Source organism: Lishizhenia tianjinensis, from assembly GCF_900116425.1.
Taxonomy (GTDB): Bacteria; Bacteroidota; Bacteroidia; order Flavobacteriales_D; family Crocinitomicaceae; genus Lishizhenia; species Lishizhenia tianjinensis.
On sequence record NZ_FPAS01000003.1, the window covers coordinates 346,028 to 403,698 of the forward strand.

A 57,671-nucleotide genomic window follows, 5' to 3' on the forward strand; every position below is an offset into this window, starting at 1 on the left:
CCGTTCTACTTATGAAAAACAAGGCAGCCAACAAACCAACGATTCCCCAGTATTTGAGCATGGATAAATTCTCGCGCATGCTTGTAATTTCAGGTCCGAATGCAGGAGGAAAAAGTATCACTTTAAAAACTGTTGGTTTATTGCAATTGATGTTGCAATGTGGTTTATTGGTACCGGTGCATGAAAACAGTAAAATGTGTTTTTTCAATGCCTTGTTAACAGATATAGGTGATAATCAATCCATAGAAAACGAATTGAGTACCTATAGTTACAGGTTGAAAAGAATGAAACATTTCTTGGAGGTGGCCAATAAGAAGACCATGCTTCTTTTGGATGAATTCGGAACAGGATCAGATCCAGATTTAGGAGGAGCACTGGCAGAAGTGTTTTTTGAATCCCTCTACAATAAAAAGTGTTTTGGTGTAATTACCACCCATTATGCAAATATCAAACTTAAAGCTGATAAGCTTAGAAATGCGGTGAATGGTTGTATGCTTTTCGACACGGAAACGCTGGAGCCCTTGTACAAATTAAGCTTAGGTCAACCCGGAAGTTCCTTCACCTTTGAGGTGGCTCAAATCAACGGGATAGATATGGCTTTAATTGAAGAAGCTAAAACGCGTTTAGATGAAAAGAAGGTGAAGATGGACCAACTTCTGAGTGAATTACAGCGCGAAAAAACATATTTAGCACGTTTAAATAAAGAGCATATAGAGGCACAAGAAATTGCGTTAAAAGCCAAAAATAAATACGAAACTTCAAAGAAGAAATTTGAAGAAAAGCTGCTTGCCCAACAGGAATTGTACGAGAAAAACAACAACCTCATTCAAAAAGGTAAAAAGCTACAAAACTTCATCAATCAATATAAAAGCAACGCCAAAGCAAAAAATGCCAACGCAGGTTTATTGCAAGAAGTTAAAAAGTATATTGCAACTGAGAAGTTTAAAATAGACGAACAAAAACGAGAAGTTGAACTCAAGAAAAACGCAAACAAACCGCAAAAGAAACAACGCAATACTCCAAAAAAGAAAGACAATCAGTTTTTGGATAAGATAAAAGTTGGAAGTACGGTAAAACTGAATGAAACCAAACAAAATGGAACCGTTGAAGAACTCAATGGAAAAGAAGTTACGGTTAGTTTTGGATTTATGCGTTTGAAAGTAATGAAAGATAAACTTACTTGGATAAAAGACTAAAGCTATTCTTTAGTTCTGGCAACAATTTTGCGTTAGCGTAAACTCAACATTTATCAATACAAATCGTATGAAAATTTTAAAAAACGTACTTTACCTTTCCCTTTTAGCTCTTCCTCTTTTAACGGCGTGTAACAAGAAAGGGTGTACAAATCCGGCAGCGAGTAATTATGCTGAAGAAGCCATAAAGGAAGACGGAACCTGCATGTATTTTAAGAGATTTAAAATCACACGTATAGAAGTTCAGGAATATGATACCTTGTATCTGGGAGATTACTACGACGATTTAGATCAGACCAATGCAGACATGTACTTTGAGTTGAGAGATTTGAATAACAATCTTCTTTTTGCATCTGACGAAACGTATTTCGATGCTGCAGCTAATCCAGCGAATGACTATGAATTCGATTTTACAAAAGATACCATTTTCAATAATCTGAATGAAAGTTTAAAGTTCAGTTTCTGGGATTACGACCAGCTTTCAGATGATTTTGGTACTACCAATGATGATTTAATTCATGAAGAAATTATAGATTTTCAAACCTATACAGCTACTGATGCCCTGGATAAATTTCCAGGTCGTATAGAAATAAATACAACAAATATAGACTTTGATGTTTATATTCAATGGTTAGAATAAGGCCTATGAAAAGAGAGAAGTTTATTATAGGAAAAACTGATAAAGCTGATTTTCCAGACTTCAACTTATCTGGAGTTAAGGTAAAAATAGATACGGGGGCTTACACCTCTACTATACATTGTAATGAAATTTGGGAGGAAGAAAATGAATTGAAAGTTGTTCTACTTTCGCCCCAACATTTACAATACACAGGAGAAATTATTACATTTAAGGATTATAGCTTAAAGAAGGTTAGGAGTAGTTCCGGACAGAGTCAAATTAGATACAAAGTAAAAGGTACAATTACTTTATTTGGAAAAACATTTAACACAGAGTTTACCTTATCTCACAGAGATAAAATGAAATACCCTGTACTTTTAGGAAGAAAATTATTAAACAACAATTTTTTAGTAGACACGTCAAAAAAGAATTTATCACACAGTCAAACACATTAAATGAAGATAGCAGTACTAAGTAGAGATGCCAACCTCTATTCAACACGTAGACTAGTAGAAGCTGGAATTACACGTGGTCACCAAGTGGATGTAATAGATCATTTAAAATGTAGTTTAGAAATGGAAAAGGAAAATCCTGCTCTATACTACAAAAACAGATATTTAGAAGGATACGATGCCGTAATACCTCGTATAGGTGCGTCAGTTACTTTTTTTGGAACAGCCGTAGTCCGTCAATTTGAAATGATGGGAATCTTTACCACAGTTAGTTCTAACGGTTTAAGTAATTCAAGAGATAAACTAAGAAGTTTACAGTTGCTTACCAAAAAAGGTGTGGGAATGCCAAAAACGGTATTTACCAATTACTCCAATAACGTAGAACATTTAATTGATGCCGTAGGTGGTGCACCTATAGTTATAAAATTACTAGAGGGAACTCAAGGATTAGGTGTTGTATTGGCCGAAAGCAAAAAAGCTGCAGAATCTGTTTTGGAAGCCTTTAACGGATTAAAGGCCAGAGTTATCGTTCAAGAATTCATCAAAGAATCTAGGGGTGCTGATATCAGAGCTTTTGTGGTAGACGGAAAAGTGGTTGGAGCCATGAAACGTCAAGGTAAGGAAGGTGAGTTTAGATCTAATCTTCACCGTGGTGGAAGTGCAAAAATAATTGAACTATCAGAAAGAGAAGAAGAAACAGCTATACGAGCAGCAAAGGCCTTAAACTTAGGTATTGCTGGTGTAGATATGTTGCAAAGTGCTCGCGGACCGTTAGTTCTAGAGGTTAATTCATCTCCAGGGTTGGAAGGTATCGAGCGCGCTACACACAAAGACATTGCAGGTGAAATCATTGAATACTTACAGCGAAAAATAAATGAATAAACCCATCCAAATATTAGATACTATCGTTCAGCCGGGTAAAAAGGCCATCATTAATTTAGAGGTGGCCAAATTACACACGGCGAGTCCGGTAAACATTCCCATTATTGTAGAACACTCCAAGAAAAAGGGCCCCACTCTTTTACTTCTCGGGGGTGTTCACGGGGATGAAATCAATGGAATAGAAATCGTTAGAAAAATAGTTCGTTCTGGTTTAAATAAACCACAGCGAGGAACCATAATTTGTATTCCTGTTCTAAATATTTTTGGATTTTTAAACTTCATGCGCGAATTACCTGATGGTAGAGATTTGAACCGAAGTTTCCCTGGAACTGCCAGTGGCTCTTTGGCCAGTCAGTTCGCCTTTGCCTTTATGAAACACATTGCTCCCTTAGCTGATATCATCATAGATATACATACAGGAGCTGCCCAAAGAAATAACTACCCTCAAATTCGTTGCGACTTCTCCAATCCTCAAGCATTGGAGTTAGCAGAAGTTTTTGATGCTCCCTTCATTAAAGATTCTAAGTTAATTCCTAAATCCTTGCGCGAGGCGGTGAGTAAAAAGGGAAAAAACATCATACTATTTGAGGGAGGAAAAGCTAATCGTATAGATCCTTTTATTTTAGAGGAAGGGATACGCGGTATTAAACGTGTTATGCATCATTTAGACATGATAGATGAATGCGACGATTTACAACGTGGGTCTACACTTCTTAAAAATTCTAAATGGTTGCGTTCACCACTTTCTGGGATGTTTGACTTACGCGTTCTGAACGGTTCTTATGTAGAAAAAGGAACGATAATAGGCGTAATTTCAGACCCATTCGGTAAATACGAACGTAGTTTTAAGTCACCCATGAATGGCTATATTTTTGCAGTAAATGAGTCTCCAATTGTAAACAAAGGCGATGCCATTTTCCACATTGGTTACTAAAACTATCTCGAAAGTTTCGTTTCGCGCTGAGAGGGTTTTCTATGGAGTATATAGAAGTGATATATACCTTTTAAATAACCTCCACCATATTGAAAGTGCATAATCAAGAAACTTCTTATTATTCCCAATGATTCTTTAAAACCATCTCCTTTTTTGGCTCCAAAGTATAGTGCTAAAAAAGCATAAAGCACCCAAATACTCAAGATGCCATACTTTAAAAACGGATGCAGTAAGGCTAGAGGTATACTCACAAGAGCAAAGAGTACAAACAAGGGCGGAAACAACTGTCGAAGCGTAGTTACAGCTTTGTGCTTCTTATTCACAAATACCTTCCAATACCCATATTGAAAGAACTGTTTTTTCAACCCGGCATACGTAGATCTAACATAATACTTCAACCAAATTGAAGCTTCAAACCAGATCTTACCTCCAGCTTGCGTAACCCTAAAGTTAAATTCATCATCTTGGTTACGTACCAGTTCTTCATCAAACATTCCAATTTTGTCAAATACCCACCTTGGGTACATAGGACTAGTAACCGTATCTGTATACCCAGATTTATCAAGTATTCTAAAATTCCCTACCCCCATTCCAAAAGGCGTATCCATGGCTTTAGAGATAATAGCCCCTTCTTGATTGGTGTATTCATTTATCAGCTTAGAGCCTACGCACCAGATGTCTGGATTTTCCTCCAAAATTTGAATTTCCTTCTCTAGATAGTCTTCACATATAATATGTCGAGCTCCAACAATTTGGTAATATTCACCAGTTGATTCTGTAATTCCTAAATTAAAAGCAACCGGAGTTACTTTGCGGTCATTTATGATTAAACGCAAGTTTGTGTATTTAGGCAGCAGTGATTGGACTAATTCTGTAGTCCCGTCATCACTCATACCATCGACAACCAACACCTCTACCTCTTCATTTTTACAAAGCGTATTCGCATAAATAGCCGAAATACATTCTTCAATGTATGCTACTTCATTTCTACAAGGAATTACTATGGATACTTTCACTACGCAATTTTGTTTGTTTTGGGAGATGCCAAAAGAATGGTGGCAAAACTAAAAAATATAACTCCTACTTACTTTTTCTGTATAAGATTTTTGTAGATTAAAATTTGGTCCTCCAGGTTTCTCTCAAAATCATACCTTTCCTCAACCAAGTTCCTTCCCGCTAGTCCCATGGACGTTCGAAGTCGATAATCTGTTAACAATACCATCCTATCAACTATCTGATCTACATTTTCTAATGCTACTCTAAACCCTGTAACATCTTGCTCTACGACTTCCTTAAACCCACTTGCCTCACTACTTATTACTGGAATTCCTGAAGCAGATGCTTCTAAAACAGCAACGCCAAAACTTTCCCTTCGTGATAATGACACATATACATCTAAGTTATGAACCTTCTTAGGCACGTCGGTTTGATTAATACGTCCTAAAAAGGTTACACGATCATTTAATCCCAAATGACTAACTTTTTCCTCCAAATTCTTCCTCTCAGAACCATCACCTATGATAAGTAGGGTATCATCCCTACTTGTTTTCTTGATAAAACTGTTGAAACTATCAATCAGAACATCGACTCCATAAATTTTCTCCAAAGTTTTAATGGTACCAAAAGTGATTTTATCTTTATCTATATGCTGCTTTACAAAAAATTCATCTAGCTCAATACCAAAAGGAATTACCTTTGTTTTTATTCCAGGTACAACATACTTTACATCGTTAACCATGGCTTCACTAGTTGAACAAATTATTTTAGATCTCTTAAATACGTATGCTAGAATTCTTTTGTGCAATTTAGATGTATAAGGAAATTCCTGAACATCGCTTCCCCAAACTGAAACCACCAAATTAGTAGGTCGAAACAATGCTGCTAACATGCCGTAAGATGTTGCGTAATGTGCGTGAATAACATCCGCTTTTGAGGCTTTAATTACTTTTCTCACCACATTGACCGCTTTTAGATAAGACAATTTATCCAGTAACCCACTTTTACTTTGTACTTCGGGATTTACTCCAAAAAAAGTGCATTTGCAGTCCAACTCGGAATACCAATCAACTCTTGGAAAGGACATACTAAAGACCTCAACCTCAACACCCTTTGAAATCAGACCTCTTACCCATTTACGCGTATGAGATGAATTGATATCTGCTAAAAAAAGTACCTTCATAAAACTACCCAACTTGGGTCATTAATTAATCTTTATCACTTTTACTAATTTAGGGTGCCTATGGGTTCTTTTGATTTAATAGATATAAAAAAGGTGAATATAAAACATGTAATTATTACTCCCACCTGTCTTTCCAAAAAGGATTCAAATAAGCAAGTAATGAAAATAATAATTGCAAAGTAAAAAAGATTGGCATCTTCAAACCTCTTATGGTAAAGTATTGGATAAAACAAAAGAAATAGTAAATACACCACACCAAAAATACCAAAGGCAATACCGGTTTGAAAGAATTGCGAATGAGGGTTTAATTTCTCTTTAACAAAGTAATCATAACCATATTCAGTATACTTCTTGTTCAAAACATCTTTAACATCTCCAGTACCTACACCCATTGGATGTTCTTTCATAACATCAAACGAAAAATTGTACAATGCCATTCTTACCATAGACGACTTTCTATCCTCGTGGTGTTTAAATATAAATTCATCTGGATTCTTTAAAAAATCTTTAAGAACATATCTGGTATAGTCGACTTCTTTTCCTATTCTATCTATTTGCAAAGTACCAAAAACACTAGTCAATAATAATAAAACGGCTAAAAACCTTAATCTTACATTCTGTATTTTTCTTAAAAACTTCACTAAGAAGAGACAAGACAAAATAAAAACACAAATCACACTACTTAAGGAACCTAACAAGATAATGGCACTAAAAACCACTATAGAATAGCAAGTTTTCATCCATAATTTACCACTAAACACTTTGCTATCTGTAAGCACCAAGAGAAGCGCCATAATATAAATTAAAGACAAATAGGTACTGTGCATTTGAAAACCAAAATTGACAGAGGTAAAACATAGCTCCCCATGTCTTAACAAGCAATTTACAGCCATTATATATGAGAGAAAGATCGCCAGAAAGGAACCTATTACTAGTCCCATTTTCCCCATGTAAACAACCTTAGAAGTTATGGATCTATGCGTAAAAATGAAAAGCAATGGAAACAATAGAAAAGAAAACTTAGTTTCCAAGTCTTTTGCCCCGTAGCTTACGTTTTCAGTGAAGAACATTCCAACAACATGAAGGAAATAAAATCCAATGATAAGAAAGGGAAGTATGGAAATCTCAGATAGTTTAGGTTTCTTTACATGAGGTATTGCACTGATAAATAAAAAAATAATTGAAGGTACTATCAACTTTGTTGCATTAATTAACACCACCGGGAGAATAAAAATCGATAGACCAAAAAGTTCTTCAAACTTAAACTTAGAACCTAGAAATGCTTTATTCACAACCATAGTAAAGAAGTAGAAATTTATATCTCATTGTATTAATCTTTTATTGCTTTATCCTCCTTGGAAAAGAACGATAAATAGTATACAAAGATCACCCCCAACATCAAAGCAGAGCAGGTCATGTTCATAAATTTAGATGGCAGGTTACCCGCAATTACAAATAGTAAAAAAGCTGTAATTAAGGTTATTCTGTTCAACCAGCTTCCTTTTTTAAATATCCAAAGAAAACCAAGTACAAGACTCAGAATAAAAATGATTCCTATGAGTCCGTATTCTGAAAGTATATCTATCAAATAGTGATGAGAAGCCCATACTTCGGCCACAAAATACCTCCCTTGATCTTGTTGGGTCTTATACTGATATTGCCCAGGGCCAATTCCTTTTATTGGTTCTTGAACAAAATAATCTAATCCATTTCGAATTAAATTATACCTAACTATATCACTTCCCAATTTTAATTCATCCTTTAATTCTTTCAATTTCTCCGTATCGGATATATCAACATATTGCACACTTAAATCCTGCTCTACGGTCATTTCTTTTACTTTACTAGTATTGACCATTTTTGCATCAATACTGAACTTATTGTTTTGAATAAATTCTACTGTCGAAAAAGTAAAAATTCCCACACCTAACGTAACTCCAATCCATTTAATAAAAGATTGACGTTCTTGGCGAATATTAATTAAATTCGAAAGCAATAAAAAAGCACCAAATATCATGCTTGCTAATAGTCCATATCGAGCTTGAGCTACGTTTGAATACACAAACAACACTAAGAAGATGAGTAACTGTAATAACAGTTTTTTCGAAAGGAATTTATCAAACAAGATAAGACCCGAAACCAAAACTAAAAGGTATGCTATATAATTGTTTGGATTATGCCAAATGAAGATCGGTATATCACGAAACTTTGGAAAAAATTCTGTAATGACAAATACATTATTTTCCAACACAAAATGAAATCCCCACAATTTTTCAACAGCTCCAATGCCTAATACAATAACCAAGGTACCCCATAATAAATATTTCAAAATAGCTGTAAATTTTTCTCTACCAAGGCTCTGAAAACTATACAAGAATAAATTAACAAAGAAGAATGAAACCAGTAATATCCTTAATTCCATATTGGCAAAAACTTTACCTGATTCAGGTATGGAACCATACATTACCCCTCCCCAAATTAATAGTAAAAGTATGGGTAAACTAAAGTAAAAGACCTTTAATCTATTCGTGCTTCTTACGAAGTAAAATACTGTACTTAGGGGGATTATTAACAAATCAAGTGTAACGATTCTTCCGCTTAATTTTAATTGAAACAGTAGGGGTGAAAAAACAAGTATTAAAAATGAAAGTATCAGAGGAAAACTCTCTAATTTGAGTAATATACTCTTATTCCACAAGCTGTTTTTACGCTCCATACTCTATCATATTTAATAATTTTAAAAAGGATGCTTTTCTCGAAAAATCCTTGGCCTTTGCACCTAAAAAATTAAGCTCCAAGTTCTGGAGAAACACCAATCCTTCACTTATTTCCTCTTCATTTTCATTGGCCCAAAACACATTTTCGTATCCTGCTAAAAGTTCTTGCATAACACCGATTTTTTTTGGTCCTTTTGTTATGATCAAGATAGCCATATTCATAGCCAAATAATCGAATACTTTAGTTGTGGATTCGAAGGGTGTGTCAGACAAAAAGATAACACCAATTTTACCTTGCAATAAGAAATCTGCCATTTCTTGCTGCGCTATAAACCCTTGGTATTTATAATTTGAAATAAGATCTGAATTGTCTAGGTTATCCTGACTCCCAACGTGTAAAAGCCGCATATCCAAACGTGACACTACATTAAAAAAAGCATGAGAATGCCAATAGAACTTGCCTGGATAGACGATGGTCTTGTTTGAATCAAATTCAGGGAGACTAGTTAGATCCGGAAAAAACCGTTCATCATATCCATTCGGAAGAACAATCTTTTCTGAGCCAGACCAATTACTGATGTAATCTAAACACATATCATTTACACTAGTTATGATATCAGCCCCAAAATTCATGCGTACTTCAAACAATTTTTTGATTGCAATCTTCAATTTACCGTCCTTAAATCTCGGATTATAGCTAAATGGATCTCTATAGTCCAAAATCACCTTTTTAGCCCAGCCTTTAGTTTTAAATTTTCTCCCTAAACCAAAATGTAAAAAAGGCCCACCTGATATAATTAAAACATCGTAAATAGGTTTTGGTGTAATAGCATTAAAATGAGCTAAAATGTCCTTTTTCCACCCCAAACCTTCATCTTGAATAAGTGTTTGAAAAATACTCGATCGCTGAGGTTTTACAGTAGTATACTTGTAAGATAGACTTTCGGAACTCTGACATTTAGTAATCACCTCCACCTCCACATCTGGAAGCTTTGATAACTCTTGTGCCCAATAACTTGTTCGAATCGCTCCAACATTTTTTTCAGGATAAAAGGAATATGCAATAATCAATACTTTCATCTATTCGGCGAATTTACTAATCAATTTACCAAGAACATCTTCTGTATTCAATTCCTTTTTAACGAATTCTCGTCCATCCTCATTAGGAGATAGTTCATTTTTACCCGCTAAATCAACTAACCTTTCGAGATGCCTAATCCCCTCTTCAGTTGTAGATGCATGTAAGCAATGATTCAATTTATTAGAGTACAACACATGTTTACGGTGAAACAAGGATTCCAATACAAAATTTGAAAAGCCATCGTGCTCAATAATACGTGTGGTAACATGACATTTTTCATACTCCTTTAACATATCATCACACCAACCGAGGCATTTTACATTGGTAGGGATATCAAAGCCCTCACCATTAGTACCAGCAACCCTAAAATCAACTTCAGGAAACCTGGTGGCTAATGCAATAATATGATTTAACCCGTAATACACCTCTCTTCCTTTGGCTACATAACTGAATACTTTTAGCCCATTTTCAGTAGAAGGAAAATCTATTTTTTGATTGCCCTTAAAATTGGTAAATCTTAATAATTCTGCATGAACACCGATTTCTTTTAATTCTTCTTGTATCCAAGGAGCCTCGCAAAAATGCTCTGCGTTCTGCAAATATTTTTGATTTCGATTTGGGTTATTTTTGGCACGTAAAACATCTGACCCAGCCCAAAATAACATGACTCTTTTTTTCCAGAAAAATGCCCAATCAAAAGTTCTACTTTTTGTGGTTGTTACATTAATAGAATAAACCACGTCACAAAAAGGAATTAGCAAAAAGGCTAGCAATCTATCCTTGTTCGTATAGTAGGTATCTAATGCTTTAACAGACACTCTCTTATCTCCAAAGGCTTTTATTTGCTTTTCTAAACGCTTTGTAAATAGGCATAACCCCACCAATATCACTCTCTTTCTCGCCATAATCTAATGCTTCAAATTTATTACATCGGCCTTCTTAACCAAAACAAGTTTAACATATAAACTAAACAATAGAAACAAGGCCAATCCCCAACCGGCTACTTTGAAGTAATTCAATTTATTATCATCAAAGATTTCCAAGTAAGGTAATAAGCCAAAAACTAAAAGTTGCAGAATAGTACCCAACAAACCAAGCCAAAAAAAGATTTTCTGTTTTTTAATAACCAAAGGTATAGTGGAAACTGGAGAAATAATAAAATTAACCATTAGCCAAGGTGCTAAGACTTCCGATATTTCACCACTAAAGCTCCATCTCTCACTCAATACAAATGAAAATATTTCTTCTCCAAAGAAGAATACAGTTGCAAACGGAAGGATAGAAAGCCCCGTAAGAACCAAGGTTGTTTTTTTCAATAAAGGGTATATGGCTTGCTTATTAGCAAAACTTTCAGAACATCTTTGAAAAAATACTTGACCAATAGAACCTCCTACAAGTGCTAAAGGAATTTTCAACATTCTAAAAGACATATCGTAGTTACCATAAGTAAATATATCAAAGTACTCCTTCATTAAAATTGCCAGAAGTAAATCTCTTCCTGTATCTAAGATAACATGTGGCAGGTTGACTTTTGGATAATCTTTATATTCTTTTAATAATACAAACTGTTTCTTTTTACTGTTTTGAAACTCATCCCTTCCTTTGATTTTAAAGAAATCCAAAATAAAGACGATAGCCGAGGAAAAGATACCTAAAATAGTAGCTATAATTAATCCTGGAACTCCGAATCCGAGTAGTCCTGCGAAAATTCGAAAACCATTCATACCTAGGCTTTCCGTAATTTTCGATGCCGTAATTCTTTTAAAGGCCTTATTTGTTAATGCCCAATTGGTCCCTAAGGTTCTAAAAATGATTCCAAAACTAGCTGCGGCAAGAGCAATAATAAAAAATTGAAATTCTAAATCTCTTTCTCCCAACAAACTGTAGAGTAAACCACATGTTAATACCGCCAACATAGAATACAAACTGATTCTTAATGCTGCTCGGAAGAGTTGAAAACCATGTGATTTATTTTTAGGCAATGGAATGGCCATTTCATACCTCGCAGTTGCTATAGAGGAGATAAAGGTAGCCCACCTTAAAAAATAACCCAACTCCCCCATTTCATCTGGAGTAAACAAACGCGCTATCACTGGCTGTAAGCCTAGACTTATGACCTGAGCTAACACCGTCCCTGATGTGAGTAGTACAACTGATTTAACCAGTTCTGATTTTAAATTGATACGCTTTAGCATGCTTGTTCTTAACGGCTGCAAAGATAGGTTTATTATAGAAAATGAACCTACTCTGCTCTTCCTTTTCAGTATACGAAAGTAAGTAAAAGAAAAAAGCCCTCTTACACGGGGTAAAAGGGCTTTATTTATAGTTTATCTTCTTCTATTTTGCGTAGTTCACAGATCTTTTCTCTCTGATCACCGTCACTTTAACCTGACCAGGGTAGGTCATTTCTGTTTGAATTTTTTGAGAAATAGTAAATGATAATTCATCAGCTTTTAAATCTGATACTTTTTCACTTTCTACCATTACTCTCAATTCTCTACCGGCCTGGATGGCGTATGCATTGGTTACACCGTCGTAAGATAAAGCCAAGCTTTCAAGGTCCTTAATACGTTTGATGTAACTTTCAACGATTTCACGACGTGCACCTGGTCTTGCACCAGAAACGGCATCACACACCTGAACGATAGGAGCGATTAATGATTTCATCTCCACTTCGTCGTGGTGGGCACCGATGGCATTACACACATCTGGCTTTTCTCCATACTTCTCTGCCCACTTCATACCTAACACCGCGTGTGGTAATTCTGGCTCCTCGTCTGGAACTTTTCCTATATCGTGTAACAATCCTGCTCTCTTGGCTAACTTCACATTTAAACCTAACTCTGCAGCCATAACCGCACAAAGGTTTGCTACCTCTCTAGAGTGTTGCAACAAGTTTTGTCCGTAAGACGAACGATACTTCATTCTACCTACTGCTCTTGTTAATTCTGGGTGTAAACCGTGAATTCCTAAATCAATACACGTTCTTCTTCCAGTTTCAGCAATTTCTTCTTCTAAAGATTTCTTGGTTTTCGCAACTACCTCTTCAATTCTTGCAGGGTGAATACGTCCATCAGAAACCAATTGGTGTAAAGATAAACGAGCGATCTCTCTTCTTACAGGATCGAAACAAGAAAGGATAATTGCCTCTGGTGTATCATCAACAATGATCTCAACTCCAGTAGCTGCTTCTAAAGCTCTAATGTTACGTCCTTCTCTACCAATGATACGTCCTTTTACTTCGTCAGAATCAATATTAAATACAGAAACAGAATTCTCAATTGCCTGTTCAGTAGCTACACGTTGGATTGATTGAATAACGATTTTTTTCGCTTCGCGATTCGCATTCAACTTTGCCTCATCGGTAATGTCTTTGATGTAAGCCATCGCATCCGTACGCGCTTCATCTTTGATTGCCTCCATCATTTGCTTCTTCGCTTCTTCTGGCTGCATCCCTGAGATACGAGACAATTCCAACACTCTTTTTTGTTGTAACTTCTCTAACTCTTCGTTCTTTAATTCAACTGTGTTGATTTTATCATCCAAGGATTTTTGCTGTACAGCTAGAGCCTTTTCTTTACGGTTTACTTCCTCCGTTTTCTTCGATAAATTTTTCTCCTTGTTCTTGGTTCTATCTTCGGCAGATTGCAATTTGCGCTCTCTGTCTTTGATCATTTTTTCGTGATTCTCTTTCAAGTTCAAGAACTTCTCCTTGGCTTGTAAAATCTTATCCTTCTTAAGGGCTTCACCTTCTGTCTCAGCCTCCTTGAGGATCTGTTCCTTCCTCTTTTTAAGGAGTACATTTTGTACCACAAAAGCAACTACTGCTCCGGCTACAACTCCTATTACTATTCCTATTATTATGTCCATAATTTATATTAAAAAAAAATCCCACCGCGTACAGCCATGTGCTGACACTTGTGGGAAACTATTATATATGAATACTGCAATTTACGCTAGTACATCGGCCAAATTGTTCAACAGGGTCATCAGCTCCTTCTTATCTATATCAGATGCTGGTTTTGCCCCATTTTCTACTTTGGTCGCTAACTGTAGAGCGGTCATTGCAAGTAAATCTTGCATATCTTTTACGGCATAGTTGTCTTGTAACATCTTGATGCTACTGTTTATTTTCTCTGCTGCGGCTTTGATCTTTTCCTCTTCACCTTCATTAATGGTGAGCGGATAATTTCTTCCAGCTACAACAACTTTTATAGACAACTTGCTCATTCTATCTATTGCTTCAAACGATTTATACAATCGTCAATTTCCCTTACTAAAAAGTCTATTTCTTCATCATTTACCTGCGCGGAGTTGGCTTTCGCTTCACTCTCTTTTAAAGCTGCGTTTAAATGATCTACTTGAGATGTTAGGTCTAATACTTCCGCTTGCTTATTTTCTAAGTTACGTGTAAGCATTGCTACCTTATCTTGCAAAGACGCATTATCATTTCGCATTGTAGCCAATTCTGACTTCAACGCCTCTCCTCTTTTCTGGATTTCTTGTATGATAAGCTTAATGTCTTGCATAAAATATGACTTACTACAAATGTAGCATTCGATTGATTATATTCAAAGTTTTACTTGTGAATTGTCATTAAAAAAATTTAGACCTATAAACACCGTCTCAAAAGCCCATAGCTCGCCTTCTTTATCATTTTGATATGACATAAAAACAACACTAGCAGTTAGCACTTCATTTCTAAGCAATTAATCACAAAACACGCTATAACTTTACGCGTCTACCCTTAAAATTGAAGACAAAAAAAACGCTGCTTACAAAAAGTAAACAGCGTTTAATATGTTTTAAATAATGTTTGATACTTACACCAACATCATAACTGGGTTCTCCATGTATTGCTTGAAAGTATTCAAGAACGCCGCTCCTGAAGCTCCATCAACCACTCTGTGATCACATGATAAAGTAACCTTCATAACGTTTCCTGGCACTACAGCTCCATTCTTAACAACTGGTACTTGTTTGATACCTCCAACAGCTAAAATACAGCTATCTGGTGGGTTAACAATAGCTGTAAACTCTTCTACACCAAACATTCCTAAGTTAGAAATTGTAAATGTATTTCCTTCCCAATCTTTAGGTTGTAATTTTTTATCTTTTGCTGCTTGTGCTAATTGCTTCACTTCCGCACCAATTTCGCTCATTCCTTTAGAATCTGCAAAACGGATAACTGGAACTAACAACCCTTCATCAACTGCAACTGCTACACCAATGTGAATGTGCTCATTTCTACGGATGAAATCTCCCATCCAAGCAGAATTGATTGCTGGGTGCTTTCTCAATGACATAGAAACCGCTTTGATTACCATATCGTTGAAAGAAACTTTCACACCTTCCTGTGCATTGATCGCTTTACGAGCTGCCATCGCGTTGTCCATATCTATATCCATCGTGATGTAGAAATGAGGCGCTGTAAACTTGCTCTCTGCCAATCTTCTTGCAATTGTTTTACGCATTTGAGAAACGTTCTCATCTGTGTAAGACTCTTGACCTGCAACTGCAGTTCTCACTGGAGCTGCACTTCCTGCTGCCGGTACGTAAGGTACATAGTGCTCAACATCGCGCTTAACGATTCTACCGTTCTCACCTGTCCCTTTTACCAAAGCGATATCAATACCTTTATCTTCTGCTAATTTCTTTGCCAATGGAGAAGCAAATATTCTGTCTCCGTTTGGACTTGCAACTGGAGCTGCTGCTGGCTGAGGAGCTGGAGTTGCCGCCGGTGCAGGTTTCTCTGCTGCTGGAGCAGGAGCTGCAACTGGAGTCTCTTCTTTCTTCTCTTCTGTTTCTGGAGCCGCTGCTGGAGCTGCTGCACCTGCATTTGCTAAAATCTCCTCAACATTCTCACCCTTCTCACCTATGATCGCCAAAACGTCATTTACAGGTGCTGTAGCTCCTTTTTCCACACCGATGTGTAACAATACACCGTCGTAGAAAGATTCGAATTCCATGGTAGCCTTGTCTGTTTCGATTTCCGCTAACAAGTCTCCAGAACTAACTTCTTCTCCTACTTTTATATGCCATTCTGCTACTACACCTTCTGTCATAGTATCAGACAACTTCGGCATTAAAATTACTTCAGCCATTTTATTCTAATGTTTTTTAGTATTCTATAATATAAGGGTAATCTTCTTGCATGTATACGTCTTCGTATAACTCTTTCCCTTCTGGGTATGGTGAATTTTCAGCAAATTCAATTGATTCCTGAACTTCTTTCTTCACCCAGTCTTGAATTTCTTTGATTTCTTCTTCTGTTAAGAACTTATTGTCTTTAATTACTTGTAGACAGTGCTCAACAGGATCTTGTGCTTGGTACTCAGCAACCTCTTCTTTTGTTCTGTATTTCTGAGGGTCTGACATAGAGTGACCTTTGTATCTGTATGTACGGATATCTAATAAAGTTGGTCCTTCTCCATTTCTAGCTCTTGTTGCAGCTTCTTCTATTGCCTCGTGTACTGCTTCTGGCGACATACCATTAACAGACTGAGAAGGCATTTCGTAAGAATCTCCAATTTTAGAAAGATCAGTTACGTTAGTTGTTCTTTCAACTGAAGTACCCATGGCGTAGTTATTATTTTCTATGATGAAAATTACTGGTAATTTCCAGTTCATTGCCATGTTGAATGTTTCGTGTAAAGCACCTTGACGTACAGCACCGTCTCCCATAGAAACAAACACTACATTATCCGTCTCGTTGTACTTTTCAGCAAAAGCTACACCCGCTCCCATAGGAATTTGTGCACCAACGATTCCGTGACCTCCCATAAAGTTTTTCTCTTTATCAAAGAAGTGCATAGAACCACCTTTACCTTTAGAACAACCTGTTGTTCTTCCGTAAAGTTCTGCCATTAAAACACGAGGATCAGTACCTAATCCGATAGGGTGAGCGTGATCTCTATACGCTGTCATGTGCTTATCTGTTGGGCGAGAACCAGAAACAGTTCCTGCAACTACAGCCTCTTGACCGATATAAAGGTGACAGAATCCACCAAATTTTTGTTGTATATATAACTGACCTGCCTTCTCTTCGAATTTACGCATAAGAAGCATGTCCTTGTACCATTTTATGTATTGTTCTTTAGAAAACTTTAACTGACTTTTCGCAGCGCTTTTACGCGTAGTTTTCTTTGGAGCTGAAGCTGATTTTGTAGCCATAATCATTCACCATTTATCTAATTGGGCAAATATAGAATTTTGTTTTTAATAAAAAGGAAAAAAATCCCCCACTTCCCTTGTACGGTTCTTCGAGAATCCTTGATTCCTAAAACCACTATCACTTGGTATTTTTATCTCTGAAAAATGCACACACAAAAAAAGAGGATATTAATCCTCTTTTACTTGGCGATAAACCTCCTTGGCTGTCGCTTCAAATTCTTCTCTCAAATCTGAATCAATGATACCTCTTCCTAGCTCAAAGTTTTCTTTAAATTTTGGAAGACTCAAAGCAGCTAAAACCCTGGCTCCATTTCTCGGAAAACGATTGGCTCCTATCTCTAATACGCTCTTAGCCCCTCTTCCACCGGGGGAGGTGGCCATTAAAAACATAGGTTTATTTTGAAAAACTGTTTCGTTAGGAATTCTTGAACACCAATCTAACAAGTTTTTAAAAGCAGCAGTATACGCTCCGTTGTGTTCCGCTAATGAAAGTAAAATTAAATCACACCTTTTTAGGGTGTTGATAAAATCATAAGCTGCATTTGGAATCCCATGCGCTTTTTCTTCATCTATTCCATATATAGGAAGTTTGAATTCATTGATATCTAAATAACGAATATCACATCCTTTAAAATAGGTAGACACATGAGTTACTAAAGCTTTGTTGATGGAATTTTTGCTATTACTTCCAGCAAAGGCTAATATTTTCATACTTAGGTTTTGGAATCAAGAAAGATAGAAAATTATTCAATAATATCTTTCCAATCTTCACTTCTTTGCCTAACGGCGTTCACATATCCACAAACTGCTTTTGCTTTGTACCCCTCTTTTGTCAGCAAATCAAAGGTTTTAAGTACTAATTCTTTTCCTATACCTTTTCCTCTGTAAACTTCAGGAACCTCAGAATACACTAAATGAAGTACACCATCTTTTTCTTGGTAATCTATAAAGGCTTCTCCTCCATCGTTTACTTTTAAAACAAACTTTTTCGCTGCCTTATCATGAATTATCTGGTTCTCCATTATTCTTCCTTTAATTTATCAGCATACATTTTTCTGAACTTTGCCAATTTGGGTGAGATAACGGCCTGACAATAACTTTGCTCACCATTATTATTAAAGTAATCTTGGTGATACTCTTCAGCATCGTAAAATATTGTTAGTTCCTCCAAAGTAGTTGTTACTGCATCATCATACACCTGCTGCATTTCCTTTAAGACTTCTTGCGCCGTTTCTTTTTGTTGGGCATCATGATAAAAGATACAAGATCTATATTGTGTACCTACATCTCCACCTTGTCTATTTAAGGTAGTAGGATCATGACTCGTCATAAAAATTTGCAACAACTCCTTATAAGAAATCACATCTGCATCAAACTTTACCTGAACCACTTCTGCGTGACCGGTTAAACCAGAACACACCTCTCTATAAGTTGGTTTTCCCGGTGCATTACCTCCTGTATATCCAGAAATAACTGTTTCAACACCTTTTAATCTTCTCATTAGTGTTTCAACACACCAAAAACATCCACCACCAAAAGTGGCCAATTGCATATTATTCATGCTCTCCTTCTTTTAATAAACGTATACTTGCTGAATTCACACAATATCTTAATCCGCTGGGGGCTGGTCCATCTGGAAAAACGTGTCCCAAATGAGAATCACAAGCATTGCATAATATCTCCACCCTCACCATGCCGTAAGAAACATCCTTTTTGTAAGCTACGGCATTCTCTTTATAAGGCTGTGTAAAACTCGGCCATCCTGTGCCTGATTCAAACTTTATTGTTGAATCAAACAAAATGGTGTCACAACACACACAAGTATACTTCCCCGGATCATGGGCTTTACATAAAGCACCCGTATGCGGCGCTTCTGTTCCATGCTGTCGGGTAATCCTATAGGTTTCAGCATCCAATAACTCCCTCCACTCCTGATCACTTTTTTCTACGCGTTTTTCAGGCGATGGAGCTCCATGGTTAGCGTACTTTATTACATCGTTCCAATTGAGCATATTTTCTCCTCTCTTATTTTTCTTTCTCCTTTTAATGATAAACCTCATTCTCTCGTCCTTTGGTTTATTCCGAAGTAAAATTAAACATCCAAGACCAATAATTGTTGTCTATTCCTTACCGAATTGATTTTTTCTAAATAAAAAAAGGAGGGACTTACGCACCTCCTCCTTTTCCTGCCTTTTTTAAAGCGTAATTATCTATCTAAATGCGACGCATCCAATAAGTCTAAAACAGTTTTCACAGGACTAAAACTCTCTGAAGGAACTTCTACAAATAGCGTATTCCAATTGGCCATTCCACCATTCCAAAGTCCTGGATTTTCTCTAAATTTTATATTCACTCCTTTGTAAGCTTTGTCTACCACAAAGTATTTATCCTTGTCTACATATTCATCTAAATCCAACTTATTCCCTGCTAAGTCTTGCGGGTTTAGCACCATCATCACCGGGTTAAAATATTGAGATTGCACCATTTTATTGTACTGATCTCCCTTCGGACTAATCTGCGCTTTTTCTACAATTTGCTTAGATACACCGCTTTCATCTTCTACCCAAAATGGCCCCCCACCTGGTTGACCTTCATTTCTAACCATACCACAAACACGCATAGGCCTATTCATGAAAGCTAACAATTCCTCTTCCTCAAAGGTTTCGAAATCTTCTTCTAAAGGAGCAAACTGATATTCCTGATTCAATTTAGCCAAGGCAATTTTCGGTGTATTCGATTTTAAAGCCTCTTGCATGTCCTTTTTAAACTCTAAAAGGAGTCCGGCCATGTACTTTAAACTATCTACACTTGTCTCCGATAAATTTTCGTGTTGTACGTTATCTATGTTTTTAATAAAGATCAAATCCTCTTGCAAGGAGTTTAAGTTTTGTAACAAAGCACCATGTCCCGAGGGTCGAGTTAAAATTTCTCCTTCCTCCGTTTTTACAACAGTACCATTACTATTAAACGCCACTGCATTTGTTGCTGGAGACTGTTCTGAGAAGGTTACATTTAAATTGAGTCCAGTTAAATGCTGCACACTCAATAGACTGGTCGTAATTTGTTCTTCGAAGTTTTTATTGATGGTAAAATGAAAGTGTAATTCATCTTCTTTGAGTCGAATAGCCTGTAAAACCTGCTCTTGAAAAGCGTTTAAAATAAACCTCCCGTTGCGGTGAAAAGGAATTAAGCCCTTGGGTAAACTTCCTAAATTGAGGCCTTCTTTTTCCAAGATGAAGTGAATAATTTCTTCTACTTCGTAATCGTACTTCGCAATGCGTTTTTTCAATTCAAAGGGAAGTAATTCAAAAAAAGCGAACTTCTTTAAATTGGAAAAGAATCGTTCTACCTTACCCCTATCCTCTTCTGAGGGAGAACTTAAAAAATCATATAAAAACTGAAACATGCGCGAACCCGATCCTGAAGCCGGAATAAAAACAGCTGTTTTCAAATCCGTATCTGCATAAACGGTCTTGAAGTAATTGCGCTCGATTTTGTTGTGTTTGATAACACCATCATTGAGTTTACAAACGCTGTGTAACTTTACTTCTGGGTGTTTACTAAAAACTTCTTCGCGTTGTTTTTCTATACTTTTTTCTAAATCAATCATTGGATTAGATAGCTATAAATTCTGTAATTTCGTGTTTTTCCGAAACTGTGAATATAGCAATTGAATTTATAAAATATAGCTTTCGCGCCAAAAGAAGACATGGTGTGCATTCGCCCTATGTTTATAGATTGCAAGATGAAAGCTTTAAAAATGATTTCAGCGCTACCTTCTTAAAAAGCTTTAAAAGCTTTGAAAAAGCGTTGACAAAAAATTCTGAGCTTATTGCAGTAAATCCCTTTGGGGCTGGATCTAAAAAGGGGAAAAAGAAGCAACTCCCATTGAACAAGCTTGCAAATAGAGCCAGGACTTCTTCCAAATATGGAAAACTTATTTTTCAATTGGGCGAACATATAGGCGCTCAACATGTATTGGAATTAGGCACCCATCTAGGAATTGGAACGGCTTATTTAAGTCAAATCTCTACCCTTAAATCCTTAACAAGTGTAGAAGGTTGTGCCAATTTACACCGCAAGGCTCACGATCATCTTACCCAATTAGGTATACAAGATAAGTGTACTTTAGTGCGAAATACCTTCGAAGCTTTTATTGAGCAAGACAATACTGTTTACGACCTCATTTTTATAGACGGTGATCATCGTTCGGAGGCTTTGTTTGAGATTTTAGAAGGTTTGCAAAAGAACATACACAACGAAACCTTGTTGGTAATAGATGATATACGTTGGAGTAAAGACATGTTTAAAGCTTGGCAAGAATTAATTGCAAAAAATGACTATCATTTGAGCATGGATTTCTTTAGAATGGGCGTGCTAGCGGTAAGGAAAAACCAAGAAAAAGAACATTTTATATTGAAAAAGAAATAGATGAAAGTATATACAAAAACAGGAGATAAAGGAGAAACCTCTTTAATAGGCGGTGTTCGTGTAAAGAAATATGATTTACGCATAGAAGCTTATGGAACGGTAGACGAGTTAAACTCTTTTGTAGGTATAATTCGCGATCAGGAAATTAAGGAAGAATACTACCACCAATTGATAGAAATACAGGACAGATTATTTACCATAGGTTCTATTTTAGCAGCGGCACCAACTTCTAGGATGAAGTTACCTGAACTTGAAGAGAAAGACATCACTTTCTTGGAAGAAGCCATGGATAAAATGGATGAAGAATTAGAGCCTATGCGTTCTTTTGTTTTACCGGGAGGACATACCACTGTTTCGCATACGCACATTGCGAGATGCGTTTGTAGACGTGCGGAGAGAAACACCATAGCATTGGCTGAAGAAGCAGAAGTTTCTCCATTAGTGATACAATATTTAAACAGATTAAGCGATTATTTATTTGTACTCTCTCGCAAGTTAACCAAGGATTTAAATGCAAAAGAAATTCCTTGGAAACCAAGAATGTAATTCTTGCGTAGATAGAAAAAAGGCAAGTAAGTAGTCGAAAATTTGGATTTATAGAAATAAAAATTACTTTTGCCGAAATTAAAGACTTTTAAAAACTTAAGATATGTATTGGACTCTAGAACTTGCTTCTTACTTAGAAGACGCACCGTGGCCAGCAGCAAAGGATGAATTAATTGATTTCGCAATTAGAACTGGAGCTCCTTTAGAGGTAGTAGAAAACCTACAAGCTATTGAAGACGAAGGTGAGATTTACGAAAGCATCGAAGATATTTGGCCTGATTATCCGACCAAAGAAGACTTCTTCTTTAACGAGGACGAATATTAATAAAATATTTCCCGGTTCTTGATGAATCGGGATTTTTTTTGCCTTTTGCGCTAGGGATAGCAGCGATAGCTCTGCAGAGGGAAAGTTTATATTTTGTGAAAGTTTGAAAGCGACCTAAGAAGCTTTAAAACGACCTGACAAAATAGACTTTACCGCCAAGGACTAAAGCGCATAGCCCGCTTGAGCGCCCTACCCTACTTTTCTCTCATTATCAATTTGTAAATAAATTGTTAGCAAGGAATTAACGCCGGTAATCAATCCCGCTTTTTTGTCATACAACTACTCCTCTACCGAAATTAAATCTGACGCGACTAGTCGATTTTTGGTAACGAAGGTGACAGAGTGTCACCCCAACACAACTGGAATGGTTTGTGACAAGACCAGGGAAACGAATTAAACAACAAAAGGTCGTTCTAAATTTTAACAAAACACTATTTTTGGGACGACAATAAAAAAATACGAAGCCATCATGCTTGGAGGAATATTAAAAAAATTATTAGGTGATAAATCTGTGAAAGACAGAAAAGACTATCAACCTATTATAGATAAAACAAACGAGATTTTCGTTACCCTATCATCTATCAGCGATGACGAATTAAGAGCTAGAACCATATCTTTTCAGGAGCAAATTGCGAAGGCAACTGCTGAATTAGAAAACGAAGTAGCTGACTTAGACAAGAAAGCGAATGATCCTGCAACATCTGTGATTGAAAAAGAGAGCATCTTTGATAGAATAGACAACTTATCAGGAGAGATAGACAAGAAGATAGAGGAAGTTTTAAAAGATATTCTTCCAGACGCTTTTGCTACGATTAAGGAAACAGCAAGAAGATGGTCTGCCAACAAACAGTTAGTAGTTACGGCTACAGATTTGGACAGAGAGCTTTCACTAAAAAGTGATGGTATTACCATAGATGGAGACAAAGCAATTTGGGCCAACAAATGGACAGCTGCTGGATCTGAAGTAGAATGGAACATGGTACACTACGACGTACAGTTGATGGGTGGAGCTGTGTTGCACAACGGAAACATTTCTGAGATGCAAACCGGTGAAGGTAAAACCTTGGTAGCAACATTACCTGTTTACTTAAACGCCTTGGCTGGAAAAGGAGTTCACGTAGTAACGGTGAATGACTACTTAGCAAAACGTGACTCTGAGTGGATGGGGCCGCTTTACCAATTCCACGGTTTAACGGTAGATTGTATAGACAAACATCAACCCAACTCAGAAGCGCGTAAAAAAGCTTACCGTGCCAACATTACTTTTGGTACAAACAACGAGTTTGGTTTCGATTACTTAAGAGACAACATGGCAAGTGATTTAGGATCACTTGTACAAGGAAAGCACCACTACGCTATTATAGATGAGGTGGATAGTGTATTGATTGATGATGCACGTACGCCGTTGATTATTTCTGGTCCAACACCAAGAGGTGACCAACAAGAATTTGTGGCTTTAAAACCATTGGTAGAAAAAGTAGTAAGTGCTCAAAAAGCATTGATTACAAAAGTTTTTGCTGAAGCAAAGAAAGAATTGGCTGTAATTAACGCACCACTTGAAGACAAGAAAGCACAAAAGACAGCTTTAGAAGAAGGTGGTAAGAAATTATTAAGAGCTTACAGAGGTTTACCCAAGAACAAAGCATTGATCAAATTCTTATCTGAGCCAGGTGTGAAAGCGCACTTGCAAAAGACAGAGAACTTCTACATGGCAGAGCAAAACAAGCAAATGCCAATTATCGATAACGAATTATACTTCGTAATTGATGAGAAAAACAATACAATAGATTTAACGGATAAAGGAATTGACTTAATTTCTGGAAATGATGATCCTAAATTCTATATTTTACCAGACATCGGTTCGGAGATTGCAGAATTAGAAAAAGCAGGGTTAACACCTGAAGAGTTAAGTGCGAAGAAAGATGAATTGATTAGAGATTACTCTATCAAATCTGAGCGTATCCACTCTATTAACCAATTGTTGAAAGCCTACACTTTATTTGAGAAAGAAGTAGAATACGTTATTCAAGAAGGTAAAGTAAAGATTGTTGATGAGTCAACAGGTCGTATTATGGAAGGTAGACGTTACTCTGACGGATTGCACCAAGCCATAGAAGCGAAAGAAAATGTAAAAGTTGAGGCGGCTACACAAACTTACGCTACGGTTTCTTTACAGAACTACTTTAGAATGTACCACAAGTTATCGGGTATGACGGGTACAGCGGAAACGGAAGCGAAAGAATTCTGGGACATCTACGAATTGGATGTTGTAGTAATTCCAACCAACCGTCCGATAGCCAGAGAAGACAAAAACGATTTAGTATACAAAACACAGCGTGAGAAATTCAATGCTGTTATTGAAGAGGTTCAACGCTTAACAGAACAAAACAGACCTGTATTGGTAGGTACCACTACGGTAGAGATTTCTGAATTGTTGAGTAGAATGCTTCAGATGAAAGGAATTCAGCACAATGTATTGAATGCCAAGCATCACCAAAGAGAATCTGAAATTGTAGCGGAAGCAGGTAGACCTAAAGCAGTTACGATTGCAACCAACATGGCCGGAAGGGGTACAGATATTAAACTTCAAGCGGGTGTTAAAGAAGCTGGAGGTTTAGCAATTATCGGTACGGAACGTCATGATTCTAGACGTGTTGACAGACAGTTAAGAGGTCGTGCTGGACGTCAAGGAGATCCAGGTTCATCTCAATTCTTTGTTTCTTTAGAAGATGATTTGATGCGTAAATTCGGTTCTGAGCGTATTGCACGTTTGATGGACAGAATGGGATTAGAAGAAGGTGAAGTGATTACACACAACATGATTTCTAAGTCGATTGAAAGAGCGCAGAAAAAAGTTGAAGAGAACAACTTTGGTAACCGTAAGCACTTGTTAGAATATGATGATGTAATGAACGCGCAACGTAAGGCGATTTACAAGAAACGTAAAAACGCATTGTACGGAGACCGTTTAGATTTAGACATCGCCAACATGTTCTACGACATGGCTGAGACGATTTGTAACCAATACAACGCACCAGGTTCTTTCAAAGATTTCGAATTAGACTTGATCCGTACCTTGGGTATTCAATCACCAGTTGATGAGAAAGCATTCGATTCTATGAAGAAGGATGATTTGATCAACGAGGTGTACGACAAAGCCCTTACAAAATACGAAGAGAAAAACGCGAAGTTGGCGCAGATGGTTATGCCAACGATAGAGAACTTATACCAAGATCCGGCGAATCACGACAGACACATCAAAGTTCCATTTACAGATGGAAGACGTGGTATGGAAGTGAGTTCTACGATTAAGGAAGCAAAAGAAACGAACTGTAAGTCTATCATCAAAAACTACGAAAAAGCGATTGTTTTAGGATTGATAGACAATGAGTGGAAAGAGCATTTGAGAGAAATGGACGACTTGAAAGTAGCTGTACGTCAAGCACAGTACGAGCAAAAAGATCCATTAGTAATTTACAAAATTGAATCGTTCAACTTGTTTAAGGCAATGATGAATAGATTGAATGAGGAAACTACTGAATTCTTAGTAAAAGCGATTATTCCAGTTCAACAACAGGTTCAGAGCTCTAACCAAGGAGTTCAGGCAGAGAATCATTACGACAAAGCCAAAGCAATTGAAAGAGAAGCGAGCAACCAAACGGCTACAGCTCCTCAACAATTCCAAGGTAGTCAAGGTTACGACGAAGCAATGGCGAACTCAGCGAGACAAAGTGCTCCAAAACCACAACCTGCAGTAGCAGACAAGAAAATAGAGCGTAACGCTCCTTGTCCATGTGGAAGTGGTAAAAAATACAAGCAATGTCACGGTAAATAAACACCGTACAACATAAATTGAAAAAAGGCTATCCATTGGGTAGCCTTTTTTTATTTAAGGATTTAAAAATTTAAGGATTCATGTTTCGGTACTTCGACTGTCGCTCAAAACAGCACTCCACTCGAGAACTTGTGGACGTTTGTTAGGATTTGAGGAATTTCAGTTAGAATGGGGTTAGAATTATTCTAGATCCTCTAGGAGTTTTCTTTTAGTATAAATTTTCTTTAATTTGGAGTAACTCAACCACTCAAAAGAATTATTTACATAACCCTTGATATTTATGTTTTTTTTTTTAGGTTTACTTCGATTGGAAAAGGCCTTAACCAACTCAAGGTATTTGTATTGATACCTTTTTTAAATCAATACCTAAATTAATTTCAAAAAAAGAATAAATTAATCTGACACACTTTTTGGGATATTACCAAAGGTTCCCATCTTACTTTTCAAAATATGATATTCAAACTCATCATTCTACTCCTTTTGATTCAAAGTTGTTCGAGTACAACTCGTTCTGAACTTAAAAATCAATTAATCCATCTCCAAAAAACAAAAATCAAAACTATTAACTCCAAAGATTTAAACCTTTCTCTATCTTATGCCATACAATACCCTAATTCGTCCAATATTTACTTGACAGGTGCTAGAACAGACAGCTTATTTGTATTCAAATTAAACCTTAATGATTTCGAGCTTGAAAAAGTTCTAGGCATACCTTCCAATTTTCATTTGGAAGCCTATGCTATTGATGAAAGTTCGTTAAACACCTATTTATTCACAGGGGATACATTGATGGTATTTAACCAGAATTCGAGTTTACTTAGTAAGAATGCCTTTGGAACACTTCCTAAAGGGTACATTTCCAATTTAAACCCTGTTGGATTCAATCCTATTATTGAAAACAACAACCTTTTTATTGAATACTTCCCCAACATCAAGAAAACATATAAAAGTCAATTGTTATACAGACAACCTCTTCAATTGAAAGTAGACTTGAACACTTTAAAACATGACTTTTTGAAAATGACTTATCCCAAAGAATATCAATCTAAATGTTACGGTTTCAAATTTATTCCAGATCGAATCGTGAATAGTAAAGGTGAACATATCTTTACATTTCCGTATAACGACTCTGCATATATTTACGACAAACAAGGGAATCAAGTTGATACAAGGTATTTTGGTACAGAACAGAACAATAACTTTCCGTTTATACCATATGAAGAAATTCAGAACTTACAATCTGAGGTATTCAATCAATTTAACCAAGAAATATCTCACTATGCATTTACCCAAGCTCATACCTACTCCAATTTGCTCACAAGACATTTCATTACTAAGGAAAATTCTTCTAACCAAACACAGAATGAAATTGTGTTTTATAATTCAGATTGGGAATATTTAGGGAACATCAAAACAAAAAAAATACTTTGTTTATTCGACTCTGAAAAACATGGATTAGTTCAGCTCAAAATTCACAACGAAAACATTGAAATATATGATTATAAATTTTAAAAACTACGGATTATATACTCTACTATATTTTCTTTTCACAATTACGTCATGCAGTTCAATTGAAAAAGACAATGTCAATACTTACTCTAAGATTGAAATGTACACCAAAGAAAATTACAAAAACCGAGTTGAATCTTTTATATCTACATTTGAATATGCACCAAAATACGCACTGATAGATTATGGTAATTGTGCTCAATGTTCGCAAGGTTTTATCGACAACTTTTTCATGGTTTTACCTAAAAATGAAGAAATTAGAGTGATTTTTAACGACTCCTCTGTTTATTTCAAGTTTCATGAAGCTTTTCCAAAATTACTATGGGACTATTCAAAACTGGAAAACTGGAAAAAAAACAACATTGAAAGTTCGAAAATTCTGTATTACGAGCAATTGGAATCAGGTGGTCTTAGGTTATTAAACTGATAAAGAAATCTGGTTTTAGAGAGTTTTCTATTTCACAGTAAATAAACACCGTACAACATAGATTAAAAAAAGGCTATCCATTGGGTAGCCTTTTTTTTATTTAAGGATTTAAGAACAGACTTGCGTCTGTGATTTAAAAATTTGATGGATTTGAGCAATTTCAGTTTGAGTGGTGGTAGAATTATTCGAGATCTCTAGAAATCTAAGTGTCTAGCTTCTCATTTCAATTGAAGTAATACAGCAACTCAAACGAAATATTTTCTAAAATAAGCGTATCGTTAACATCCATTTCATTTATTAATCTGCAGGAAGGAATATTCCCTTTTACTTTTTGTTTCACATGATATTCACTCTGTTCTTTTAAGAAAGATTCTGTGATATCCACATACGCATCCGTTTCTTGCGAAAAATTCTTTGTGGTGTAATTCTTCTGATCTTTCGAGTAGTTCACTACTATTCCGGCGTTGTTATTCAACTGAAAAGGATGAGCTCCCACATAAGCTACTTCCTCCGTTGCTGCAACTACGTCGGCTTCATAAATCCCTTTGTCAACTGCGTAGTAAGCAAAAGCAATTTCTAGCAGCTCTTCATTGCTTTGGTTTCTATTCCTTACCAAACCTTTATTTTCATAGAAATAGTGATAATCCTGCTGGTTACCTCCCGTTACGATAATTACTTGACCAGATCCTCCGGTGTAGTTTACATTGTTTTCACCATCGTTCATGGAATAGTCCTTCCCCTCTTTCGTATAGGAAATTCTATCTTCAATTTCTTTTGGTTCTGGTGGTGTGTTGGGTACAGGAATTTCTTTTTTACATGCCGTTATAGATACGAGCACTACGAATGACAATAGTATTTTTTTCATTAGAATTGATTTAAGTGTGTTACGAAAATATAAAAACTACGCTTTGTTCCGCCCACAGCCTTGAATAATTAATGTTAAATGAATTAAAATCCGTTTCTTTGTACTCGATTTTAGAGATTATGGCACATAAAGCAGGTTTTGTTAATATAGTAGGGAGTCCAAACGTTGGTAAATCTACCTTGATGAACCGATTGGTTGGGGAAAAATTATCCATTGTAACTTCAAAGGCGCAAACTACGCGTCATAGAATTCACGGTATTGTAAATGAGGAGGATTATCAGATCATTTTTTCAGATACTCCGGGGGTTGTAAACTCTGCTTACAAGTTGCACGATGCCATGATGAGCTACGTGGAATCTTCTTTAAAAGATGCCGATGTTTTGTTATTCATTACAGACATTTTTGAAGATGAAATGAACCACAAGGCGACACTAGACAGAATCAAAAGATTGAAATGTCCGGTACTTTGTTTGGTGAACAAAATTGACATCAAAGATCAGGAGAAAGCGGCAGAACGTTTGGCGTACTGGCAAGAACAATTGCCAGAAGCTAGAGTTTTACCAATTTCTGCTTTGCATGGATTTAACGTAGATGCAGTTTGGGAAATCTTATTGGAATTGTTACCAGAAAACCCACCTTACTTTGATAAGGATGAGATCTCGGACAGACCGATGCGTTTCTTCGTTTCTGAAATCATAAGAGAAAAGATTTTCTTAAACACGAAAAAAGAAGTGCCTTACGCTTGTCAGGTAGAAATTACCGACTACAAAGACGAAGGACACATCGTAAAAATAAGAGCCGTAATCATAGTTGAACGCGACTCACAGAAAGGGATAATAATTGGTCAACAAGGCCGCATGCTGAAATACATAGGTATAGACGCACGAAAAGATTTAGAAGCATTCATTGGTAAAAAAGTATTCTTAGAAACTTTTGTTAAGGTGGACAAAGACTGGAGAGCTTCTGAAGGTAAATTAAAGAAATACGGATACTAAGATGAGTAACATTATTGCGATAGTAGGGAGACCCAACGTTGGGAAATCTACACTTTTTAATCGACTAACTGAATCGCGCAAGGCGATCGTTAAAGAAGTTAGCGGTGTTACGCGAGATAGAATATATGGACGTGGAGAATGGTGTGGTGTTGATTTTTCTGTAATTGATACAGGAGGTTACGTACAAGGTTCTGACGATATATTCGAAGATGAAATTGCCAAGCAAGTAAAGATAGCCATAGAAGAAGCTAACGTGATTATATTCATGGTAGATGTAATGACAGGAATTACAGACTTGGATGATGCGGTAGTAAACATTTTACGTAAGACGAAAAAGAAAATCTTCATTGGCGCAAACAAAGTTGATAACACAGATAGAATTGGTCTTTCTTCAGAATTCTGGGGATTAGGTTTAGGTGATGTTTATGACTTATCTGCAGTGAATGGATCTGGAACCGGAGAATTGTTAGATGATATCATCAAAGAATTCGACCAAGAGGACGATACAGACCTAGAGGAAGGATTACCAAGAATTGCTTTTGTTGGAAGACCTAACGTAGGTAAATCATCTATGATCAATGCTTTGATTGGTGAAGACAGAAATATCGTTACTAATATTAGTGGTACAACACGTGATTCAATCAATACAAGATACAATGCCTACGGTTTTGACTTCGTAATTATTGATACAGCAGGTATCCGTAAAAAGGCGAAAGTTACTGAGGACATAGAATATTACTCTGTTTTGCGTTCAATTAGAACGATAGAGAATTCTGATGTTTGTGTATTTATGATAGATGCTCAAGAAGGAATTCAAAAACAAGATTTGAACATTTTCTACATCTGTGAGAAAAACCACAAAGGAGTTGTAGTATTGGTAAACAAGTGGGATTTAATTGAAAAAGACCACACTACTACCAAGGCTTTTGAAGAAAAGATTAGAGAGCAGTTAGCGCCGTTTAACAATGTTCCTATCATCTTTACATCTGCCTTAACAAAGCAGCGTATACACAAAGCGTTAGAAACAACGATGGAAGTATACGAAAACAGAATTAGAAAAATACCAACATCAGTATTGAATGATGTTATGCAAGAAGTGATGGAACACAATCCACCACCTTCGGTGAAGGGGAAATTTATTAAAATTAAGTTTGTGAGTCAGTTACCAACCCACGCCCCAGCCTTTGCTTTCTTCTGTAACTTACCCCAATACATTAGAGATGATTACAAGCGATTCTTAGAAAATAAATTAAGAGAGAACTTTGATTTTGAAGGAGTTCCGATTCGTATATTCTTCAGGAAGAAGTAGATGGATATTTAGAAAGATAGAGGAAGGAAGCTGGGAGGCTTCCTTTTTTTTGGTCTCAAGTAATAAAAAATCTAAGTAGGTCGATAATTTCCCAATTCACACTTCTTAAAAAACAACTCGTATTTAGGGATTTGATATTTTCGGTGATTGTATTTAAAAGTAAACTCATCTAAATATACCTGTAAATGTAAAAGACTTACACCGTGATGAATCCCTTCTATGATCCTATTTACATTGTGCTGTAAGATTTTATCCATCCTCTCATTTAAGACACAAGTAGTGTTGCTAATGTTATTTTCACAAGCAATTGGGCAGATTTCAGTAGCTTTATATAATTTGGGAAAGGAATTATTGAATGGTTTATCAAGTAACTTGTTTTTTATTTCAATACATTTCATCAATGATAATTTAAACCTCAACAATTTCACCTTGTTTTGAGAGCTAAAGTACAACCTTGAATTCTTTGGTAATGCATGTAATTTACCATCCTTAATCTTCAACTCATCCATGGCTGGTAATTTCTTACATAAACTAAATACTAGACGGTCATTAATTTTACTGATTTCATAACGTATTTTCATGGACATATAGTACACCTTTTTATAGTGTTTACATCCCAACTTACGCTGGAGTTCCTTGTTTGACATAGGTTTCTTTGCATCAAGAATAAAATAAATGGCATACAACCATTCCTTATATGTTGCTTTAGAATTCTTCATAAAAGTCAACATCTTCACGGTCGTTTTACTTCTACAATCCAAGCATCTCCAGTATTTATGCTTATCCTTCCAGGTTATCTTTTCACTTTTACAATGGTGGCATTTTGGTCGTTTTTGATCTATTTCTTTTTTAAAATAATCAAAGCACTCCTCCTCGGTAGAAAATCGTTTTACGAATTCATATTCTGACATGATAGTTAAGGTTAATGGTTGATTCACTAAAAGTTAAGAAAATCCATTCAAAAAATAAAATTTTGGAAACTAACGACCTACTTAACAACTTTTCTTTCAAGCTCCTAATCCCCCTCCTCCCCCCTCCATTATTTTAATCCTACCCCCCTTTTTCTGTAACTTTTCTAACCTCCAGAATTTAAAATTTATATTACATTTGCTTTACCAAAAAAAAAATTATAATGGCAAGTAAATTCCAAGCTGAGATTGATGCTTTCATGGCGAAAGTAAAAGCTATTCATGGACATGAAGCTGAATTTATTCAAGCAGTTGAAGAGGTTGCAGAAACTGTAATCCCTTTCATGAATGATAATCCAAAATACAAAGAACACAACATTTTAGAGCGTATCGTTGAACCTGAAAGAACTATCATCTTTAGAGTTCCTTGGTTAGACGACAACGGAAAACCACAGGTGAACAGAGGATACCGTGTTGAGTTTAACTCTGCTATCGGACCATACAAAGGTGGTTTACGTTTCCACCCTTCTGTTAACTTGTCTATCCTTAAATTCTTAGGATTCGAGCAAATCTTTAAAAACTCTTTAACTACTCTTCCTATGGGAGGTGGTAAAGGTGGATCTGATTTCGACCCTAAAGGAAAGTCTGACAATGAAGTAATGCGTTTTTGTCAATCTTTCATGACAGAATTATCTCGTCACATTGGACCAGATACTGACGTACCAGCTGGAGATATAGGTGTTGGTGGACGTGAGATCGGTTACATGTTCGGACAATACAAGAGATTAAGAAACGAATTTACTGGTGTTTTAACTGGTAAAGGACGTAACTGGGGTGGATCTTTAATTAGACCAGAAGCTACAGGTTACGGTACAATTTACTTCGCTAAAGAAATGTTAGCAACTAGAGGAGATAGCTTTGCTGGTAAAACAGTAGCAATTTCTGGATCTGGAAACGTTGCTCAATACGCTTGTGAAAAAGTAAATGAATTCGGTGGTAAAGTTGTTTCTTTATCTGATTCTAAAGGATACATCTACGATCCAGCAGGAATTGACGCGGAGAAATTAGCTTACGTAATGGAATTGAAAAACGTAAGACGTGGAAGAATTTCTGAGTACGCTGATAAATTCGAAGGTGCATCTTTCCACGAAGGAGAGCGTCCTTGGGGATTAAAAGTTGATGTTGCAGTACCTTGTGCTACACAAAACGAATTGAACGGAGAGGAAGCTAAAACTTTATTGGCGAACGGATGTATCTGTGTTGCTGAGGGTGCAAACATGCCTTCTACTCCAGAAGCTATCGAAGCATTCCACGCTGCTAAAATCTTATTCTCTCCAGGTAAAGCTTCTAACGCTGGTGGTGTTGCTACTTCAGGTTTAGAAATGTCTCAAAACTCATTGAGAATGAGCTGGACAGCTGAAGAAGTTGATGCTAAATTACATGGAATTATGGTAAGCATCCACGAACAGTGTGTGAAATACGGTACAATGGAAGATGGAACTGTTGACTACGTGAAAGGTGCAAACATTGCAGGTTTCGTTAAAGTTGCAGATTCAATGATCGATCAAGGTTTGGTTTAGTCCAAAACAAAATATATCAAAAAAGCCGATTCCAATGGAGTCGGCTTTTTTGTTTTAAAGATGTTTAGAAGGTTAGACCGTTTGACAAAATAGGTTTTAACCCAAGCTTATCCAGCAGTGCCAAGATACAATCATCAAATCCTTCAAATTATTGAATTGTTGAATTGTTGAATTGTTGAATAAAAAAAAGCTACCCCTTTCGAAGTAGCTATTCTCAATTGCTCAATACTTTTAAAAATCGTTGTCATCATTAGCGTTATCCTCTAAGTAGTCAACGTCTTCGTGTTTATCTTCATATTCCTCTCTAACGTCATCTCTTAAAATTCCGTCTTCATCGAAATCATCATCGTCTTCTACTATACTAATCGCCTTAACCCTGTTCATGCGCACTAAGTAATACACATCATCCGTTTCAAAAGGTAAGCCCATTTTTTCATCACCGTCTTTTGTATTAAAACTAATAAGGTGATGCGCAAAACCCCTTGGATAAACCAATTTGATTTGCTCCTTTACCGACTCCGACAATTGGTCGTAGTCTTTCATAATTCTAGGTTTACTCATTGCATTAAGATTAATTTCCTTTAACAAACATATTCCATTTTCTAATTCAACAATAATAATTCGCTACTTTTTTTTTCACGAATTTACCATGTGATTGGCAAGCTTTGGAAAACAGTTATATAGGGCCGAACTTAAATTTTCTCCTAAATCCATACTGTCTATAGCATCCTTCATACAGCGCAACCATTCGTCTCTTGCCTCCTCCGTAATCTTGTGTGGAATGTGTCTCATTCGCATTCTCGGCGGACCGTATTTTTCTATATAATATTGTGGCCCTCCTAAAAACTGACATAAAAAACGAAACTGTTTATCTTTAATTTCTTCTATATCATTTTTGAAAAGGTGAGATATAACCGGACTCTCAAAAACGCGTGCATAAAATCTATTCACCAGTTCTTTGATGGCCTGCTCTCCCATCACCTCATATATTGTCATCATCTATTTTTTTCCTCCGTTGTTTAAAGCCTTCATAATTGCATCAACTTTTGTAATGCACTCCTCATATTCAGATTCAGGGTTAGAGTTAATCGTAATGGCTCCTCCTACCGGACAACTTAAATATCTATTGGCTTTACTGTAAAGTATACTTCTTATCACTACATTGAAATCGAAATCACCGTTGGGTTTGATATAACCAATAGCACCAGAATAAACCCCGCGCTTGAAAGATTCAAACTCTTCAATAAGTTCCATAGCACTAATTTTAGGAGCCCCTGTCATACTTCCCATAGGAAAAAGCGCTTTCAACAACTCCACGATGGTTGTTCCCTCTTTCTGATCAGCATGTATGGTAGAAATTAACTGGTGTACTGTTTCAAAAGAGTAAATACCAAATAACTCGCGCACATTTACACTTCCCTTTTTCGCTACTTTCGACAAATCGTTTCTTACCAAATCCACGATCATTACATTTTCAGCCTTCTCCTTTGGATCTTTGGTCAGCAGATCGCGCAAGCGTACATCCTCTTCTTGGTCTGCCCCACGCTTACTTGTTCCCTTAATCGGTTGAGAAATTAAATCATCACCCGTTTTTTGTAGAAAACGTTCTGGACTACCACATAAGATATAATTCCCTTCAAACTGTATGTAAGACGAAAAAGGTGCTCGGGTAACATTGTTCATTTTAAAATACTCCCCTAAGGGATCTATTAAATCCACATTTTCGGCGTAGAATTCTTGACAAAAAGTAACCTCATAAATATCTCCCTGTTGGATATGATTTTTCAAGCCTTTAATTTTCTCCAAATACTCCTCCTTAGAAATTCTCGATTGAAAATTAATTTCCTGTTTCGGGTATTGAGCCATGATTTCCTTCTCCAAAAAATCAACAACGAAATCCAGTGCCACTGTATCTCTATCGCCACTTAAGAACTTTAAATTTTCTGACTTTAATTCTACCACATATTTCGGTACGTAAAAAAACATATCCGGAAAACCTAACCCATCATTATTCTCCGATTTCAGGTCTTCTATTTCATTTTTGATATCATACCCCAAATACCCAAACATGTACTTTTCTTTATGGGTCTGTGTAAAATCATATAAATCTTTTAAAGCGTTACCAACATTGGCTTTCATCACTGGTCCTTCCCCAAAAGCAAGGAGTCCGCTACCGTCGTTACTATTGAGATATACTATAGGAAAATCTTTCATTGGAGTGTTTTTAGTTGTACCCTGAGTTTGTCTTACTCAAAGTTAACAATACAGAATTATTTTTTTTAACTTCACTATACAAAGTTTACTGTATGATCTACCGCATTCTTAAGTTTTTAATTGGAATTGGAATACGCTTGTATTACAAAGAAATAAAAATCAATGAGAAAAAATACCTCAATACGGAGGGTCCCTTAATCATCATTGCTAATCATCCCAACACGTTGATGGATGCATGGGTAATGGGAATGATTTCGAAAAAGCCTATTTACTACATGGCCAAGGCAACTTTGTTCGATTCCAAATTTAAGTTAAGGCTACTCAGAAGTTTGAATATGATTCCCATTAATCGTCAGGGTGAAGGAACAACACGAGGTGTGGACAACACACAATCTTTTGAAGAATGTTACAAAAGATTAGAAGAGGGTAAAACTTTGGTGATTTTCCCTGAGGGGACCAGCTACAAAGAAAGAGTGCTGCGTAACCTTAAAACAGGAACTGCAAGAATAGCCTTAGAAACAGAAAAAAGAAACGAGGGAAAACTAAACTTAAAAGTGGTGGCAGTTGGTCTGAATTACTCGCAACCCGAAAAATTCAGGTCTAAAATATTGGTCAACATAGATGAACCGAAAGCCGTAAAACCTTACTTAGAAGAATACCTTAAAAATCCGTCAGGTGCCAGTAAAAAACTCACAGAGAATTTCAGAGCCCGATTGGAAAAAGTTCTGGTTACAACCCAAAACAAAGAAGAAGATGAGCTCGTTGAAGATTTGCATAAAATCCTCAACTCTAAATACATCAAACAAAAAGAAAAAGGGGTAAAAGCAGAAGTAAATCATTTAAAAGACATCACCGAAAGTTTGATAGAAATTAACTTGTCTGAACCTTGGCTCATACAAGAAATTCAATCCAAAGTGGATGGTATTAAATGGAGATTGGATAAAATGCAAATCCGTGCTGACTTCTTAGATAGAAGGTTTAGGAGTACCATGTTTTTTAGACAGGTATTGCTTGCCGTTATGTTTATTGTTCTGGCTATTCCAGTATTTATTTTCGGACTTATCCACAATATCCTTCAATACTTATTAACCGATTGGATCATTCCAAAACTTTCAAAAGACATAGAATACTATGCTCCTTTTGCTGTGTTTTTAGGACTCTTTTTCTATCCGGTAACCTATGGCTTGTTCACTTATTTTGCTGTAACTCAATTTCATTTGAATTGGGTAGAAGCCCTCTTCTATTTTGCTAGTTTACCGCTTTCGGGCATCTTTGCCTATTGGTTTGCGCGTTACTTAAAACACATCAGTTACAAATGGCAATACATGCTTATTATGATGGATAAAAAACATGCCTTAGACGACCTTAAAAAAGAAAGAGATGAACTCAGAAAACTCATTTTCTCTGAGGCATAAAAAAAATCAATAAGCGAATAAACATTCTAAGCTTTCCTATGTTAAGTTAAGCAGCTATCTTTGGCTGCGAATCTTTAAGTATGAAAAAAACAGGCGTATTACTCATCCAATTAGGAACACCAGATAGTCCCTCTAAAAAGGATGTTAGAAGATATTTAAGTGAATTTTTAAATGATCCAAGGGTAATTGATTTACCTTGGTTAGGAAGAAAACTTTTAGTGAACGGAATTATTGTTCCTTTTAGAACGAGTAACTCTTCTAAAATCTATAAAGAACTTTGGGATTTTGGGAATGGAATTTCTCCTTTAATTACCCATACAGAAAGTGTAACTAAACTTACGCAGGAAAGATTTAAGGCTGAAGAAAATGTGCACGTTCACATGGCCATGCGTTACCAAAACCCTTCTATGGATGTGGTCTTGGAGGAAATGAGGAAATTGAAATATGACAGAATCGTTATTCTACCACTTTTCCCTCAATATGCAAGTGCTTCTACGGGGTCTGCCATAGAAAAAGCAATGAATATCATTCGTAAATGGTGGGTGATTCCGGAAATCAATGTGGTATCTCAATTCTATGACAACCCTGCTTATATAGATGCAGTTGTAGATAGAGCAAAAGACTTTGATTTATCTTCTTACGATAGAATCTTATTCTCCTACCACGGTTTACCTACACGCCAGGTAGATAAAGTTTACGATGAAAACTTATGTGAAGACCAACCTTGTGAAACGGAAATTAATGAGAAGAATCAATTCTGTTACAAAGCAACTTGTTTTGCAACCTCTCGATTAATTGCAGAAAAACTTGGAATTAAAGAAGGAGATTACACAGTTGGTTTCCAATCTCGTTTGGATAAGAATTGGTTGGAGCCCTTCTCTGATAAACTGATAGAGAAATGGGCCAAAGAAGGTGCTAAAAGAGTTTTAGCGTTTAGTCCAGCCTTTGTTGCCGACTGTTTAGAAACTATAATAGAAATCGGAACAGAATACCACGAAGATTTCCAAGAAATGGGTGGGGAAGCGGTTCATTTAGTACCAAGCTCTAACGATCATCCACGTTTTGTAGATTGTTTAGAAGACGAGATTAGAAAATATCTGAATTAATAACATAAAAAAAGGCTAACCATAAGGTTAGCCTTTTTTCTTATCCATATATCTTTTATTTCGTAATCATCAATTTTTCAGAAGCTGATGTGTTACCCAACATGAAATTAACAACGTAAATTCCATTTTCTAAAGTCGTTGGCATAGTGAAGCTCAAATTGTTCATCCCTGTAAACAACTCTCCCAAATTCTTTTCGAATACAACCTTACCTTGTAAATCTACAACACTTACAAAAGCTGTATTCTCTTCAAGTACATTCACATCCAGTTTCAAGCTATTATCTTTTGAAGCATAACCTACCTGAAAATCCATTTTGTTTTCTTGTAATTCAAAAATACCAGCAGTAGCATCTTGATTAAAGCTCATACTACGGGTGTAAATTACATCTCCACTTGTACTTCCGTTACTGTTAGTTTTATTCGCCGCTACGTAAAAAGTAACGTCAGTAACAGATATTGCTGGAGCTATCCATTGGAAATCCCAAGAAGTTTGAGACGTTCCCGCAAAGGTATGGTTCAAATATTGCCTTCCATTGAAGGAAGATATAGATGTTGTATTATCTACATTAGACAAGGTTCCAACCTTACTATTTGTATTGTCTAAAACAGTCAACTGAAACCCATTTTTCGCTGCACCTGCAGAAAAGTTCAAGGTTAAAGTGTAAATCTCATCCGGTAAAAACGTGGTTGCATTGTTGGGGAAATTAATTTCCAAAACAGATGAACCGTCTTGTATTGTTCCACCGTGACAAGCTGTACATGTAGCCTCTCCTGGTGCCCCAGTTCTTCCTGATGGCGCTCCAGAACTATTTACTCTGTGTGCCGCAATCGACTTACTCGAAATTGTATCAACTTGCGTTGCATTAAAAGAGAACAACCCCGCACTCAAGGCTAAAAAAGCTGTTCCAAAAAGTGTATATTTTATATTCATATTCATGGTTTTAATTATTCATTTTGCCCTGTCCTATCCAACACACTAACTGTTGAATTAAACTATCATTTAATTGAGGTGATCCTGAAGGCATGGCAACAACACCCGGTTCATGTTTTATCGTTTGTAAGGCATCCTCCGCTGAATTTACAATTTGATCGTAAGTCTCAAACACATAGCCATTCTGAGCAGTGGACTGATCATGACAACCTGAGGTACTACAATTCGTGGTAAACAAGGGTTGTATTTGCGTGCTAAAAAACACGGTGTCTTCACAACCTGGAGGAAAAACTTTCATGGGCTCTGTGGTATTTTTTGCACAACTCACCATAAACATTAACCCTACACTTACTATTCCTATATATCTTAACATCTTTAGTATTTAAAAGTTCGAGAAATTCCAAAACCAAACCTAAACTCACCTTCTGTCCATTGAGATTCTGTATTGGCTATATATTGTAATTCTCCCATTCCACGAGCATTGGTAAAATTAAAATGGAAACAGTGACCATTCGTTTTCCATTCCAAAGCAAAACCTAAGCTATTCGTGTTAGACGCATCTCTTGCCACTGTGTTGCCTATACCGTAAAAGTATTCTGCAATAATGCCCAAACTCTTGGTCAATTTTAAGTTGGCAGCACCTCCTACAGAAAACAACATGTTGTTGTCTTTAGCTAAGACGTAATTTCTGTACACGTAAGTTGGCAGCACTGCAAAACTTAAGCGCTCATTTAACTTATGGGTTACAATTAACTGTGAAGCATAGGCAAACCTATCTACCCTCGTTGGAAATGAGTTTACTTGTGTTAAATCATCCGTAGCCTGTTGGTAGGTATAATACATTGTACCTGTAATGGCCATAGATACAGGAACGCTCAAATCTTTGGTCTGCTCTAAAAGCAAATATTTAGTACTGGCATCTAAAAGCGATCTGTAGGGTTGATTGGCTCCTTTCGAACGTGCAATCCCCACCATCCATTTATCGCTCAAACCAAAATCAAATCCAAAACGAATATCTGCGGCGTTATCGAACCCAAAACCTGTTTGTACACCTCCCATTTCTCCGGCTATATCACCAAACCTATGTTCTATGATGTACCTAAACTCACGCTTTTTTAAAGTCTTAGTACTATTGGCATTAACGATTTTAAAAGAATTGAAAGTTTCACTCACCTTTTCTTGGGCCGTACTATAAGTTAACGCAAACGCACTTGCCATAAAAAGTGCTACTGTTTTCTTCATGTATTTCATTTTACTTCTGCCAATTGTTTAATGTATGCTACTAAATCTTCGAGTTGCTGATTACTCATTTTTTCTTCTGGATAAAGCGGCATATACTGTTTTCTCCCCGCTATCGGATAAGTTCCATACCGAATGATTTGGTACAAAGATTTATCTGTATAATTGTCAATGTTCTTCCAAAACATCTGGGCATCTAACTTACTTTTATCTAAATCTAAATAAGTAACTCTTGCGTTGTCATGACAATGCAAACAGCTGTTCTCATAGATTAACTTTCCATTCTCAGCATCCCCTTTCGCACCATAGCCTCTTTTATTTACATCCATAGCTGGTAAAAAAGTTGCAATGTATGCCTGCGTAAATTTCGATTGCATACTTTTCTTTAATTCCTCCTTCTCAGATGTTGATAAAGCATCGTGGTGTTCGAGTGCCGTTAATTCTTTGTGGGTCAAATTTAAATCTCCAACCTTAAGTTCAGTGCTCTTGTAATAATGCAGGATAGCCGAGAGCTCCCAATCTTCTAAGTAGCGACCACTCGAACAATATTTGGCACACAATTGAACAGCGTTTTCTAAAGTATCTCTTGCATCATTGACCAATTCTCCATATTTCTTTACATAGTCCTTGGTATAAAATTGCTTTCTATTGTAGATGCCATAAAAACTAGAAGCCGGTAAAAATGGCAAATTATTTTGGGTGGTATATTTCAATTTATCTTCGGGACTTTGCTCGGTTAAAGTTGAATACTCACGGTTTAAATTGTGACAATCTGTACACACAAAGTAGGAAGAAATCAATTTCCCCTTGTGCTCTTTATAATTGGCTTTTCCTTCCGTAATAAGCGTATATCCAACTTGTGCCAATTCAGCATCAACCTCCTTTATAGGGTTGCGAACACGAGCGTCTAACTTTTGCTCCATATTCGATAATGAGATGGCTGAAATCTTGCTTGTATCATGCTTTTTTACAAAAGCCCAAAGTCCTGATATTAAAAGTAAAACTGTTCCAGCAACAATTTTTTTCCACATAATTCAAATGCGTTTTTATCGCGTCTACGATATTAACGAAAATTGAAGGTAAATGGATGCAGCTAACACATTTTTCTTTTCAAGAAGAAATTATTCAAACATATAACAAGGCATATGACTCGAATTTTAAAGCGTCCTTGAAAAATAGTAAAGCGGCTGGCTCAAATAAAATCTTCTGCTTATTTTCGGACAAAAATTATTACATCATGTTTGGAGGAGATATGTTTGGGAAGTTGCAAGAAATGCAACAAATGGCAGAAGAGTCTAAGAAAAAGTTAGATCAAATTTCTGTTCAAGGTGAAGCCGGAGGAAACTTGGTTGTGGTTGAATTAACGGGAAATAGAACCATGAAATCTTTAACCATAAATACACAATTGGATCAAATGGATAAAGAAGATTTGGAAGATTTACTAACCGTTGCCTTCAATCGCGCGTTAGAGGCTGCAGAAGCAGTTAACCAAAAAGAAATGCAGAATTCTGCAAAAGGTTTATTTCCCGGATTATAGATGAAAGCAAACAAAGCACAGCTAAGAGCTCATTTTAAAGAAGAAAGAAAAAAGATTTCTCCAAAACGTTTACAAAAAGCGTCTGAAGACATCTGTCTTTCCGTTCTTAAAACCTTTCAATTAGAAAATAAATTGTGTAGTATTTTTCTACCCATAGAAAGGCAAAAAGAACTCAATACTTACCAAATATTGGAACGCGCCGTAAACATAGGTGCGAAGTTTACCTTGCCGGTAAGTAACTTTAAAACCGGTGAGCTTTCGCATGTGCTTTACACCAATGATACAACCTTGGAAATTAATCCCTACGGAATTCCTGAGCCGGTGAAGGGTAAAAAAATTGCCCCAGATAAGCACGACATTGTATTTATCCCCCTCTTGGCGGCAGACAAACAAGGAAATCGCGTAGGATATGGCAAAGGGTTCTACGATAGATTTTTAGGAAAATGTAAAGCCGATTGTATTTTTGTTGGACTCAACTTTTTCGAACCTGTAGAGGAAATAGAAGATGTATTTGAGGGAGACAAGAAATTAAACTACCTCATCACCCCTGAAAACGTAATTCGATTTTGAGTTCAGATAATCAAGGAAAATATCATTTACTCATCATAGCATTTATCCCCTTCATTATGTTGGGGTTTCTTTTGTTTGAGAACTTACTTTGGGGCTTTTCCATCCTCCTTATAGCTGCGATTACTTTTTTCCTCATCCTGAAAAAGTCTAAGAATTAAACGTAACTTTTTATTTGAATTTCAGTACCTTATAGGGAGTACTGATCATGAAAATTCTCTGCTATATATTTTCTTTACTTGCACTACTATTATTTACTTCCTACAAGACCGTTGAAAAGGAAGTGAGATTTGGTGTGAAAGTCGGTGCTTTCCCTACCGGTAAAATTCAGAATTACGCCATTTTTAGAGACAGGGTAAACGGTGTTGCTATTTCTTATTTCCCAGATGAAAATGCTTTTTTAAACTATTTGGCTGGCACCTGGCCCTTGCCTGGAGAAGGAAGACGCAATTATCTAGCGGAGAACGAGGTAGAACATTTTAAAATCTACAACTACGCCAAAGATGATTCTATGTGGTATTGTCCGGCCCTCGATTCACTCTGGAAACTCCGCTTTGCCATTCATCCTTTGGATAAAAATAAAGCCAACGGTTGGAGCAATGGTATACTTAAACCATCGGCTCGACAATATGAATTTCTGGGTAAAAATTACAACCTCAGAAGTTTTGAAGGCAGTTATTTTATCGATTCTAACTTCTTTAAAATTTTGAGAGATGTTACCAACCCTATTTGGGTGGCACATTATAAATCACTCTAAACTAAACCTCTTGTTCTTGTATTTTTCTTGCAGGAAATACACCAAAACGATAACGTATTCCGTCCACTTCATAAGCGAGGAAATCCAAGGTGTTTCAAAGGCATAAAATCCGTAGCTCAGTATGATAACAAAGCTCCAGATCACAACGAAATTGAATTTGCTAAACATCCCTAAAAACAAAGGTATACTCAAATACCACGGGTGAATGGTTGAACTCAAGATCAAATAAATAACATATCCCGCCATCATGTAATACAAAATTTCTATTCTACTATTTACTGGACGCTTTAAAGCTAGAACTATCAAAATACCAACCGTTAATAGGGAAAGAGCGGGACCGACGATATATACCGTTTCCCAAGTAAAAATTGGATATAAAATTTTTGTTGCAATGCTATAAAAGGAAGAGTTAAACTCAAAATTAGCAAAGTACAAACTCAAGCTCTGGGCAAAATTTTCATAATAGGTAGGCCATAAAAAAAGGTGGGTAAAAACAACCAAAGCAATTGCACAATAGAAATAAAAAAGTATCGTATGCTTTATACTCAACTGCTTGTAAACAAAGGGAAGTAATAACAAAGGCGTTAATTTCACGTTGATGGCCAGGGCAAAAAAGAGGGCACTTAAAAACAACCTATCTCTCAATAAATAAAAGAGGGCTGGCGCTAAAAAGGCTATCATTACTCCTTCGAAATGAAGGTTTATAACCAGCTCTAATAAGACAAAAGGATTTAAAAAGAATAAACTCGCCAACTTGGGTGATCTATCAAATTGCAGCAACATTTTAACCGTAAAGTGATGGGCCATAAACAAACTCAAAATGATAAGCGCACGCATCACTACCATATTGAACCAAACATCTTTAGAAAAGAGGTTAGAAAGGGCAAAATAAAATTGATTGATGCTCGGGTAACAAGAATAGTTTTCGCGCGACAACTGCGTTATTCCGGCATACAAATCTTGGTAATAGGCATCGTTTGCAAACCTACTGATTTCCATCAAGGCTTCGGGCGTATGTGCATAGGGATTAACGCCATCTAAAATCAATCTTCCATCCCATAAAAATCTATAGAAGTCGGGAGATAAACCTGGCCAAAAAGGAAGTACAATTACCGCACTTATAAAAGTGATTATCTTCAGTTCTTTAACCGCATATTGCTTGCGCTGAAAATATAAGGTGAGGTAAAAGGCAAAAGCTAAGGTGTAACTGGAAAAAGTATGAATAAACTCATCTTGATGAGCATAGCGTCCTAAGCCTATGATAGTTATGAAATAACCCAATACCCAAAACCACTTCTTCCATTGCATATTACCTTCTTTTCAATTCTGAAAAACCATAGAAAAACACCGCGCCATAACCTAAAGTCAACATGACATGAAAAGGTAGTATAGCGTATGTTTCTGTGTATATATGGTATACGGTAGAAAGTCCAAAAAGGATAAACAAAAAGAATTCTAAGAACATAGGAAAGCTCATTTTCTTCTTGTCGTACTTATTTCCCTTAAACTCATTTTTCAAGGCCACATTAAATTTGGGCGTACGCACAAAAGAACTTTTGATCCCCATATACCCTTCTATTACGGCGATGGAATTATTCACACTTAAACCTGCTGAAACGGTAAGAAACTGAACAAAACGCACCGTAAATCTTAAAAATGAAGGCAAGAATTGTTCGCTTTTATCTCGGTAACTTACCCAATAATAATAGAACAAAAACAAGGTAGATGAAATGAAGATTGCACTTACATCAAAGACCCAGTCGAAGTGTGAAAAGCTCTCTTTTATGGTCATCAAGGGTAAACTTAAAAGTGACAACAAAAGCAAAACCACAAATACAGAGGAATTGAACAAATGAAATAAGCCATGGACTCTATGACTCCTTTCCAATCCTTCCGTCTTGCGCAACAAGGCATTGTTTTTCACAAAGCACTCTGCTCCCCCCTTCATCCAACGGTGTTGTTGACTCTTCAAGGCACTCATGGTAATGGGCAATTCTGCAGGTGCAACCACATCTTCTAAGTACACAAATTCCCAACCTTTTACTTGAGCCCTGTAACTTAGATCTAAATCTTCGGTCAAGGTATCGTGCTGCCAACCGCCTGCATCTTCTATACACGACTTACGCCATACGCCACCCGTACCATTAAAATTGATGTAATGTCCTTGCACGTTTCTACCCACCTGCTCTACGCTAAAATGCGCATTCAATCCAAAGGCTTGTAATTCGGTGAGTAAAGAATAATGCTTGTTCAAATGCCCCCAACGGGTTTGTACCACTCCTACCTTATCATCTTTAAAATGACTTATCGTTTGCTTTAAAAAGTCAGCATGCGGTAAAAAATCTACATCGAAAATGGCGATAAACTCTCCTTTACAGGCGTCCATGGCATCATCTAAAGCACCAGCTTTAAAACCTACTCGATTGACGCGATGAATATGTATAATGTCAATCTCTTTCTCCGAACGAATTTTAGCAACCGTTGCCGCAACTATGTCTTTGGTTTCATCCGTAGAGTCATCCAAGATTTGGATTTGTAATTTGTCTTTCGGATAATCTAATAAGGCAATATTTTCTATGGCTCTTTGCGCCACATACATTTCATTGAATAAAGGAATTTGAACTGTAACTTTTGGAAAGTAATTTGGATCTACAACCGCACCTTTCTTTTCCTCTTTTTTGGATTTTCTGTACGCTATGGCCAATCGAAATTGCATCACTCCGTACATGAAAATCAAAAACAAAAGCAAGAGGTAACTCACCAAAATTAAGGTTGCCAATAGTTCTCCCCAGAAATATTCCTTCCCAAAGGCTGTACCCCATTGAAATAAAAAATCTAAACGCATTCTTCTACTCTACTATTTATTGGTGAATTTGTATTTGAAAACTGCTCCTATAATTTTTATCCCGGCCATAATGGTTCCTTTTACAGTTCCACTTACCTTGGAAACACCTATACGTTTACGGTATTTCACAGGAACTTCACAAAAACGCATCTTGTGCTTGGCTGCTTTGATCTGCATTTCTATGGTCCAACCATAGGTCTTGTCTGCCATTTTAAGCTTCGCCAATGAAGTGGATTTAATGGCTCTAAACGGACCGAGGTCTGTAAAACTTGCGCCATAAAAGATTTTCATGAGTCGCGTTGCCAACCAATTCCCAAAAACTTGTTGGGGTGTCATAGATCCTTTTTCTCGGTTTCCCAAAGCGCGCGAACCGATGACCATATCCATTTCATTTTCTAAAATAGGCGTAACCACTTCTATGATTTGTTGGGGATAATCAGAGTAATCTCCATCTAAAAAAACTACAATGTCGGCTTGATTTGCAATGGTTCTTTCTATACCTAACAAACAGGCATAACCGTAGCCTTTGCGCTTTTCTGTAAGTACCACCGCGCCCGCCTCTTGGGCTACTTGCACGGTATTGTCGGTAGAATTGTTATTGACCACAATTACCTCATCTACCAAATTTCTATCTATATCTCCGATTACCTTAGCAATGGATTTTTCTTCGTTAAACGCAGGAATGACCACGTTAATAATTGGGGTATTCCTCATCCTAAACTAGCTTACTTTTCATCCTTAAAAATCTAAGGTAACTTTATTTTACGTTTGGATTCATACGGGGCATGTCATTTCCTAAAAGTATAGGATTGTCATTTACTCTCCCCTCTTCCGGACCATTCTCTAATTTCAATACTCCTCGCGGACAAACCGCAGAACATATCCCACATCCTACACAACTTGCACGCACGATATTTTGACCTCTTTGCGCATACCACCTCACATCTATTCCTTGCTCACAATAAGTAGAACAATTTCCACAAGAAATACACTGACCACCATTGGTTGTAATTCTAAACCTCGATTTAAAACGTTGAATAATTCCCATGTAACCTGCCATCGGACAACCAAATCTACACCACACTCTATTTCCTAAAAGCGGATAAAAACCTACTCCTATGATTCCTGAGAAAATAGCACCTATAAAGAAGCCATACCATTCTTTTATCTTGTAAGAAGCAATACCAAAGGCTTCGTGTTTTCCTAAAGAATAATTCACCAACATCAATATTCCAAGGAAGGTAAAAACAGCAGCTCCTACTAATAGGTATTTTCTTGACTTCCCTTTGTTCTTGAAGTAAAGTCCTAAAAAAGCACCTAAACCAAGGACTATCCAACCAAATAAAATCAGCATTCCTACCCCTCTACTGGGTACTACAAACTGTAAGGCAAATTCTTGGTTTAAGAAATAAGTATACATCACCGCCAAAGTCATGATAAACACAAACACCATTACACTGTGAATTACCCAGCGCTCTATCTTCCAAGCTGCAACAGATTTATCAGAAAGGTGTCTAAAACTATCTCCCGCTGTTTCGGCCAAACCTCCACAACCACAAAACCATGAACAATACCAACGCTTTCCTAAATAATAGGTAACTACAGGTGTGAGTATTAAAAAGCCTATGATACCCCAAACCAAATAGGCCATACCTATAGGTTGATTCACCTCTGCCACCATTGGATCTATTCTATCTGGAGTGATAAAGGAATAATTCAAAGGGTAATAATTTACGGGGTTCAGGTTGTAATAACCTCCGTCATTTGCACCCAAGGCTTCCAAAATAAAGGGTAGAAAATAAGCGAAGACCAGTTGCGAAAACATTACAACGAGGGTTCTTATGATTTGATAACGATTATGTCTGTACTTCACCAAAAACTTTGCTCCTAGAAAGAGGATGGCTAGGGTGTAAAAGGTTCCGTAGACAAACCATTGATCGGCATCTTTGTTTCTAAATAAATGACTCAATCCATCAAAAAGAGCCACCAAACCTAAATTGCTTCCATTGGCGCCCAAGCCTAAACCAAGGTGACTCGGATACCAATATAAACTCACATAAAACAAGGTCAATAAAACACCCGATACCCAAGCCAAACTACCTCTGTTAGTCAAAGGATTAAAATAAACCCCATTGTTTTTGATACCTGCAGGCGCATTTTTGTAAGAACCCCAGGTATACAAACCCGTTCCTACGGCCAAGGCAGTAATCATGAAAGGCAAGAAAAACCACGCGGGTTCTATTTGGGCATTCCAGTTCCCCCAGAACAGAACGATGATAAACAAACCTATCCCTGTAATGGCCAATCCCACCTTTTGCCAATAATTTAAATATTGACCAGCATCTCCTGTCATTGAATAATTCGTCTCCATACCTTAAGCTTGTATCAATTTTTGCCACCACTTTTTCGGTGTTAAGGCAATGTTCATCTTCTTCTCTGTATTAAATACTGAAATTATCTCTGCTCCATATTGCGTAAAAAACTCAGGATCAAAAACAGCACTTTCGAAGTTGGTTAGGACTTCAGTTATTGGTGTTTGCTGGTTCAACCAATGGTCAAATACCTCATGGCGCAGGCGTATACCAAAAGCATTTACACCTATCAAAGCTTTTGTTTGTTCCTCGTACACAAAATGAACGAGGACTTTTCCATTCTTCGATTGAAACACAAACTCCTCTTCACCTGCTTGCAATTGCGCTTGTACGCTACCATAGGTCTGATATTCCAAATCAAAAAACTTAGCAGAATTAAACCAATTTCCAGGACTATACTTGGTTGGATTTCCACATAGCGTTTGGGCCAAAGTTTCGCCCATCATTCGACCTGTATACCAAACTTGCTCTATGGCTTTTCTGCCCGGTAAAGGATTTTTTTGCTCTGTACAATCACCTATGGCGTATACATTAGGAATGTTGGTGGCCAAATATTCGTCTACCAATATTCCTCTATTTACGGCAATATCACTTTCAAAAGTAACAGCAATATTAGGGTGTACACCTATGGTCACCCCTACAAAATCACACTGAATTTCTTTTTGCCCATGCAAGGTTCTTACACCTTTCACCCTACCTACATCCGCTCCAAGTATTTCTTCCAATTCTTCAGAAAAATGAAGGGTTAATCCATGATGTTTTTGCAAATGTTGGTCTACAAATTGAGCGTCAGCTTGCGGTAAAACACTTCCCCAGAAATGAGTATCTCTAACAATAAAATCTACTGTAATATTTCGGGACAAAAGCATTTCTGCCATCTCTACGCCTATCAATCCACCTCCTACTATCACGGCATGTTCTACGCCCATAGTATTGGCCTTCATGTACTCCAAATCTTGCTTACTATACAAACCCTGTACACCCAACAATTCTTCTCCCTTCAACTTTAATTCATTCGGACGAGAACCTGTAGCAAGCACTAATTTATCATAAGCCAAGCGTTCGCCTTTTTCTAAAGAAAGCACCTGGTGTTGAACGTCTATACATTTTACCTTATCATGAACCAAGGCGATATCATTATCAGCCCAAAAAGATTTCGGATAAGGTTCCGTATCCTTAAACCGCATGTGCCCCATGTACACATACATCAAAGCCGTACGCGAGAAAAAATTATCGTGCTCGGCAGAGATCATGGTAATGCGCTTGTTGGAGAGTTTGCGCACATGTCGCGCCAAAGTACTCCCCGCAATGCCATTTCCAATTATTACAATGTGTTCCATAGCCATAGTTTGTGTTAAAGACGTTTTCATCTGTAGCCGCTTACAAAATACTTAAATAAATTTAGTTGTTTAGTAGGCTGTTCTCCCGAAGTAAATTCGGGACCGGGTCATCCACTATACGCCTTTCAGGTCACTTAAGTTGTCAGTCCTTTCCCCAAAGCTTCTTTAGTCGCTCTGTCTCAAGGCTTCCACTAAAGTTCCCTTTCAAGTTGTGCCGTTGCTACCCCTAACAGGAGACAGTATTGAGAGTGAGTAAGGAGTATTGAGCATGAAGGAGTATACATATTTTTGTCTTTCACCTAGTCATTTTAATTACGTACCCTTTTCACATTTAGATTTAACAGCTATAACTTCAGGGCATATAAAAAGACAAAACCTAACACCTCATACAAAGAGAAACGACCCTTTCCCCTACAAGAAATTCAAAAAAATAATTAGTTTTAAACCACATAGACTAACAACCACCACCATTCTTAAGAATCAGGCGGTTTTAAATAATTAAGAATTAATTTGGTGTGTGTATATGCTTGTTACCAGTAATGCAAGGTGAGTGTGCTAACGAACAAGAGTTGATAAAACAGGATAAGTTATGCAGACTAAAATATACTCGAATAAAGTTTTGATTGGTAAGGCAGACCTGAGTATATCAGATGACAGCATGGGAGTTCTATCTGGAGAATTTATACCAAATAAAGACTATTTAGCAATTAGGGAGATTAACTGGAAATTTAACTCGACAAATAACAAAGACTTTGATTTGTGGAAGAGTTTAAGACTAAATATCCAATTAGAAAATGGATACTTTCTGCATTCAATGGGCAGAATTTCGATTTGGGACATTCAAGAACCTATGGAAGAGAAGATTGACATTGAAATAGCTGGTGTTTTTAGACATTTAATAGATGATTTCTTTAAAACTGACCCACCAAGACTTTTTGTTGAAGAACCTTAGGAAGATTTAACGATTGACCAAAAAATTGCATTTGACAATGAACTTAAATAGGAAATTGGATTAGAAAAAGGATTAATAAACCTGTTGATTGGTTCTAAGAAAAAGCATGTTATGACAAAATATGATTTTTCTGCACTTTGTACAAGTAGAAAGAATGACAATGTACTTTTTTCCATTCACAGCAGTAAAAATGTTGACTTTGACTTTGCACTTGTATATTTGACATGGAAACAGAAACAAAAGGTAGGAAATTTCCTGAAGTCTGATTTCTACAAAGACTTTGGTGATTTTAAATATAACAAAATGATTCCTGACAAAATAGAATGGGAAGAATAAAGCACACACTGGCAACAATAAATATACGTAATGCGGGACGATTTAGTAAATTTGAGATTTAGAGCAATTCATAAACAAAGTAGCGGTTTGACAATGGAGTGCCCCGAAATCCCGCACTACGCATATTCGAGCCGTTGAGAGCAATTAAAAAAATGAACGAAATTTGTACATGAAATTAGAAAAGCTTAAAAAGTCTGAATTAGTTGACTATTGTAATTCAATAGGACTAGAAACAGCTAAGAAGACAAAAAAAATATTGATGGAAGAAGCACAAGAATACGGAAAGAATAAAATAATAGAGTCAAAAGAAAAAGGTACAGACAATGTCCTTTTGACGGAAAAAATTGAGGTACTTGCAGAAGAGTATTCTACAAATCTTAAAGTAAAAATTGTCGAACGAAAGGAAGAAATGAAGCAAGATGACACAAGTCATTACCTTATTTATCGTGTTTTGGGTATTTCCTCTAATGACGGACAATTAATTGATGAATATCAAAACACAGGAAGGTTTTTATATAAATACGCAGGCTCTTTCCTTGAAGAAGCGGCTTCTCTTTGTTTACAGTTCAAAAATCCTGAAGGTCAAAAGACAAAGGTTGAAAACAATCAAGGACAAAGACCAAAAACTTTTGAGATTGATTTTCTAGATGGGAACAATGCTATCGAAATCAAGTGGAGAGATGCCACAACTGACGGAGACCATATCACAAAAGAACATACTAGGGTTAAATGTATTCAAAGTCATGGCTATAATCCCATTAGAGTTATGTTCTACTATCCTCAAAGAGAACAAGCCCAGAAAATTCAAGAGACCTTAAAAACTATTTATGCGGGCGTAAAAGGAGAATATTACGCAGGAGATGATGCTTGGGAATACATTCTAAAATATTCAGGCTACGATTTAAAAGCCATTTTAACCGAAATAGCCGATAAAAGAACACCAGAGAATGAAGGTTAATGAAATCTACATAGGAAATTGTATTGATACTCTCAAAAAATTTAAAAAGGAATCTGTTGATTTGGTGTATATGGATCCACCATTCTTCACCCAGCGGAAACACTCTTTGTCAACTCGTGATGAATCTAAGAAGTACGAATTTGACGATAGTTGGTACTCTATAGAAGACTATCTAATTATGATTGAAGACTGTTTGACAGAATGTAAAAGAGTATTAAAATCCACAGGAAGCATATTTTTACATTGCGATAAAGCAGCTTCACACAACTTAAGAGTGTCGCTAGATAAGGTCTTTGGAAACAAAAATTTTCAAAGCGAAATAATATGGTCATATAGAAGATGGTCTAACTCAAAAAAAGGATTATTAAACGCACACCAAAACATTTATTTCTACTCAAAATCCAAAGATTTTAAATTCAATCCCGTTTTCAAAGATTATGCACCTACAACCAATGTTGACCAAATCTTACAAGACCGACAAAGAACCAAAAATGGAAAGTCTGTTTATAAAAAGGATGAAAATGGAAACGTTGTTTTAGGGAAAGAAAAGAAAGGTGTTCCTCTTTCAGATGTCTGGGAAATTCCTTATCTCAATCCTAAAGCAAAAGAAAGAGTGGGTTATCCAACACAAAAACCCGTTCTACTTCTTCAACAAATTTTGGAGATTACGACAGATGAAGGAGACTTAGTTTTAGACCCTTTCAATGGAAGTGGAACTACTTGTGTTGCTGCTAAATCTATGGACAGAAACTTCATTGGAATTGATATGTCTCCTGATGCTGTAGAACTAGCTAAACAAAGATTGGAAGACATGATAATCACTGGGTCTGCATTGCTTGAAAAAGGAGTTAATGAATACAATCAAAAGAATGAAGAAGAACTTGCATTGTTAAAAAGTATTGATGCAATTCCAGTGCAGCGGAATAGCGGAATTGATGGATTCTTAAAAGAGCATTATAAAGGAAAGCCCGTCCCTGTTAAAATTCAATCTGAATATGAATCACTCAATGATGCGAAAGAAAAGCTTGAACGGTCTTCTGCAAATAAAGGGTATGAATTAAAGATTTTGATTCAAACCAAAGAAGAATTGGAAACTGATAGACTATTTGAGCTTATATCGGACATTCAAATCGTTAAATCACCTAAACTCTTAGTTGACAAATTGAAAATAAAATAATTGCACCCAATCCAGTAGACGGCTCCGCCCAGAATTGAGCGGAGTACGCCTCTCACACCACGGAGTGTACGGGGCTCGTACTCGGCGGTTCGTAAATAATCACTTCAAGGCTCTTTTCACCCTTAAAACTATCTCCTAATTTAAGCATAGGCTATGAACATTCATTCCTATGCGAATTTTAAAGAAAATTACGTTCAGTCCTTCGTTACTTATGAGACCTCTGCTGACTTCTCCATATAGTTACTCATAACTTTGGAGACCTTCCCAGGGAAGAACATCTTCTTTCACTCAATCCCTGCTGCATCTACTACTTCGGTTATCACTTTAATGTGTTTCGGACGTTACAATGATCCCAAAAGGTTGGGACAAGTTGTGAGTGCTCACCCAACCTAATAGCATATGTATACAGTTCCTGTTCGTCAGTAACGAGTTTTGTAGTCCTTCTTCCTTCAGTCCTAACCTCACGATTAGCAACCTTGCAGCTTACTAATGATTCAAGGCGTTACCCCTGCCCACAAGGGACTTACACGTTCTAGATTAATACCATATTTTTGATACGATAAAGATGCCCATGCTGGGAACACACAACATCTTTACGCAAAGCCCTTCGGGACGCTGCACATAGCATATAACATAAGTGCATATCTCATACAATAAAAAAAACACCACCCACACTTCTCAAAGAACACTTAAAACCAACACTTCCCTCTAAATTACATAAGAATTATTGCATATTTCGTACATTCAAGCCTAGAAATCATCACAACCATGAAAAAAAGCTTCGTCCTTTTATTTTTACTTTTTAGTGTTGCAGCTGCGCATGCACAATTGGGCTTTAAATACAATCCTTTTGCACAGGTAAAAATAAATGGTGATACGCTTGCTAACCCATGGGCGGGTGGTTTAAATTATGCCCAATTTTCGCATTTAGATTTCAACCGCGATGGATTTGATGATTTGTTGGTCTTTGATCGATCTTCCAACCAAATTCAAGTGTTCCTTAAAAGTTTCCAAAATGGAAATCCTTATTACCGCTACCAGTACAAAGCAGAGATAAACTTACCCGATAATTTGCGCTACCGCTTGGCGACCTATGATTATGACAACGACGGTGACTTAGATTTGTTTACCTATGGAATAGGTGGCGTTCGCGTCTATAAAAATACAAGCACTGGAAATCAATTGAGTTTTGAGTTATTTAAAAGTGAATTGGAATCGATGTATAACGGTGGTCCGGCTACACTTTTTGTGAGTTCTTCAGACATCCCCGCATTGGTAGATGTAGATCACGATGGCGACATGGACATACTCACCTTTAGCAACAGCGGAGGAACCATAGAATACCACAAAAACCTCTCGAAAGAAATTTACGGCATTCCAGATTCTTTGCAATTTGAAATCTACAACGAATGCTGGGGTAGATTTGAAGAAGGCGTTACCGACAATAGTATAACTTTAAACTCTACCAATCCTCCTTGTGATGGAACCACTTGGGTAAGTAATCCGCAACGTGGTAATAGACATTCAGGTTCCACAGTTTTGGCCATAGACATAGACAACTCTGGTGTTTATGATTTGGTGTTAGGAGATGTTTCGCACGAAAACTTGGTATTGGTAACCAACGGAGGAACAGCTGTGAACCAAAATTCAGCCATGACAAGTTTCGATTTGAACTTTCCGAGTAACACCACTCCAGCCAACTTGCAAATTTTCCCCGCAGCTTATTATTTAGATGTCAACCACGATGGTGTAAAAGATTTGGTAGTAGGTGCCAACGCCAAAGGTTCTTCTCAAAATAAAAACAGCGTCCTTTTTTATGAGAATTTGGGAACCAACAGTACGCCAAACTTTATTTATAGAACAGATGCTTTTTTACAAAGAGATATGTTAGACAACGGTGTGGGTGGTCACCCAGTTTTGGTAGATTTAAACGGAGATGGATTACTCGATCTCATCTTGGCCAATTTTTACCGATACAAGGATTTGTTGGATAAAGAAAGTGCGATACAATATTATCAGAATACAGGTACAGCCAATCAACCCGAATTTACCTTGATTACCGAAGACTGGAACAACTTTGCCAATTCTAATTTCGGTTTACGCATTCATCCTACTTTTGGAGATATGGACAACGATGGGGATATGGACATGTTCATTGGTTCTGAATTGGGAAACCTACATTACTATGAAAATACGGGGACGAGTACGAACCCTGTTTTCAATACACCTCAAGTTAATATTACAGATGCCACAGGGACTATTATTGACGAAGACGCCTATGTGAGTCCGCAATTGTTTGACCTCAACGACGACGATTTGCTCGACCTCATCATAGGTCGTAAAGATGGAACCCTTGCTTATTATCAAAATACCGGAACAGCGAGTAATTATCAATTCACCTTGAGCAATGCTAATTTAGGAAACGTAAATGTGAACCTTGGTAGTTCTGATGGATTTGCAACGCCTCATTTCATCAATAAGAACGACACGCTCTATTTATTCTGTGGAAGCAGAAGTGGTCGTTTATGGGTATATGACGATATCGCTGATAACTTAAACCAAGGTGCAAGCTTCAACTTAATCAGTGACGATTATTTAAGTATAGATGCCAAAGCTTATTCATCCGTAGCCATAGCTGAATTAAATAACAATACTTTTTTAGATCTACTCTACGGTCATGATTTGGGGGGTGCATGGTTATTTGAAGCCGATCCTAACATCACTTATGGAATTACCAAAAATGAAATTCCACCCTTAATGATTTATCCCAACCCTAGCGAAGGTTCTCTACACATTGAAGGGAATTTTAGTCCACAAAACACCCTACAAATTTATGATTCCCAAGGAAGGCTACGTTTACAATTGGAAAACATACATTCAGGAAAAGCCCTTTCTTTTTATGATTTAGAAAAGGGTGTCTATCACATTTCTCTCATCGATGCTCAAACGGGTGTAGTTTATAGAAACAAGGTAATCTTCCATTAAAGTGCCAGCACCTTTTCGAAGCTAACATGGTCAAAACTCAATTTTGGTTCTTCTTTATAAATACCAAACATGGTAGAACCACTACCTGTCATGGCTGCATATACAGCTCCTTCCTTATAAAGCTCTTCTTTTATTTCTGCGAGTTCAGGATGATTTGGAAAAACACTTGCCTCAAAAGAATTCGTTAAGTTATCTCTCCAATCTTCCATAGGTAGGTTTACTACTTCTTTCGGATCTTTTAATCCTTCTAAAAATTGAATATTACCATAGGCTTCAGCCGTACTCACATGCACACCTATATTCAATAATTTAATGTAATAGCCTTTTAAATCTAAAGCTATGTTTGTTAGGGTTGTTCCCGTTTCTGTTGCGTATTGCGTATGGTTGCGAATAAAGAAAGGACAATCGCTTCCTAACCTAGCCGCGTAGGTACACAATTGGTCTTCACTTAGGTTCAATTCGAAAAGATCATTTAGTAATAGTAAGGTATAAGCGCCATCGCTACTACCGCCTCCTAAACCACCTCCCATGGGGATGATTTTGTGTAAATGTATCTTTACAGGAGTTAAATCATAGTCGGCGCGAAGCAGTTCATATGCCTGCACACATAAATTGTTCTTTTGATCGCCAGGAATGTCTAAACCGGAAGAAGAAAATTGAAAAATATCGCTTTTTATTACTTCCAAAATATCTTGCCACGCAATGGGGTAAAGTACTGACTGTATGGTGTGATACCCATCTTCTCGCTTGGCTAAAACATTCAAACCGAGGTTAATCTTACATCCTGGAAAACATATCATGCACCAAAAGTATAAATAGCTTTTATTTTTTTGTAACTTTCGCCACCCAAATTAGAAGCATATGGCGACTTATTTAGATTTTGAAGAACCAATTAAAGCCCTAGAAGAACAGATTGAAAAAGCCAAAACACTTGGCGAAGAGTCTGATATGGACATGGGCGATAAGATAAAAGAATTAGA

General features: G+C 36.7%; 57 protein-coding genes (2 of these 57 running past the window's edge). 25 read left to right on the forward strand and 32 right to left on the reverse strand.

Annotation, left to right across the window (positions count from 1 at the left end; translation table 11 throughout):
- The 5 genes from BM327_RS11300 to BM327_RS11320 form a co-directional block, all read left to right on the forward strand.
- Positions 1-1,196, forward strand: the 3' portion of a protein-coding gene (locus BM327_RS11300; RefSeq protein WP_090249646.1) for an endonuclease MutS2. 931 nt of this gene lie to the left of the window's left edge; 1,196 of the gene's 2,127 nt are visible here — the last part of the coding sequence; its start codon lies off the left edge, out of view; its stop codon occupies positions 1,194-1,196.
- A gap of 67 nt (positions 1,197-1,263) precedes the next feature.
- Complete coding sequence (locus tag BM327_RS11305; protein ID WP_090249649.1) at positions 1,264-1,833, forward strand: hypothetical protein; 570 nt, start codon at positions 1,264-1,266, stop codon at positions 1,831-1,833.
- A gap of 5 nt (positions 1,834-1,838) precedes the next feature.
- On the forward strand, positions 1,839-2,267 hold the full coding sequence (locus BM327_RS11310; protein WP_090249653.1) for an ATP-dependent zinc protease family protein: 429 nt from the start codon (positions 1,839-1,841) through the stop codon (positions 2,265-2,267).
- Positions 2,268-3,146: a 30S ribosomal protein S6--L-glutamate ligase gene (gene rimK / locus BM327_RS11315; RefSeq protein WP_090249656.1), complete on the forward strand. Its 879-nt coding sequence runs from the start codon at positions 2,268-2,270 to the stop codon at positions 3,144-3,146.
- On the forward strand, positions 3,139-4,080 hold the full coding sequence (locus BM327_RS11320) for a succinylglutamate desuccinylase/aspartoacylase family protein (RefSeq protein ID WP_090249660.1): 942 nt from the start codon (positions 3,139-3,141) through the stop codon (positions 4,078-4,080). The genes rimK and BM327_RS11320 overlap by 8 nt, the downstream gene beginning before the upstream one ends.
- Positions 4,081-4,082: 2 nt before the next feature.
- Here the strand turns inward: BM327_RS11320 and BM327_RS11325 are convergent, their stop codons facing one another.
- From BM327_RS11325 to BM327_RS11405, 17 genes are all read right to left on the reverse strand, one after another.
- Positions 4,083-5,096 carry a glycosyltransferase family 2 protein gene (locus tag BM327_RS11325; RefSeq protein WP_170853746.1) on the reverse strand — a complete coding sequence of 338 codons (1,014 nt, stop codon included), beginning with the start codon at positions 5,094-5,096 and terminating at the stop codon, positions 4,083-4,085.
- A gap of 68 nt (positions 5,097-5,164) precedes the next feature.
- Positions 5,165-6,259, reverse strand: a complete 1,095-nt coding sequence (locus BM327_RS11330) for a glycosyltransferase (RefSeq protein ID WP_090249668.1) — start codon at positions 6,257-6,259, stop codon at positions 5,165-5,167.
- A gap of 44 nt (positions 6,260-6,303) precedes the next feature.
- A complete protein-coding gene (locus BM327_RS11335; RefSeq protein ID WP_170853747.1) occupies positions 6,304-7,209 on the reverse strand; it encodes an O-antigen ligase family protein in 906 nt (301 codons plus the stop codon).
- Positions 7,210-7,589: 380 nt separating this feature from the next.
- Entirely contained in the window at positions 7,590-8,975 is a 1,386-nt protein-coding gene (locus BM327_RS11340; RefSeq protein WP_090249675.1) for an O-antigen ligase family protein, read from the reverse strand.
- Positions 8,965-10,056, reverse strand: coding sequence for a glycosyltransferase family protein (locus tag BM327_RS11345; protein WP_090249677.1), 1,092 nt, complete (start codon positions 10,054-10,056; stop codon positions 8,965-8,967). The genes BM327_RS11340 and BM327_RS11345 overlap by 11 nt, the downstream gene beginning before the upstream one ends.
- A complete protein-coding gene (locus BM327_RS11350; protein WP_090249680.1) occupies positions 10,057-10,962 on the reverse strand; it encodes a hypothetical protein in 906 nt (301 codons plus the stop codon).
- A 3-nt stretch (positions 10,963-10,965) separates the two neighbouring features.
- Positions 10,966-12,252, reverse strand: coding sequence for a lipopolysaccharide biosynthesis protein (locus BM327_RS11355; protein WP_090249684.1), 1,287 nt, complete (start codon positions 12,250-12,252; stop codon positions 10,966-10,968).
- Positions 12,253-12,394: 142 nt separating this feature from the next.
- On the reverse strand, positions 12,395-13,927 hold the full coding sequence (gene rny / locus BM327_RS11360) for a ribonuclease Y (protein WP_090249688.1): 1,533 nt from the start codon (positions 13,925-13,927) through the stop codon (positions 12,395-12,397).
- Positions 13,928-14,008: 81 nt separating this feature from the next.
- Positions 14,009-14,287 carry a cell division protein ZapA gene (locus BM327_RS11365; RefSeq protein ID WP_139230349.1) on the reverse strand — a complete coding sequence of 93 codons (279 nt, stop codon included), beginning with the start codon at positions 14,285-14,287 and terminating at the stop codon, positions 14,009-14,011.
- Positions 14,288-14,292: 5 nt separating this feature from the next.
- Complete coding sequence (locus BM327_RS11370; protein ID WP_090249697.1) at positions 14,293-14,586, reverse strand: hypothetical protein; 294 nt, start codon at positions 14,584-14,586, stop codon at positions 14,293-14,295.
- A gap of 294 nt (positions 14,587-14,880) precedes the next feature.
- Positions 14,881-16,161, reverse strand: coding sequence for a pyruvate dehydrogenase complex dihydrolipoamide acetyltransferase (locus tag BM327_RS11375; protein ID WP_090249702.1), 1,281 nt, complete (start codon positions 16,159-16,161; stop codon positions 14,881-14,883).
- Positions 16,162-16,177: 16 nt separating this feature from the next.
- Positions 16,178-17,230, reverse strand: coding sequence for a pyruvate dehydrogenase (acetyl-transferring) E1 component subunit alpha (gene pdhA, locus BM327_RS11380; RefSeq protein ID WP_090249942.1), 1,053 nt, complete (start codon positions 17,228-17,230; stop codon positions 16,178-16,180).
- A gap of 168 nt (positions 17,231-17,398) precedes the next feature.
- Positions 17,399-17,941 (reverse strand): NADPH-dependent FMN reductase, encoded by a 543-nt coding sequence (locus BM327_RS11385; protein WP_090249708.1) that lies wholly within the window; start codon positions 17,939-17,941, stop codon positions 17,399-17,401.
- A 32-nt stretch (positions 17,942-17,973) separates the two neighbouring features.
- Positions 17,974-18,252 carry a GNAT family N-acetyltransferase gene (locus BM327_RS11390; RefSeq protein ID WP_090249712.1) on the reverse strand — a complete coding sequence of 93 codons (279 nt, stop codon included), beginning with the start codon at positions 18,250-18,252 and terminating at the stop codon, positions 17,974-17,976.
- Positions 18,252-18,791 carry a peptide-methionine (S)-S-oxide reductase MsrA gene (gene msrA / locus BM327_RS11395; protein WP_244526220.1) on the reverse strand — a complete coding sequence of 180 codons (540 nt, stop codon included), beginning with the start codon at positions 18,789-18,791 and terminating at the stop codon, positions 18,252-18,254. The genes BM327_RS11390 and msrA overlap by 1 nt, the downstream gene beginning before the upstream one ends.
- On the reverse strand, positions 18,784-19,242 hold the full coding sequence (msrB, locus tag BM327_RS11400; RefSeq protein WP_090249946.1) for a peptide-methionine (R)-S-oxide reductase MsrB: 459 nt from the start codon (positions 19,240-19,242) through the stop codon (positions 18,784-18,786). The genes msrA and msrB overlap by 8 nt, the downstream gene beginning before the upstream one ends.
- 194 nt (positions 19,243-19,436) lie before the next feature.
- Positions 19,437-20,840, reverse strand: coding sequence for a DUF4301 family protein (locus BM327_RS11405; RefSeq protein ID WP_090249716.1), 1,404 nt, complete (start codon positions 20,838-20,840; stop codon positions 19,437-19,439).
- Between the two features lie 47 nt (positions 20,841-20,887).
- Here BM327_RS11405 and BM327_RS11410 point away from each other — a divergent pair, with 47 nt between their 5' ends.
- The 6 genes from BM327_RS11410 (at position 20,888) to BM327_RS11435 (ending at position 28,303) form a co-directional block, all read left to right on the forward strand.
- Positions 20,888-21,661 (forward strand): O-methyltransferase, encoded by a 774-nt coding sequence (locus tag BM327_RS11410; protein ID WP_170853748.1) that lies wholly within the window; start codon positions 20,888-20,890, stop codon positions 21,659-21,661.
- Positions 21,662-22,207 (forward strand): cob(I)yrinic acid a,c-diamide adenosyltransferase, encoded by a 546-nt coding sequence (locus tag BM327_RS11415; RefSeq protein ID WP_090249724.1) that lies wholly within the window; start codon positions 21,662-21,664, stop codon positions 22,205-22,207.
- Between the two features lie 103 nt (positions 22,208-22,310).
- Positions 22,311-22,532 carry a DUF2795 domain-containing protein gene (locus tag BM327_RS11420; protein WP_090249729.1) on the forward strand — a complete coding sequence of 74 codons (222 nt, stop codon included), beginning with the start codon at positions 22,311-22,313 and terminating at the stop codon, positions 22,530-22,532.
- Between the two features lie 469 nt (positions 22,533-23,001).
- Positions 23,002-26,367 carry a preprotein translocase subunit SecA gene (secA, locus tag BM327_RS11425; RefSeq protein WP_090249733.1) on the forward strand — a complete coding sequence of 1,122 codons (3,366 nt, stop codon included), beginning with the start codon at positions 23,002-23,004 and terminating at the stop codon, positions 26,365-26,367.
- 450 nt (positions 26,368-26,817) lie between these two features.
- Positions 26,818-27,879, forward strand: coding sequence for a DUF4221 family protein (locus tag BM327_RS11430; RefSeq protein WP_090249736.1), 1,062 nt, complete (start codon positions 26,818-26,820; stop codon positions 27,877-27,879).
- Complete coding sequence (locus BM327_RS11435; protein ID WP_139230350.1) at positions 27,863-28,303, forward strand: hypothetical protein; 441 nt, start codon at positions 27,863-27,865, stop codon at positions 28,301-28,303. The genes BM327_RS11430 and BM327_RS11435 overlap by 17 nt, the downstream gene beginning before the upstream one ends.
- A 223-nt stretch (positions 28,304-28,526) precedes the next feature.
- On the opposite strand, the gene BM327_RS11440 is transcribed toward BM327_RS11435, so the two are convergent.
- A complete protein-coding gene (locus tag BM327_RS11440; protein ID WP_090249746.1) occupies positions 28,527-29,168 on the reverse strand; it encodes a hypothetical protein in 642 nt (213 codons plus the stop codon).
- A gap of 119 nt (positions 29,169-29,287) precedes the next feature.
- Here BM327_RS11440 and era point away from each other — a divergent pair, with 119 nt between their 5' ends.
- Complete coding sequence (gene era, locus BM327_RS11445; protein WP_090249956.1) at positions 29,288-30,163, forward strand: GTPase Era; 876 nt, start codon at positions 29,288-29,290, stop codon at positions 30,161-30,163.
- Between the two features lies 1 nt (position 30,164).
- Positions 30,165-31,472, forward strand: a complete 1,308-nt coding sequence (gene der / locus BM327_RS11450; protein ID WP_090249749.1) for a ribosome biogenesis GTPase Der — start codon at positions 30,165-30,167, stop codon at positions 31,470-31,472.
- 71 nt (positions 31,473-31,543) lie between these two features.
- Here the strand turns inward: der and BM327_RS11455 are convergent, their stop codons facing one another.
- Positions 31,544-32,383 carry a hypothetical protein gene (locus BM327_RS11455; RefSeq protein ID WP_090249754.1) on the reverse strand — a complete coding sequence of 280 codons (840 nt, stop codon included), beginning with the start codon at positions 32,381-32,383 and terminating at the stop codon, positions 31,544-31,546.
- Positions 32,384-32,604: 221 nt separating this feature from the next.
- On the opposite strand from BM327_RS11455, the gene gdhA reads away from it, so the two are divergent.
- The gene (gene gdhA / locus BM327_RS11460; RefSeq protein WP_090249757.1) at positions 32,605-33,960 is read left to right on the forward strand and encodes an NADP-specific glutamate dehydrogenase; all 1,356 of its coding nucleotides are present in this window, start codon (positions 32,605-32,607) and stop codon (positions 33,958-33,960) included.
- 231 nt (positions 33,961-34,191) lie between these two features.
- On the opposite strand, the gene BM327_RS11465 is transcribed toward gdhA, so the two are convergent.
- From BM327_RS11465 to BM327_RS11475, 3 genes are all read right to left on the reverse strand, one after another.
- The gene (locus BM327_RS11465) at positions 34,192-34,521 is read right to left on the reverse strand and encodes a hypothetical protein (RefSeq protein ID WP_090249760.1); all 330 of its coding nucleotides are present in this window, start codon (positions 34,519-34,521) and stop codon (positions 34,192-34,194) included.
- 75 nt (positions 34,522-34,596) lie between these two features.
- On the reverse strand, positions 34,597-34,959 hold the full coding sequence (locus BM327_RS11470; protein WP_090249764.1) for a globin domain-containing protein: 363 nt from the start codon (positions 34,957-34,959) through the stop codon (positions 34,597-34,599).
- Entirely contained in the window at positions 34,960-36,174 is a 1,215-nt protein-coding gene (locus BM327_RS11475; protein WP_090249768.1) for an anthranilate synthase component I family protein, read from the reverse strand.
- 92 nt (positions 36,175-36,266) lie between these two features.
- On the opposite strand from BM327_RS11475, the gene BM327_RS11480 reads away from it, so the two are divergent.
- Positions 36,267-37,589: a 1-acyl-sn-glycerol-3-phosphate acyltransferase gene (locus BM327_RS11480; protein WP_090249771.1), complete on the forward strand. Its 1,323-nt coding sequence runs from the start codon at positions 36,267-36,269 to the stop codon at positions 37,587-37,589.
- 80 nt (positions 37,590-37,669) lie between these two features.
- Complete coding sequence (gene hemH / locus BM327_RS11485; protein WP_090249776.1) at positions 37,670-38,695, forward strand: ferrochelatase; 1,026 nt, start codon at positions 37,670-37,672, stop codon at positions 38,693-38,695.
- Between the two features lie 55 nt (positions 38,696-38,750).
- On the opposite strand, the gene BM327_RS11490 is transcribed toward hemH, so the two are convergent.
- From BM327_RS11490 to BM327_RS11505, 4 genes are read right to left on the reverse strand one after another with little or no spacing between them, the layout of a single operon-like run.
- Complete coding sequence (locus tag BM327_RS11490; RefSeq protein WP_170853749.1) at positions 38,751-39,626, reverse strand: choice-of-anchor V domain-containing protein; 876 nt, start codon at positions 39,624-39,626, stop codon at positions 38,751-38,753.
- Between the two features lie 10 nt (positions 39,627-39,636).
- Positions 39,637-39,999 (reverse strand): hypothetical protein, encoded by a 363-nt coding sequence (locus BM327_RS11495; RefSeq protein WP_090249785.1) that lies wholly within the window; start codon positions 39,997-39,999, stop codon positions 39,637-39,639.
- A gap of 2 nt (positions 40,000-40,001) precedes the next feature.
- The gene (locus BM327_RS11500) at positions 40,002-40,868 is read right to left on the reverse strand and encodes a DUF5777 family beta-barrel protein (protein WP_139230351.1); all 867 of its coding nucleotides are present in this window, start codon (positions 40,866-40,868) and stop codon (positions 40,002-40,004) included.
- A 5-nt stretch (positions 40,869-40,873) separates the two neighbouring features.
- Positions 40,874-41,896 (reverse strand): c-type cytochrome, encoded by a 1,023-nt coding sequence (locus BM327_RS11505; protein ID WP_090249791.1) that lies wholly within the window; start codon positions 41,894-41,896, stop codon positions 40,874-40,876.
- A gap of 206 nt (positions 41,897-42,102) precedes the next feature.
- On the opposite strand from BM327_RS11505, the gene BM327_RS11510 reads away from it, so the two are divergent.
- The 3 genes from BM327_RS11510 (at position 42,103) to BM327_RS11520 (ending at position 43,726) form a co-directional block, all read left to right on the forward strand.
- Positions 42,103-42,402 carry a YbaB/EbfC family nucleoid-associated protein gene (locus tag BM327_RS11510; RefSeq protein WP_211664736.1) on the forward strand — a complete coding sequence of 100 codons (300 nt, stop codon included), beginning with the start codon at positions 42,103-42,105 and terminating at the stop codon, positions 42,400-42,402.
- Positions 42,403-42,972 carry a 5-formyltetrahydrofolate cyclo-ligase gene (locus BM327_RS11515; protein WP_090249795.1) on the forward strand — a complete coding sequence of 190 codons (570 nt, stop codon included), beginning with the start codon at positions 42,403-42,405 and terminating at the stop codon, positions 42,970-42,972.
- A 205-nt stretch (positions 42,973-43,177) separates the two neighbouring features.
- Positions 43,178-43,726, forward strand: a complete 549-nt coding sequence (locus BM327_RS11520) for a hypothetical protein (protein ID WP_090249798.1) — start codon at positions 43,178-43,180, stop codon at positions 43,724-43,726.
- Here the strand turns inward: BM327_RS11520 and BM327_RS11525 are convergent.
- From BM327_RS11525 to BM327_RS11545, 5 genes are read right to left on the reverse strand one after another with little or no spacing between them, the layout of a single operon-like run.
- Complete coding sequence (locus BM327_RS11525) at positions 43,718-45,034, reverse strand: glycosyltransferase family 87 protein (RefSeq protein WP_090249803.1); 1,317 nt, start codon at positions 45,032-45,034, stop codon at positions 43,718-43,720. The genes BM327_RS11520 and BM327_RS11525 overlap by 9 nt on opposite strands.
- Before the next feature lies 1 nt (position 45,035).
- Complete coding sequence (locus BM327_RS11530) at positions 45,036-46,571, reverse strand: cellulose synthase family protein (RefSeq protein WP_090249809.1); 1,536 nt, start codon at positions 46,569-46,571, stop codon at positions 45,036-45,038.
- A gap of 12 nt (positions 46,572-46,583) precedes the next feature.
- Positions 46,584-47,285, reverse strand: coding sequence for a glycosyltransferase family 2 protein (locus BM327_RS11535; RefSeq protein ID WP_090249812.1), 702 nt, complete (start codon positions 47,283-47,285; stop codon positions 46,584-46,586).
- A 43-nt stretch (positions 47,286-47,328) separates the two neighbouring features.
- The gene (locus BM327_RS11540) at positions 47,329-48,942 is read right to left on the reverse strand and encodes a 4Fe-4S binding protein (RefSeq protein WP_090249816.1); all 1,614 of its coding nucleotides are present in this window, start codon (positions 48,940-48,942) and stop codon (positions 47,329-47,331) included.
- A 3-nt stretch (positions 48,943-48,945) separates the two neighbouring features.
- The gene (locus BM327_RS11545; RefSeq protein WP_244526221.1) at positions 48,946-50,313 is read right to left on the reverse strand and encodes an NAD(P)/FAD-dependent oxidoreductase; all 1,368 of its coding nucleotides are present in this window, start codon (positions 50,311-50,313) and stop codon (positions 48,946-48,948) included.
- 559 nt (positions 50,314-50,872) lie between these two features.
- Between BM327_RS11545 and BM327_RS11550 the strand changes: the two genes are divergently transcribed.
- The 5 genes from BM327_RS11550 to BM327_RS11570 all read left to right on the forward strand — a co-directional run bounded on the left by BM327_RS11550 (position 50,873) and on the right by BM327_RS11570 (position 56,691).
- Complete coding sequence (locus tag BM327_RS11550; protein ID WP_090249820.1) at positions 50,873-51,235, forward strand: hypothetical protein; 363 nt, start codon at positions 50,873-50,875, stop codon at positions 51,233-51,235.
- Between the two features lie 111 nt (positions 51,236-51,346).
- The gene (locus tag BM327_RS11555) at positions 51,347-51,571 is read left to right on the forward strand and encodes a hypothetical protein (protein WP_090249825.1); all 225 of its coding nucleotides are present in this window, start codon (positions 51,347-51,349) and stop codon (positions 51,569-51,571) included.
- Positions 51,572-51,740: 169 nt separating this feature from the next.
- Positions 51,741-52,529: an ApaLI family restriction endonuclease gene (locus tag BM327_RS11560; RefSeq protein ID WP_090249829.1), complete on the forward strand. Its 789-nt coding sequence runs from the start codon at positions 51,741-51,743 to the stop codon at positions 52,527-52,529.
- On the forward strand, positions 52,519-53,706 hold the full coding sequence (locus tag BM327_RS11565; RefSeq protein ID WP_090249832.1) for a DNA-methyltransferase: 1,188 nt from the start codon (positions 52,519-52,521) through the stop codon (positions 53,704-53,706). The genes BM327_RS11560 and BM327_RS11565 overlap by 11 nt, the downstream gene beginning before the upstream one ends.
- A 768-nt stretch (positions 53,707-54,474) precedes the next feature.
- Positions 54,475-56,691 carry a T9SS type A sorting domain-containing protein gene (locus BM327_RS11570; protein ID WP_090249836.1) on the forward strand — a complete coding sequence of 739 codons (2,217 nt, stop codon included), beginning with the start codon at positions 54,475-54,477 and terminating at the stop codon, positions 56,689-56,691.
- On the opposite strand, the gene ispE is transcribed toward BM327_RS11570, so the two are convergent.
- The gene (gene ispE / locus BM327_RS11575; protein ID WP_090249840.1) at positions 56,688-57,491 is read right to left on the reverse strand and encodes a 4-(cytidine 5'-diphospho)-2-C-methyl-D-erythritol kinase; all 804 of its coding nucleotides are present in this window, start codon (positions 57,489-57,491) and stop codon (positions 56,688-56,690) included. The genes BM327_RS11570 and ispE overlap by 4 nt on opposite strands.
- A 61-nt stretch (positions 57,492-57,552) precedes the next feature.
- Between ispE and BM327_RS11580 the strand changes: the two genes are divergently transcribed.
- Positions 57,553-57,671: the 5' portion of an acetyl-CoA carboxylase carboxyltransferase subunit alpha gene (locus BM327_RS11580; RefSeq protein ID WP_090249845.1), read on the forward strand. It continues 835 nt past the right edge of the window; 119 of the gene's 954 nt are visible here — the first part of the coding sequence; the start codon lies at positions 57,553-57,555; its stop codon lies beyond the right edge, outside the window.

Coding starts and splice junctions, on each gene's coding strand:
- msrB (WP_090249946.1), bottom strand. CDS start 19,242: ATGCTCAATTGGAACGATGTAATAAAGTACGCTAACCATGGAGCTCCA.
- BM327_RS11565 (WP_090249832.1), top strand. CDS start 52,519: ATGAAGGTTAATGAAATCTACATAGGAAATTGTATTGATACTCTCAAA.
- BM327_RS11405 (WP_090249716.1), bottom strand. CDS start 20,840: ATGATTGATTTAGAAAAAAGTATAGAAAAACAACGCGAAGAAGTTTTT.
- BM327_RS11550 (WP_090249820.1), top strand. CDS start 50,873: ATGCAGACTAAAATATACTCGAATAAAGTTTTGATTGGTAAGGCAGAC.
- BM327_RS11465 (WP_090249760.1), bottom strand. CDS start 34,521: ATGAGTAAACCTAGAATTATGAAAGACTACGACCAATTGTCGGAGTCG.
- BM327_RS11510 (WP_211664736.1), top strand. CDS start 42,103: ATGTTTGGAGGAGATATGTTTGGGAAGTTGCAAGAAATGCAACAAATG.
- BM327_RS11475 (WP_090249768.1), bottom strand. CDS start 36,174: ATGAAAGATTTTCCTATAGTATATCTCAATAGTAACGACGGTAGCGGA.
- BM327_RS11515 (WP_090249795.1), top strand. CDS start 42,403: ATGAAAGCAAACAAAGCACAGCTAAGAGCTCATTTTAAAGAAGAAAGA.
- BM327_RS11520 (WP_090249798.1), top strand. CDS start 43,178: ATGAAAATTCTCTGCTATATATTTTCTTTACTTGCACTACTATTATTT.
- BM327_RS11390 (WP_090249712.1), bottom strand. CDS start 18,252: ATGGAGAACCAGATAATTCATGATAAGGCAGCGAAAAAGTTTGTTTTA.
- BM327_RS11320 (WP_090249660.1), top strand. CDS start 3,139: ATGAATAAACCCATCCAAATATTAGATACTATCGTTCAGCCGGGTAAA.
- BM327_RS11375 (WP_090249702.1), bottom strand. CDS start 16,161: ATGGCTGAAGTAATTTTAATGCCGAAGTTGTCTGATACTATGACAGAA.
- BM327_RS11570 (WP_090249836.1), top strand. CDS start 54,475: ATGAAAAAAAGCTTCGTCCTTTTATTTTTACTTTTTAGTGTTGCAGCT.
- BM327_RS11545 (WP_244526221.1), bottom strand. CDS start 50,313: ATGAAAACGTCTTTAACACAAACTATGGCTATGGAACACATTGTAATA.
- pdhA (WP_090249942.1), bottom strand. CDS start 17,230: ATGGCTACAAAATCAGCTTCAGCTCCAAAGAAAACTACGCGTAAAAGC.
- BM327_RS11370 (WP_090249697.1), bottom strand. CDS start 14,586: ATGCAAGACATTAAGCTTATCATACAAGAAATCCAGAAAAGAGGAGAG.
- BM327_RS11455 (WP_090249754.1), bottom strand. CDS start 32,383: ATGTCAGAATATGAATTCGTAAAACGATTTTCTACCGAGGAGGAGTGC.
- BM327_RS11310 (WP_090249653.1), top strand. CDS start 1,839: ATGAAAAGAGAGAAGTTTATTATAGGAAAAACTGATAAAGCTGATTTT.
- BM327_RS11560 (WP_090249829.1), top strand. CDS start 51,741: ATGAAATTAGAAAAGCTTAAAAAGTCTGAATTAGTTGACTATTGTAAT.
- BM327_RS11430 (WP_090249736.1), top strand. CDS start 26,818: ATGATATTCAAACTCATCATTCTACTCCTTTTGATTCAAAGTTGTTCG.
- ispE (WP_090249840.1), bottom strand. CDS start 57,491: ATGATATGTTTTCCAGGATGTAAGATTAACCTCGGTTTGAATGTTTTA.
- BM327_RS11420 (WP_090249729.1), top strand. CDS start 22,311: ATGTATTGGACTCTAGAACTTGCTTCTTACTTAGAAGACGCACCGTGG.
- der (WP_090249749.1), top strand. CDS start 30,165: ATGAGTAACATTATTGCGATAGTAGGGAGACCCAACGTTGGGAAATCT.
- BM327_RS11365 (WP_139230349.1), bottom strand. CDS start 14,287: ATGAGCAAGTTGTCTATAAAAGTTGTTGTAGCTGGAAGAAATTATCCG.
- BM327_RS11355 (WP_090249684.1), bottom strand. CDS start 12,252: ATGCTAAAGCGTATCAATTTAAAATCAGAACTGGTTAAATCAGTTGTA.
- secA (WP_090249733.1), top strand. CDS start 23,002: ATGCTTGGAGGAATATTAAAAAAATTATTAGGTGATAAATCTGTGAAA.
- BM327_RS11525 (WP_090249803.1), bottom strand. CDS start 45,034: ATGCAATGGAAGAAGTGGTTTTGGGTATTGGGTTATTTCATAACTATC.
- gdhA (WP_090249757.1), top strand. CDS start 32,605: ATGGCAAGTAAATTCCAAGCTGAGATTGATGCTTTCATGGCGAAAGTA.
- BM327_RS11470 (WP_090249764.1), bottom strand. CDS start 34,959: ATGATGACAATATATGAGGTGATGGGAGAGCAGGCCATCAAAGAACTG.
- BM327_RS11340 (WP_090249675.1), bottom strand. CDS start 8,975: ATGGAGCGTAAAAACAGCTTGTGGAATAAGAGTATATTACTCAAATTA.
- msrA (WP_244526220.1), bottom strand. CDS start 18,791: ATGAATAATATGCAATTGGCCACTTTTGGTGGTGGATGTTTTTGGTGT.
- BM327_RS11480 (WP_090249771.1), top strand. CDS start 36,267: ATGATCTACCGCATTCTTAAGTTTTTAATTGGAATTGGAATACGCTTG.
- BM327_RS11490 (WP_170853749.1), bottom strand. CDS start 39,626: ATGAATATAAAATATACACTTTTTGGAACAGCTTTTTTAGCCTTGAGT.
- BM327_RS11530 (WP_090249809.1), bottom strand. CDS start 46,571: ATGCGTTTAGATTTTTTATTTCAATGGGGTACAGCCTTTGGGAAGGAA.
- BM327_RS11415 (WP_090249724.1), top strand. CDS start 21,662: ATGAAAGTATATACAAAAACAGGAGATAAAGGAGAAACCTCTTTAATA.
- BM327_RS11435 (WP_139230350.1), top strand. CDS start 27,863: ATGATTATAAATTTTAAAAACTACGGATTATATACTCTACTATATTTT.
- BM327_RS11305 (WP_090249649.1), top strand. CDS start 1,264: ATGAAAATTTTAAAAAACGTACTTTACCTTTCCCTTTTAGCTCTTCCT.
- BM327_RS11330 (WP_090249668.1), bottom strand. CDS start 6,259: ATGAAGGTACTTTTTTTAGCAGATATCAATTCATCTCATACGCGTAAA.
- BM327_RS11440 (WP_090249746.1), bottom strand. CDS start 29,168: ATGAAAAAAATACTATTGTCATTCGTAGTGCTCGTATCTATAACGGCA.
- BM327_RS11540 (WP_090249816.1), bottom strand. CDS start 48,942: ATGGAGACGAATTATTCAATGACAGGAGATGCTGGTCAATATTTAAAT.
- BM327_RS11495 (WP_090249785.1), bottom strand. CDS start 39,999: ATGTTAAGATATATAGGAATAGTAAGTGTAGGGTTAATGTTTATGGTG.
- BM327_RS11505 (WP_090249791.1), bottom strand. CDS start 41,896: ATGTGGAAAAAAATTGTTGCTGGAACAGTTTTACTTTTAATATCAGGA.
- BM327_RS11500 (WP_139230351.1), bottom strand. CDS start 40,868: ATGAAGAAAACAGTAGCACTTTTTATGGCAAGTGCGTTTGCGTTAACT.
- BM327_RS11555 (WP_090249825.1), top strand. CDS start 51,347: ATGACAAAATATGATTTTTCTGCACTTTGTACAAGTAGAAAGAATGAC.
- BM327_RS11535 (WP_090249812.1), bottom strand. CDS start 47,285: ATGAGGAATACCCCAATTATTAACGTGGTCATTCCTGCGTTTAACGAA.
- BM327_RS11345 (WP_090249677.1), bottom strand. CDS start 10,056: ATGAAAGTATTGATTATTGCATATTCCTTTTATCCTGAAAAAAATGTT.
- BM327_RS11385 (WP_090249708.1), bottom strand. CDS start 17,941: ATGAAAATATTAGCCTTTGCTGGAAGTAATAGCAAAAATTCCATCAAC.
- hemH (WP_090249776.1), top strand. CDS start 37,670: ATGAAAAAAACAGGCGTATTACTCATCCAATTAGGAACACCAGATAGT.
- era (WP_090249956.1), top strand. CDS start 29,288: ATGGCACATAAAGCAGGTTTTGTTAATATAGTAGGGAGTCCAAACGTT.
- rny (WP_090249688.1), bottom strand. CDS start 13,927: ATGGACATAATAATAGGAATAGTAATAGGAGTTGTAGCCGGAGCAGTA.
- BM327_RS11350 (WP_090249680.1), bottom strand. CDS start 10,962: ATGGCGAGAAAGAGAGTGATATTGGTGGGGTTATGCCTATTTACAAAG.
- rimK (WP_090249656.1), top strand. CDS start 2,268: ATGAAGATAGCAGTACTAAGTAGAGATGCCAACCTCTATTCAACACGT.
- BM327_RS11335 (WP_170853747.1), bottom strand. CDS start 7,209: ATGGGGAAAATGGGACTAGTAATAGGTTCCTTTCTGGCGATCTTTCTC.